This window comes from Anabaenopsis sp. FSS-46 (assembly GCF_029891665.1).
GTDB lineage: Bacteria > Cyanobacteriota > Cyanobacteriia > Cyanobacteriales > Nostocaceae > Anabaenopsis > Anabaenopsis arnoldii.
In genome coordinates, this window is the sequence record NZ_JANQDG010000073.1 from 1 (window position 1) to 41,008 (window position 41,008).

Here is a 41,008-nt window from a genome sequence, read left to right on the forward strand (position 1 = left end):
CGCTATCATTGCTTGGTTTTCGCGTTGGCAATAGTCTTAATTCAATACTTGATATCGTAGGATTATATATCAAGTGGGCGATTTTCTTAACTCACTTATGTCAATGCTTGTTAACATAAGTATAGTTTTGTCTATAAAATAGTCAGCTTAGGACTAGCTCTAAGGACGACAGATAAAGCAAGAATCCCCTTCACTTCACTGGGCGGAGTGTCTAATCAACTATTATATATTAGGGTGTCTATAGTACCTCAGAATATTGTAGAATAACTGAGTCAGGTGGAAATCTCGCCCGGCAGTATAAAAATATGCAAAATACTTATATTACTTGAAATCACATAAAAAGTTTAGTTGAAACTATTATTGAAAATTAGCAAAAATAACCAGGGGGAACTTGGGTGATTTTGGCAGATTATTGACTAATTTGATTCACAGAAAATACATCCAGATAAGTATGTCAACCAAGCTATATTTTTGCGAATATTAGAATGTGTCTCGAAATCAGTTGAGTGTTGAGTGTATTATTTCTTTACAAGTCAATGGAGGCTCGCACTTATCAAAATGTCCCCTATGCAATTAAATTCTGCCGCGCAGCAATCAGAAAGTTTTTTATTGACTACAGAACCTAGCCCAGAGGATGCTACTCATAGAGGTAAAGAACCATTTGAAGTTTCACACACCAAACCATCCTTGATATCATCCCATGAGGAAGGAAAACAAGATAGATATTTAGGTCAAAGGGGAAATTCCTCGGCTTTTCAGAAATCTGAAGAGTTGCAAAAGATCCTCTTTGCACACCGACATGAGCGTCATCTAGTAATTCTACAGGATTTCCCCGACCCTGATGCTCTCTCTTGTGCTTGGACTTACCAGTTAATTGTTCAGCAGTATGATATAAAATGTGAAATCATTTATGCTGGTACGCTGAGTCATCAAGAAAATATTGCCTTAGTTAAACTAACTGGATTACCCGCCCAAAGGTGGACATCACAAGTCCTCAAAAGCAAAGACTTGTCATCTTATCAGGGTTGTATTTTGATTGATAATCAGGGAACTACAAGTCAACTGATGACCGCCGTACAACAGGCGGAAATTCCCGTAATAGCAGTCATTGACCATCACACCTTACAGGCGGAACACAAGTCAGAGTTTGTTGATATTCGTCCTAATGTGCGAGCAACATCGACAATTTTTACTCAGTATCTGCAATCCGGTTTACTGTCTTTAGATAGCAGCATCAGCCAACACGTTAAATGTGCTACAGCATTGATGCATGGTTTACGGTCAGATACTAATCGGCTGATGCAAGCCCAAGAAGAAGATTTCATGGCAGCAGCATATCTGAGTCGGTTTTATGATGCTCAATTGCTGAATGCTATTTTACAGGCAAATCGTTCTAAGCGGGTAATGGATGTGATTGAGCGATCGCTGAAAAACCGCATTGTTCAGAATAACTTTTCCATTGCTGGGGTTGGTTATCTTCGCTACGAAGACCGGGATGCTATTCCCCAAGCAGCTGATTTTCTGGTGACTGAAGAAAACGTTCATACCGCAGTAGTTTACGGTATTGTTCACGACGAAAACGAGGTAGAAGTGGTTATTGGTTCGCTCAGAACTGCTAAACTCACCCTTGACCCTGATGAGTTTATCAAGGAAGCCTTTGGACAAGATAGCACAGGACGATTTTTTGGTGGCGGACGTACAGGAGCAGGCGGTTTTGAAATTCCCATGGGTTTTCTGTCTGGTAGTAACGAAAATTCCACCTATGCCAAAATGAAATGGGAAGTATATGATTCTCAAATCAAGCAAAAACTACTCAAGTTAGTTAATCCTCAAGACGACCCCATTAAATCAGTGTGAAATTAAAATTCATACACTACGTCTAAATAATATTTCTGAATAAAAACCTGGGAAAATATGGATTTGCTGCAACTGCTGTCAGTGGCAGGAGTAATGCCAAAGCCCTACGGATAGATTTATCCTGTGTATGCTGATAAGACTAGTTAAAATAACATGAAAATATACTTAATTCGTCATGGTATCGCTCAAGAAAAGCAACCCGACATTCAAGATGAAGAGCGAAGGCTGACTAAAGCAGGAAGACAAAAAACCGAGAAAGTAGCCCAAAGAATTAAACAGATGGGTTTGCAGTTTGACGTGATTCTCACCAGTCCCTTAGTAAGAGCGTACCAGACAGCAGAAATTCTCATAACCGCTGGACTAAGTACCCAACTAGAGGAATCTATTTATGTTGCCCCTAATGGTAATATGGAAGGCTGGCTAAATGAGTGGTTAGAACCAAAAAATTATGCCCAAAATAGCCAAATTGCCTTAGTAGGCCATGAGCCTTGTTTAAGCAATTGGGCAGAAATTATGCTTTGGGGGGAAGTCAAACACAGTTTAGTCTTGAAAAAAGCAGGTATGATCGGGATAAAGCTACCAGAAATAGGTTCACCTGTGGGTCGTAGTCAAATGTTTTGGCTAGCATCGCCCAAGTACCTGCTGTAACAGCCTTTCAACCTTTTTACCCAAAATGTTGTGACATTGACTGCTGTTATGGTGAAAATAATTTCTGGTAAGTTGGCTTGATCAGATATTTCAAAAAGCAAATGGTGTTGCCATGATGGTGTGCGAATACAAGCCTGGTTTAGAAGGCATTCCGGCTGCCCAATCAAGTATCAGTCATGTTGATGGGCAAAAGGGAATTCTAGAATATCGTGGCATCCGAATCGAGGAACTGGCAGAAAAAAGTTCATTTCTAGAAACTGCTTATCTTTTGATTTGGGGTCAACTACCAAGTAAAGACGAATTGAAGACGTTTGAGGATGATATTCGCTCCCACAGGCGGATCAAGTACCGCATTCGTGACATGATGAAATGCTTTCCCGAAAGCGGTCACCCCATGGATGCTCTCCAAGCCTCAGCAGCGGCTCTAGGCTTGTTTTATTCACGTCGGGATTTACATAATCCCGTCTATATTCGGGATTCTGTGGTGCGTTTGTTAGCAACCATTCCCACAATGGTAGCGGCATTTGGGTTGATGCGAAAAGGCAATGACCCTGTAAAACCTCGCGATGACTTAGACTACGCTGCCAACTTTCTCTACATGCTCAATGAGAAAGAACCGGATCCTTTGGCGGCAAAAATTTTTGACATCTGCTTGATCCTGCATGTGGAGCATACAATGAATGCCTCTACCTTCAGTGCTAGGGTAACAGCTTCAACCCTAACTGACCCTTACGCCGTGGTGGCTAGTGCTGTAGGAACCCTAGGCGGTCCGCTACACGGTGGAGCTAATGAAGAAGTGATTCAGATGTTGGAAGAGATTGGTACGGTAGAAAATGTGCGTCCCTATGTAGATGACCTGCTGCAACGTAAAGCCAAGATTATGGGCTTTGGGCATCGTGTCTATAAAGTCAAAGATCCACGAGCTACAGTCCTACAAAACCTGGCAGAGCAGTTGTTTGCTAAGTTTGGGCATGATAAGTACTATGACATTGCCCAAGAAATGGAGCAGGTAGTAGCGGAAAAACTCGGGGGTAAAGGAGTGTATCCTAATGTTGACTTTTATTCTGGTTTGGTGTACAGGAAAATGGGGATTCCCACAGACTTATTTACACCAATATTTGCGATCGCCCGCGTTGCAGGTTGGCTAGCGCACTGGAAAGAACAACTGGCAGAAAACCGGATATTCCGACCTAGCCAGATTTATAACGGTGAGCATGGGGTTAATTACATCCCCATAGAGCAACGTTAACGGGCGGTTTGATCGTTAGTCATACTAATGCCCCAATCAACTGGGTCACCGTTGAGATCAACTCAGCGGAGGTAATGTCTGAGCTTTACAAGGGCAGGGTAAAGGGATAAGGGAGGTGTAGAAACAGAATTGTTCATGCACTACCCCATCTCCCCAAAAGAAATCCCAATCCTGACCATAAGTAGAAGTTCTTGTATAGCTTCGAGGGCTGAAAACCATCCAACGATATACTAGGCATGGGAATTCATTCCCGCGACCTCATCAAAGCATAAAAGGGTCAACTACCTTACCTAAGCTATGGGGATGAGGCTTGGGATAGCTTCAACTAAGAGTTGACTAGCCCATAGCAGCCCAATAAAAGCCACACACTTGGTGGGCAAGTCTCCAACGGCGATGATCTGTGTAAGCCTTTTGTAGTGCGGGCATCTTGCCCGCCCCTGACCTTGGCAAAGCCCAGTGATGTTGAATGAAGTAGGTGTGTAATTAAGGATGATGGCTTGGGTGGCGTAGCCATAGTCCGAAATTTATACTTCATAACTTCACACTTCATACTGTAGTTGACTTAAAAGAGCACCAAAAATGAATTCAGGAATTGACCTCCAAGGGACGTTTATTAAATCCTTGATGGATTTAGGGATACCAGCAGGGACAGCCAAAGCCATTTGGATGCCCTTACCCATGATACTAATGCTCATTGGCGCAACAGTGGGCGTACTAGTCTGTGTTTGGCTAGAACGGAAAATTTCGGCATCAGTACAGCAGCGCATCGGTCCAGAATTTATTGGGCCTTTTGGCTTACTAGCGCCAGTAGCCGATGGTGTCAAGCTGGTATTTAAAGAAGATGTTGTGCCAGCCAAAGCTGACCCCTGGCTATTTACCATCGGCCCCATCCTAGTTGTCCTACCAGTATTTCTGTCCTACTTAATTGTCCCCTTTGGACAGAATATTGTGATTACCAATGTAGGCATGGGAATCTTCTTGTGGATTGCCTTTTCTAGCATTGCCCCCATTGGGTTATTAATGGCTGGTTACGCATCCAATAATAAGTATTCCTTACTCGGTGGTTTGCGGGCGGCCGCCCAATCTATTAGCTACGAAATTCCGCTATCCTTGAGCGTGCTAGCCGTAGTCATGATGTCTAACAGTCTTAGCACCATTGATATTGTTAATCAGCAATCTGGCTATGGTATTCTCGGCTGGAACATTTGGCGTCAACCCGTGGGGTTACTAATTTTTTGGATAGCAGCCCTGGCTGAATGCGAACGCTTACCCTTTGACCTACCAGAAGCAGAAGAAGAAATCGTAGCTGGTTATCAGACCGAATACTCTGGCATGAAATTCGCTCTGTTTTACCTTAGCTCCTATGTCAACCTAGTGCTTTCTGCTCTACTAGTGTCAGTTTTATACCTAGGTGGTTGGGACTTTCCCATTCCGGTGAGTGTGATAGCCAACTGGCTGGGAGTGAGTGAACTCAATCCAGTATTGCAGGTGGTCACTGCTTCTTTGGGTATCATCATGACCCTAATCAAAGCCTATCTGTTAGTCTTTATCGCCATCTTATTGCGTTGGACAGTACCGCGGGTGAGGATTGACCAATTGCTAGATTTAGGATGGAAGTTTTTGTTACCACTGGCTTTAGTTAATCTTCTAGTAACTGCAGCACTAAAACTTGCCTTTCCCTTTGCCTTTGGGGGATAAATTCAGGCTAATACGTTTTACCTAAAGATAAGGCCTAAAGCCTAAATCGGTGAATTGACTCATAGGGAGAAAAACACTAAAAATGCTAAAGTTCCTCAAACAAGTTGGTGATTACGCCAAAGAAGCAGTACAAGCTGGACGTTACATTGGTCAAGGTTTAGCTGTAACTTTCGACCATATGCAACGGCGACCAGTTACAGTACAGTACCCGTACGAGAAACTAATTCCTGGCGAACGATTTCGGGGACGGATTCACTTTGAGTTTGATAAATGTATCGCCTGCGAAGTCTGTGTGAGGGTTTGTCCCATCAACCTACCTGTAGTAGATTGGGAATTTGAGAAAGCCAACAAAAAGAAAAAGCTCAAACACTACAGCATTGACTTTGGAGTTTGTATCTTCTGTGGTAACTGTGTCGAATATTGCCCGACTAACTGTCTATCGATGACAGAAGAGTATGAGCTATCCACTTATGATCGCCATGAATTAAACTATGACAACGTAGCATTAGGTCGTCTGCCTTATAAAGTCACAAACGACCCAATGGTGACGCCACTGCGCGAACTGGCTTACTTACCCAATGGTGTCATGGAACCTCACGACCTACCTGCTGATGCTCCTCGTGCTGGTTCTGCTCGGTGAAAACCTGGTAGAGCAAACAGAAAAAACAAGTGGCTAGCGCTGCTGGGCGGAAGTCAAAAGTCAAATTCTAGTCTTTTGAACTGTCTGGAAAAATGTTTCTGTTTCCGCCGTGCCGTACTAGTGGGTAATCGCTATTACCGATTACCACTTACCAGTTACCATTTATTGGAAATCAAAAAGGACCGGAAAAAGTGAATTTAGCTGAAGGAGTACAGTTTGTTTCGTTAGGCATACTGGGTGTAATGATGATTGGAGCAGCCTTAGCTGTAGTGCTGTTCTCTAACGTTGTTTATTCTGCCTTTATGCTGGGGGGGGTGTTTATCAGCATGGCGGGGATGTACCTCTTGCTCAATGCTGACTTTGTAGCAGCAGCACAGGTACTGGTTTATGTTGGGGCGGTCAACGTGTTAATTTTGTTTGCCATTATGTTGGTGAACAAGCGCCAGGATTTTGCACCATTTCCCAGTGCTGGTCTGCGCAAAGTAGTAACAGCCATAGTCAGTTTAGGATTATTTGGTCTGTTGAGTGCAATGGTATTGGGGACTCACTGGGCATACTCAACACCTGCTCCTGTGGCTGCCGAAAGTTCTATAGTTGTGATTGGTGAGCATTTCTTTACTGACTTTCTACTACCTTTTGAACTAGCTTCAGTATTGTTGCTGATAGCTATGTTAGGAGCGATCATTTTGGCACGTCGCGAGTATTTGCCTGAAAAAACCACAGCTTCAGAGTTACCACAAACAATTTTGACTTTGCCAGAACGCCCCAGAGACCTGATATCAGCAGGTAGTGAAACAAAAGAGTAAAATCGGCGATATTATTCGCCGGTAAAGGCCAGATTTTTTATGGCTACGCTACGCAAGCTACGAGAATGGACAGTAAAATCGATGCAACTCCAATACTTTTTATTACTAGCAGCAGCTTTGTTCTGTATCGGCATTTACGGACTAATTACCAGTCGTAACGCGGTACGGGTGTTAATGTCGATTGAGTTACTGCTAAATGCTGTTAATCTCAATTTAATGGCATTTTCTAACTTTCTGGATTCAACTTTAATTAAAGGTCAGGTATTCACTGTATTTGTGATTACCGTGGCCGCTGCTGAAGCGGCGGTGGGTTTAGCCATTGTGCTGGCCATTTATCGCAATCGTGATACCGTTGATATGGAGCAGTTTAATCTCCTCAAGTGGTAATTTTGTGTGCAAATCAAGCAGGTAATCATTGCTTATAAAGCCCGAGATTCCCAGAGTCAACGCTGGGCAGAACTCTGTGCTCAACAACTGGAAAATCGCCATTGTCACGTGTTGATGGGGCCTAGTGGGCCCAAAGATAACCCTTACCCGGTATTTTTGGCTTCTGCAACTCAACCCATTGATTTGGCTTTAGTACTCGGCGGTGACGGCACTGTTTTAACTGGTGCTAGACATTTAGCCCCGGCCGGTATACCTATTTTGGGCGTTAATGTTGGTGGACATCTGGGCTTCTTAACTGAGTCCGTAGAAGAGTTTGAAGATACAGAGAAAGTTTGGGACAGACTGTTTGAGGATCGCTATGCTATCCAAAGGCGGATGATGTTACAAGCTGCAGTGTATGAGGGTCATCGCACGAATTTGGAACCAGTGACTGAACACTACCTCGCTTTAAACGAATTTTGTGTCAAACCTGCTTCCGCTGACCGCATGATTACCTCAATTCTGGAAATGGAAATTGATAGTGAGGTGGTAGACCAATATGTGGGAGATGGTTTGATTATTTCCACTCCCACAGGTTCTACCGGTTATACTGTTTCTGCTAATGGACCGATTATTCATGACGGTATGGAGGCTCTCACCATAACTCCCATCTGTCCTATGAGTCTTTCTAGCCGCCCCCTAGTTTTACCTCCTGGTTCGGTTGTTAGCATCTGGCCTTTGGGAGATTATGATTTGAGTACAAAACTGTGGATGGATGGGGTGTTATCTACCTCTATTTGGCCAGGACATCGGGTTGATGTGCGTATGGCAGATTGTCGGGCGAAGTTCATTATTTTGCGAGAGAACAATTCATACTATCAGACACTCCGAGAGAAGCTGCTTTGGGCGGGTACAAGGGTTCGCTACAGTAATAATCACCGCAATTGATTATTCAAGTGTCTACCGAGCGTTTTTGTTGCTAGTTATCTGTGAACACAACAATATGCCAGCCCCCGGGTATCTTCGGGGGTTTTTCAGTACTTGTGGCTGTGGGAAGATTTTAAACTACTTTATCGGAAACCTGCTTATGCGGAACCTGACTCTTGTTCCGAGTTGGTTGCGGTTTTTAATTATCTTTTTGTTGGCGATGGGTATATTATTCCGCTTTGTTAATATTCAAGGCAAAGTTTACTCCCATGATGAAATTTATACATCTTTGCGCATTTCTGGCTATACGGTAGCTGAAGTTAAGCAGCAATTATTTAACGGTGGTGTAATTACTAAGGCAAGTTTTGCTAGGTTCCAATTTCCTAATCTAGAAAAGGGCTTTAGTGACACAATTATGTCTCTGGTAAGAGAAGACCCGCAAGCTCCACCACTTTATTATTTAATTGCCAGATTATGGGTGCAAACCTTTGGTAATTCAGTCACTGTCATTAGAAGTTTATCTGCTTTGATCAGTTTGTTGGTCTTTCCGTCTATTTACTGGCTCTGCCGTGAATTATTTAATGTGCCATTGTCAGTACCTGGTTTAGCGATCGCTTTGATGGCAATTTCCCCTCTTCATGTGCTTTATGCTCAAGAAGCACAATCATATATTCTGTGGTTACTCACCATACTACTATGTAGTGCCTCACTATTGCGAGCTATGCGCCTGGAATCACAATCTCACCACGAATTAGTCAAAGTACAGCAAATGCCAGACCCTTTTGCTACCTGGGGTATTTATGTATTGAGCTTGGTAGTTACTCTTTATACAAGTTTGTGGAGTATTTTTTTAGCGTTTACCCAGGGAATTTATGTAATTACAATTAATAGATTTCAACTAACGGAAACAGTTAGGGCTTATTTACTAGCCTCATCTCTAGGTTTTTTAGCTTTTATGCCCTGGATGACGATTGTGGTAGCCAATTTATTTGAGTTTATTGTGTCAGCAGATGTCACGGAAAATGATAAATCTATGTTACATTGGCAGCCAATTTTATTTATACAGATAAGTCGAATCTTTTTCGATTTGAACATCGGCTTAGAAAACCCCATACAATATTTAATTTCTCTAATTTTTACATCTCTAGCAGGATATGCACTTTATTTTATATGTCGCACCACTAATTATAAGACTTGGTTGTTTATGGTGACATTAATTATAGTTCCCTTCATACCACTAATGCTGCCGAATTTATTTTATCAAGCACTAGTTTATACTTCTCTCATATATTTAATACCTGTATATTTATGTATTCAAGTTTCTGTTGCCTATATGTTAGCTACCCAAATATATAGTGGAATTTCATCGCGCCGGAGATTGTGGCAAGTAATTTTAGTATTAATAATTGTGTTGGGGATGGTTTCTTGTAGAGTTCGCTATGAAGGAGAAACTTGGTGGAATAAGGGAATTAGTTATGGTAATCCAGAAGTTGCTGAGATTCTCAATGAGGCGCAAAAACCACTTTTAATTAGTAATTCTCAGGGAATTAATTATGTAACTGTATTTTCCCTGAGCTATCTTGTTACTCCACAAGTAAGGTTTCAATTAATCAATGGTGAAGATATTCCTAATATTCCTGATGGTTTTAAGGATATTTTCTTACTCAATCCTTCAGATACCTGGCGTAGAGAAATAGAAACCAGATATAAATCTACCGCTAATGTGGTTTATCGCGATAATTATCACTTCCTGTGGAAGTTAACTCATCTCCGGTAACTATCTCAATTGAATTTAGACTTTAACCATTGACAATTTCTAAAAGCCAAGTTTTGATGTCTTTAATATCTTCAATAGTAGCAGTATCAAGATGAAAAGCCCTTTCTATTAGCTCTAACTTGCGGTCAAACTGTTGGGAGATACCCGGGAAATTAACCATTCTACCTTGACAAGGCAGATAAATGTTTGCCAGGGATAAAATGTCATTGACAATTCGTTCATGAAGTAGATTCCCTGTTATGTGCCAACCAATACATTGACCCAGACAACCTAAAGCATCTAAAGCAATTTGAGGCTCACTAATTTGATGTTTAAGTTGCTCTAAAACAAATAATGCTACTTTTTCCACATCATTGAGATTGGCTCGCCATTCCTGGGGTTGACCAGGGCTAATGATTCTGGCTAAAGCCCAGAAAGCTTTTTGGCGCACAGCTAAATGTTGATTGCCTTGGATAATCGAACGCAATCGCGTAATATTACGTACAGAAGGTTCAGCGCAAAAACCAAATGAGTTAAGTAAATTAACGGAACGTGCTAGGTGTGAGATGACTGTAAACTCTTGGTAAATTAACTCGCTAAAATCTGACCATAGCATTTTACCCGGAGCCAAGGAAATGGCTGTTTGTAATTCATGTATGTGGTTATATCTGGATAAACCAGCTTGAAATTGGCGTAAAATCCAGTTGTGATACCTCTGTTCTAGTTCTCTGACTTGGAAGTCAGAACTATCAACAGGTAAACTTTGCATAATATTAGACAAAGCCATTACGGCTACAATTTTTCTGCTTTGTTGTAAATCAGGTTTAACATTACTCTGTGTTTCCAACCACTGTAATAAACTGCGAATAATAGATAAACGATTTTTACCCTGACAAGTCTGATTTTCTAGATTTCGTCTTTGGGTTTGAACACTAGCATTTTGCCAATTTTGAGCCAGACTAAATGCGACCCTCCCCCAAGCCGAAAATTCTACCTCAATATCGGGATTAATTTCTTTACCTGGACGGGAACGGCTAATTTTAGGAATTAAATCTGTGGCTGTGTTATTAACTGTTTTTTGATTAACTGTTTTTTCAACATTGCTAATTGTCGGTATTTGGGGGGAAACTTCTAAGCGGAAACGAGTATCTGGGCGATCCCGATGTACCAGTGTCAGTAATAATCGCTCATCAAAGGTATATTCTACTTCCAGATTTAAATAATCTCCTGGTTGAATATCAGCAGCCCGAATTTCATCGGTATTAACACGGCGAGTCCGTTGTAAAGTAGTATTTTGATTAATTTGGGAACCCATACCCACCCAAGCTTTAAAACCAATCAAACCGTCGTCTTCAAATGCTGGTAAACGGAATCCCGCCAAGGTAGTGCGATAAGGATACTTTTGACCATGAGCAACTAACAACTCTAATTTTGATTCTTGAGTATTATAATCTGTCACTTCTAGCCAAATATTTGTGGGGTTAATTCCTTCTGATTTACCCACAGTACCTGCTGCATAAAGTGCAGCACCACGAGCCACCGCCAAGTCTGGATCTCCCTCTGATAGAATGAGGATTCCAGGTAAAAGCTGTTCTAAGCGTTCCCGAATTAAAGGGAAATATGTCATCCCCCCATTAAGCAGAATGCCATTAATTTTAGGTAATTCCCCCAACTTCTCTTTAGCTTTGAGGAGGACATCAAGAACAGGTACGATAAAAGTGTCACGACGGTCTACAAAGGGAGATTGATTAAAAGCGGTTTTTGGGTCTAACTTTTCTATTAGTTCCGGTTTAATATCTGGACACAGCAACTCTTTTAAAGCTTCTTGCATTTGCCGATATCCCAAACTGTAGAAAATCGGAAAACTAGAGCTAGAACTCACGTATTCAAACGGCATTCTAAACTCTTTCTTATCGAGGCTATCAGAATATCTACTGCCCCAAACTTGCTTAAATTGTTCAGCATAAATCCTGAGTTCATACCACAATTTTTTCTGCTCAGGTACAGATAACTTACCTATTTTACTATAGTTAGTAAACAAATAATCAACTATTTTTTCATCAACTTGATCGCCTCCCACTCTGGTACGGGAACCAATAGAAATATCCTCAATAAAAAACTGGGCTATATCCCTATTCCAGTATACTTTGTGCAATGAAGTATCTAAAGTTCCCCCTCCTAAATCATAGACAAGAATATTTAAAGGACGACTGGTATCTAAATCAGCGCAAATCTCTCCATTTCGGAGTCTATATAAGAAATCATATAAAGCAGCTTTTGGTTCTGGTAACAAAACAATGTTATTTTCTTCCCAACCTGCTAATTTAGCGGCTTTCCGGGTCGCTTCAATAGCATCAGGTTCATAGGACGCTGGGTGAGTGATGACTGCACCTCTCACATCTATTTGTTTTTGGGTTAATTGATGACGACAAAACTTTAAAACTTCTGCGGCGGCTTGTTCTGGTGTAACATTACCGATAGTAAGTTGATATTCAAAAGGTAACCCATCTTGAAGAGTACCAATATCATGTTTCCAAGCCAGAATAGTTTGATCTCTAAAAGCATAATATTGGCTGCGGACATGGTTACCTATTTTCGCAGTATCTAATTGAGAATACCTGACAGCAGAAGGAATTAATTCTGTATGTTGTACAGCTTCATGCTCATTTTTGACCGGAATACTAATGGCGTTAGCTTTCCATTCCTGCATTAATGTTTGACTAGCTCTTGCTATGACTGTGTTAGTAGTGCCTAAGTCGATACCTAAATATGTGGGGCGTAAAATGTTTTGGAGTAATTCAATATATGTGGCTGTTTCTCTAAGTTTATTTCCCAGTTGATTATTACCAATAGCTACTGTTTTAACTTGTTTACTGGTTAAATAAGAAAATAATTTGGCATAATCATTATCATTGCTAACAACGGCAATGATATTAATTTGCTCCTGGGAATTGTTAATCAACTCCTCGGATGTGCGGAAAATTAAATTATCAACTTCTTGGGGAACAGATGTCAATCCGGGTGTTAATTCAAAGCGATACCCTAAATTACGTAGCTGACTACCATAAGCAGAGAGGACTGCTGGAGTGTTGGAAAATGCACGACGTACTTTTATGGAACCATACTTGGTACAAATAGATTCAATTTCCCCAAGTTCAGGTTTAATGTTGTCTAGGTCTAATAAGATTGCAATATTTTCTGCCATGGTTTTTTATCCTGATTTTATAAAAATCTTTTAATTATTGGTCGAATTATCAGTTAATTCTTGTACTTTTGCGGGTGTAATTATGTTGTCGTTAACCTTCCATCCTTTCTGAATACACTGTACTTGTTTAATTTCTGTGTAATTTGTAAAAGGCGTTCCCCCTACATAAGCATATTTTGCTAAGTCAAGTTGAGATATTGTGAAACTATCTTTGAGGGACTTGGGGTAAGTTTCTATTCCTAGTTTTTGGAATATTGTCATTAAATTACGCAAGACAATAAATATGGACAGAGAATCATCAGAGGAAATTTGAGCTTCTCCACTTGCTTCAATTTGAGGTTGTATTAAACTGATAATTTTCTGTATTTGATCTAAAGCTGGTTGGAAACCATTTTGTAGTTCTTGAGCAATTTGGGTCACAATTTCTTGATGTCCTTGCTCACGCAGTTGCTCCAACTCTCGACTCAGTTCTAAGTTTTCAGCTTCTAAAATACTAATTTGAGTTGTTAATTCTCTTTCAATCTCTCCGAGACCTGAAAGAAGATTTTTAGCTGTTTCGTCTTTAATTGCAGTGCGCGTAACTTTAAAATGTTTCATCAAGGCCATGCCAAAATCCATGAGGATTTCATGAGAACCAGATGCAATTATGCCTTGAAAGACTTGAGAAGCTGCAAAGAATTTTTTAGCGTCTTCTGGAACATATGCTTCTATTTGAGACATAACTAAATAGGTTTTAGAACGGTGTTTTTGAAAGTAATTTATGGCATCACATAGCTGGCTAATTCTGCCAATATCTTTATTATCTGTGTGTATAAATCCATATTCTGCGTTATTAATCAAACCTTGGATAGCTGCTTGAGATTCTTGATAAACTTCCTGTGGTGTCAGTTTTCTACGGTTAGATAGATAATAGTAAAAGTCATCAATCAGCTTGGTGGAAGATGGAGGAATTCTATGGAGTATTTGTCTCCAAGATTCTTGATGATGTTCATTGAAGGTTTTAATGGCGGTTTGCAATATATTTCCACGTTTTTTCTCCTCCTCTGTACTGGGTGGAATGTATTTACTGTAGAAATCTTCCACAAATAATAAAAATTGTCCCCAAGGATTTTTTTGGAGAATTTCCAGATCAAATTTATCTTTTAAGGATGATTTAGTGTTTTGAGACTTTTTAGGTTGTTGAGGTAATGGACGAACAAAAGTAGAATTTTTCTGTTTGGGTTTTGGTTTGTGAGTGTTGTAGTCCATGGGTTCGACTAATTATGTAGTAAGCAGTAATGATGCATCAGAATGTAGAAGCATATACTTAACAATAAAAAAATATGCACTGTCATCTATCTAAAGATAGATATTGAAAGACTCTTGATTAACAACTCAGTGATTATATCACGTAGCTGGAATAGTCCTCTTCCAATCAAGAGCTTGTTAATGCTCTTACCTGTGTGAGATGGATAAAGTTATGATTTTAGGTATTTTGTGATAGGAGGGAAGAGGAAAAAGTGAGTTAAGAATTGTTTTATAAAAAAATAAATAAGAGTTTTATCACTAAAAGTTGATAGATAAAATGAGAAGAGCAGACTTAATCATCAAAGATGACCCCTTATGGTTTAAGAAAGCGATTATTTACGAAGTACCTATTCGTGCATTTGCTGATAGTAATGGTGATGGTATTGGCGACCTACAGGGACTAATAGAAAAACTAGATTACTTGCAAGATTTAGGGATTACGGCTATTTGGTTACTACCTTTTTTCCCATCACCACTGAAAGATGATGGTTATGATATTGCTGAGTATACCAGTATTAACCCCATCTATGGGACATTAGAAGACTTTAAAAACCTATTGAATGCTGCCCAAGAGCGGGGTATCCGGGTGATTATTGAGTTAATTATTAACCATACATCGGATCAACACCCTTGGTTCCAACGCGCACGCCGCGCCCCAAAAGGTAGTCTAGAAAGAGATTTTTATGTGTGGAGTGATACGGCAGAAAAATACCAAGAAGCGCGAATTATTTTCCAGGATTTTGAAACCTCGAATTGGGCTTGGGATCCGGTGGCTAAGGCTTATTATTGGCATCGTTTCTATTCCCATCAGCCGGATCTAAATTATGATCATCCCTTGGTAAGAGATGCGGTATTTGATGTTTTAGATTTTTGGTTAGAAATGGGCGTTGATGGATTACGTATGGATGCAGTACCTTATTTGTATGAAAGGGAAGGGACTAACTGCGAAAATCTCCCGGAAACTCATGCTTTCCTGAAAGAATTGCGATCGCACATTGACGCGAAACATCCTCACAAGATGCTACTAGCTGAGGCTAATCAATGGCCAGAGGATGCAGCTAAATATTATGGCGACGGGGATGAATGCCATATGAACTTTCATTTTCCCCTAATGCCACGCCTATTTATCGCCCTACAGATGGAAGACAATTTCCCCATTGTAGATATTCTCCAACAAACTCCACATATTCCTGACAATTGTCAGTGGGCGTTGTTTTTGCGTAATCACGACGAATTGACCTTAGAAATGGTCACAGATGAAGACCGAGACTTTATGTATCGGGTGTATGCTCAAGACCCGGTAATGAGATTAAATTTAGGTATCCGCCGCCGACTAGCACCTCTGTTAGGTAATGACCGCCGCCAAATTGAGTTACTCAATAGTTTGTTGTTATCCCTACCGGGAACACCCGTAATCTATTATGGTGATGAAATTGGCATGGGGGATAATGTTTACTTAGGCGATCGCAATGGTGTACGCACTCCTATGCAGTGGAGTTCTGACCGCAACGCCGGTTTTAGTCGGACTAATCCCCAGAGGTTGTACTTGCCGGTGATTATTGACTCAGAATACCACTATGAAGCGGTTAACGTCGAGGCACAGAGGGCTAACTTCAATTCTCTGTGGTATTGGATGAAACGCTTGATTGCTACTCGAAACCGTTTTCAGGCTTTAGGTAAAGGCAAATTTGAATTATTACACCCTAATAACCGCAAAGTTTTTGCTTTTAGCCGCACCTACGAAGAAGAACATATCCTCATAGTAGCAAATTTATCTCATTATGTCCAAACGGCAGAATTAGATTTATCAGATTTCACAGGACTAGTACCAGTGGAAATTTTTGGTTACACGGAGTTTCCCGCCATTGGAGAGTCGCCTTATTTTCTCAGTCTGAGTCCCCATGGATTTTACTGGTTTGTCCTCAAACGTAAGCCTAGTTTGACTCAACCCCCGAAACCCCAAGCCGAGTTACCTACCCTAGTTGTCAATGAACGGTGGCAAAATGTGATTTTACAACGGGAGTTAAAAGGGGTTTTAGAATCAACACTGCGGGATTACCTATATACCTGTAAATGGTTTGGTGGTAAAACCAGAACTTTGCAATCGGTGCAAATTGTAGAAACCATTGCCATACCCTACAATCAGCAGTTAGCCGAAATGGTTTGGTTACAGGTAGATTACATTGATAGACACCGGGAAACTTATCTATTATTTTTCGCCTATGCAGAGAGTGAGCAAGCAATGCAGCTATTGAGAGAAATCCCCCAAGCTGTAATTTCACGTCTGCAAGTGCAAAGGGAGAATACCCTGGTTAATACTTCAGAAGTAGGAATTTTGTTTGATGCGTTAGTAGATAAGAACTTTTTGAGTTCATTATTAGATGCTATTGGGGAGCAGCGTTTATATAGAGGGACAAAAGGAGAATTATTTGCCACGACCACTGATTTATTTTCACAGTTATACTCACAAAACGGTGACCATGAACCAAATGTTCTCAAGGAAGAAGAACAAACCAATACTTATATAGTTTATGGCTCGCGCCTATGTTTGAAACTCTTCCGGAAATTTGAGGAAGGTATGCACCCGGATTTAGAAATCCGGCGTTTTCTGGGGGAGAAAAAACGCTTACAACATTTTGTACCTGTAGCAGGGGCCTTAGAGTATGGTCGCCAATGGCTACGCCACGCAAGCTATCAGAGATTTGGGGATATTTCCAACCTACCGATGACCATAGGCATATTACAAGAGTTAATTCAAGATACTCGCAGCGGCTGGGATTACACCGTAGACAGCCTACGTCATTATTTTGATGTGGTGACTACAGAACAGGCGAGTATTACAGAAGTTCCCATACCATCAGGTTCTCTCTTAAATTTACAGAGAACTGATATTCCCGACCTGGCGACCAAAACCATTAATTCTTACCTTCCAAATGTAGAAATATTAGGTAAATCCACGGCTGAATTGCATATGACCTTAGCTAGAGATACAGATAATCCCGACTTTGCGCCAGAACCCTTTTCATCATTTTACCAACGTTCCATCTACCAAGATGCACGTAACCTCACAGGGCGAGTTTTCCGATTACTTAGGGAAAGGGCAAAAGATTTGCCATCTCATACCCAGGAATTGGCAACAGATGTACTTAATAACCAACAAGAGATTTTGGCACGTTTCCAGTTAGTTGTGAATCAAAAAATTATCGCCTTCCGGACTCGTTATCATGGGGACTATCATCTGGGGCAATTGCTTTACACTGGTAAGGACTTTATTATCACCCATTTTGAAGGTAAAGCAGCCCGCAGTTTGAGTGAACGCCGCCGCAAGCGATCGCCATTAAGAGATGTAGCCCGGATGCTGGTATCCTTCAATTATGCCGTGACTGAAGCTTTGCGCCGTGAAATAGAAACCGGTATGGTTCGCCCTGACAATCTGCCACTTATGAAACAATGGGCAAAATTTTGGTATACCTGGGTGAGTGCTACCTTCTGCAATTCTTATTTAGCAAATGCTCGGGAAAACAACTTTTTACCAAAAACCTCTGCAGAACTACAATTACTGCTATTTGCCTATCTATTAGAAAAAGCAATAGAGGAACTCCACCATGAACTCAACCATCGTCCAGATTACGTAGAAATTCCCCTACAACTGATTTTGCAACTAATATCAGAATCATGAACCTGCTTATCTGTGGTTAATTCATCTTGGCATTTTCACAACTTGGGGATGTGCTTCCAACCAAATATCAATATCACCTAATACCTGTTGGGGAACTTCCCAAGGAAATAAATGTGCTGTATTTGGGTAACAACGCCACTGGCTAATTTTCAAATGTTGTGCCGTTTCTAAACTAGACTCAGGGGTAATATGACAGTCTTGTTCCCCAGCCAGTACCAAACCAGGACAGTGAATTTTTTGTAAATCAGAGAGTCGATTGTAACCAGATTTCAGAGCAGTGTAGAGGGCGCGAGTTGCGAAAGAAGATGTTTGTAAATAGGACTGTACTGCTTCGGTGGCAATATAATTATAAGCTGTGGGGGTATGTTGTTGAATCAAATAGCGAAAAAGCGATCGCTTGGCAAAAGTATCTATATTCCATTGCCAACTTGGTTGAATATAGTTCAAAATTCCGGCAATGGCAGTATATAGATTATCCTGCCAAGTAATGGGGGGATGATTGCCACGGGGGCTGGCTGCGGTGGCCACCAAAATCATACCAGTAAAGCGTTGTGGTAGTCGCAATGCCATTTCCATTGCCAAAATTCCACCCAGTGACCATCCCAATATCAGACATTTTTCAATTTGAAAGCGGTCTAGAAGCGCCTCTAAGTCTGTCAAATGGTCTAACATCTCAAAATTGCCATTACAGCGACTTTTACCGTAGCCGCGTAAATCAGGGGCGAAAGTTTGGTAGCGTTTGGATAAATGATTGGTAAAAACAGAAAGATTACGACCAGATCCAGGGTGACCGTGTAAACACAGAATAGGGAAACCCTCACCTTGGATGTAGAGGTTCAGGTTTGCCGGTGTGGTGGAGATATAGGACATAATTTATTATTTTCCCCCTCAATAAATAAAATTCAATTGATTTACAGTCTATTGACGCTCTTGACTTGTGTGCCTTGCAATTACCCTTTGTCATGTTCCACAACCACCAGGTATGCCCCAGGATTGATTTGTACTTTGTTTATTTCTGCTACAAGTTTTTTTTCACCTGGGAGAGAATATTCTTATGTGCTATATTTTTCATACCTCTTTTAAAAAGTTCCTTCTAAACTCACAAGTTGGGAGCTACAATTCATATATTTAGCGCCAATTTCCCTAGGAATCACAATGATCATCATTTGATTTACTATGAGGTAAAAACACAAATCTGATGGTGTTGACCTTTTTCCCAGGCCAAAGCAGTATATGACTTGATCGGATGCTTTTTAAACTGGAAGTATTAATTTTATCTATCCTCACACCGTAGTTTTTAGCATAAGTGCTGTGCAATCGCAATTTAAATTACCAAATCAGAAAATATTATGATGCGTTGGCTAATTGTAGTCCCGATGCTCCTCAATGTTTTACTAATGGGCTGTTCTGTTGGAAATACAGCAAAATCTACCACATCCACAGCCAGTAGCCAAACAAAAGCTCCCAGTGGTCAAATGCTACCAATTTCAGCACAAGCAGTTCTGTCTAATGGTACTAGAGTCCAATTGGAAGTGGCACGGACACCGGAACAGCAGGCGAAGGGCTTAATGTATCGTCCACCTTTACCAGATGATCAGGGGATGTTATTTCAGTTCCCTTATGCACAACCTGTGAAATTTTGGATGAAAAATGTCCCTGTTCCTCTGGATATGGTGTTTTTGCAAAATGGGGTGGTGCGATATATTCAGGCTTCTGCGCCTCCGTGTCCTAGGGAACCTTGCCCTACTTATGGTCCTAATGTGCCCGTTGATATGGTCATTGAATTGCGATCTGGACGAGCTGCGGAATTAAATTTGCGGGATGGTGATGTGATCAAAATTGAGTTTTTCGATACGGGAAATCTGGGGAAATAAATTTCCCCCTGTCAGATGGGGCGAATCCTAAGTTAATATCTTTGTTTCCAAGATTTGCTAAGTATAGAATAGAACTTTATTATGGATACTATTTACCTTGTTTACATCATAGTGAAATTTGCAGTTTCAAGCTATAATCACATTTCTCTACTATGGATGCCAAAAATATTCCTTTTGGCGTAAGTGTAAATGGACTCTCATAAGAGAGTATTAGCTATGGAATATTTGTGACTAAATGTGTGATGAAATCAAACATAATAGTCAACAATATCAGTGGTGCTTTGAATTGGGAATCTTCGAGTTTAACCGGTGAAATCTTTCAGTTTGAAGAGTTTTAGCCAATTGTGTTGGAATTTCTGAGAACGTAGCGTGGCGTAAGTCATTCCGGTCATCACCAGTTACGAATGAAACATTAGCTGCAGGTTACTGAGAAATGGGACATGGTTATATGACAATAAATTCAACTAAAGGGGGTGAGTTACAAATGTCACCATCAACATATTCACGACTGATTCATTTTCTAGAGGAAGATTTGTCAATTTCCTCGGCTTCTCTTGCAGTCGCCCTGCGACATCGGGAACAAGATCCCGGTCCTTTACCAATGATTCTTTGGCAGTATGGATTAATTACGTTAGAACAGTTAGAACAAATTTATGATTGGCTGGAAACAGCATAAGAGCAGGAATTTGAGTTTTGCATTGTCTAAGTCTAAAATACAGGCTACCTCAACCTATGGCGTTTCTATGACATAAGTTGGATTGGCGAAGTTTTTGATTGCAATCATGGTTCTAATGTGTATAAGTATGCCTTTCATACCGGAGAATTGAGGATGTCGCGTGGATTCTGTGTTGTACCGAGTCCGATAGATAGGAGAATTGACTGTTACCATTTTTACTTATTTCCAGAAGGATGCAAAGAGCGAGTTGACTGTTTAACTCGCTCTTTATAATTTCAATGGGAGTAGAACCAAAATACTCATCATTGGTGTGGCTAACAGTTCTCCTTTCTCTTGGAGACGCTTCGCCAAGGGTTTACGTTCCCCAGATAGACTGGGGATGGAGACTAACTAAATACTTTAGCCGCTGCTGCTACACCAGCACCAGGGATAAAGTCTTCGTAGCCGAGTTCAGTAAGAGTCACTTCTAAGGCGGCTATACAGGTGAGAATATCGCGATCGCTGACAAAGCCCAAGTGACCAATGCGGAAAATTTTGTTTTTCAGATGGTCTTGTCCACCGGCCAAAGCAATATCAAAACGCTTCTTCATCAATGAGCGAATTTTATCAGCTTCAATACCCTGTGGGGCAACAGCGGTAATTGCTGGACTGGCATAATCATCTGCACCAAATAAAGGTAAATTCAAACCACGCACTGCGGCGCGGGTGGCATTTTTGAGTCTTTGGTGCCGAGTAAATATTGACTCCAAGCCTTCATCCTTCATCATTTGTAATGTGGTGTGTAAAGCCACAATCAAGTTCACCGGTGGAGTAAAGGGAGTGGTATTTTTGGCGGCAGATTTGCGATATTTACCTAAATCAAGATAATATTTCGGTAATTTTGCAGTTTTGTAAGCTTCCCAAGCCTTGGGGCTAACAGCAACAAATCCTAATCCTGGGGGAATCATATAACCTTTCTGGGAACCGGAAGCCACTACATCTAAACCCCAGGTATCTATGGGTAAATTGAATGCGCCCAAGCTAGTAACTGCATCCACGATAATTAAAGCTTCGCCATGTTCCTTTACTAGCCGGTTGATAGTTTCTAAGTCATTCAACACACCGGTTGAGGTTTCGCTGTGGGTAATAATGACGGCTTTAATTTCCTTGTTGGTATCCCCTTGCAGTTTTTCTGCAAACACTGATGTATCTAAAGGTTTCCCCCATTCGGTAGTAATAGCTTCAACATTCAAACCGTATGCTGCAGCGATTTCTACCCAGCGTTCTCCAAACTTCCCATTGGAACCGACCAAAACGCGATCGCCTGGAGACAGAAAATTAATGATTCCCGCTTCCACCGCACCCGTACCGCTAACATTGAGCATTAGTACATCATTTTGAGTTTGGTGTAACCATTTGAGGTTTTCTATCACCTCCGCCATGATGTTACTAAACTCATTGGTGCGGTGTCCAATTGGGTGCTTGGCTAATGCCAATAAAGCAGCTTCTGGTACTGGTGTGGGGCCAGGAATCATGAGCATTAGCTTATTGTCCATTTGTTCGTCCTAAAAAAGAATAAAAGTTCAAAACTTGGGGAGGATACTTAAATTTTTGGGGGGAATTTTAGGTTTTATCTGCATATACATAAACAATACTTGCCATAGTCTTCAAATCCACAGATTTAAAGATCATTAGAGCTAAAGAATGATGGTTTACTTGACTTTTGCAACAACCTATGTATATTAGTTAAAAATAATCTAAAATTCTTCTTTCAAGTTATAGCATTTTATCATCTGTTCAACTACGGATTTATCTGTGTACCCTACCCTAGGTTCTGCCTGCATGGACATAAATAAGCACCGAATCTCCCGCTACAGCGGTTGGCGGTGGTTAGCAAACAGTTTAGCGATCGCTAAACCAGGGTCGGGTTGTTTAACTAACGACTCTCCAATGAGTACGGCTGCTGCTCCTGCCTGGTGTACTATATGTAAATCTTCAGGAGTATGTAGCCCTGACTCGCTCACAACTAGGAGATTAAGTTCCTGTAATTGACTAACTCGTGCTGCCAATAATTGACAGGTAGTTTGAAGATCAACGGAAAAATCTTCTAAATTGCGATTATTGATCCCCACCAAAAACTCACAAGTTGAGCGGTCCGCTGTCCAACGTTTAGCTAAAGCTAACACGCGATCAAGTTCTGCCAAACTATGAACCTCAATCAAGGCTGTCATCTTCAATGCTTTAGCAATTTTCAGGAAGTATTGTAAATCTTGATCACTGAGAATAGCCGCAATTAGCAAAATTGCATCTGCACCCTGAATACGAGCCAGGTACATTTGGTAAGGATAGATAATAAAATCCTTACATAAAAGTGGTAATTTCACCCTAGCACGCACTTGGGCTAAATTCTCAAAACTGCCTTGAAAAAACTTCCTATCTGTCAAAACAGAAAGACAACTAGCTCCGGCTTGTTCATAGGCCGAAGCAATGGCTACCGGGTCAAAATCCGCTCGTAAGACACCCTTGCTAGGGGAAGCTTTCTTGACTTCAGCAATTAAAGCCGGCTTGGTGCTTCCTTGTCTTAAAGCGGCGATAAAATCACGGGTGGGTGGTGCCGAGAGTGCCTGCTTTTGCAATTCTGTTAAAGGTCGCCTTTCCCGCATTTGGTCAATTTCAACTTCCTTATGCCAGACAATTTCCTCCAAAATGTTGTTTGGTTCTATATCTGGCAAAGCAGACTGATAACGTAAAAAAGAGACATTAATGGTAGTGTTGGTAGAACGGCGACGAATTTGCATAATTTAAGTTTTGAGTTCTTCTTTGCTGAGTTTGACACTCCCGGCCCTCAAGAGACAATGACGGGCGGAAAATATTTCAGTGTTAACATGCACCCTTTAGCCACTGATGGCGTAGCGTAGCCATCACGACTCATAAGACCCTCCCGCCCTAGTCCTTAAACCACGGCGCGTTTATAAGCTTCATCTAGCACTTCCGAAAGTGTAGGATGGGCGTGTACTAAGTGAGCCAGGTCTTGGACAGCTTGACGGTTAGCGATCGCGGCTGAGGCTTCATGAATTAAGTCCGAGGCGTGCATGCCAAAGATATGCACTCCTAAAACCTCACCAGTATCTTGGCGATACACTACTTTAGCCATACCATCGGCTTCTTTTTCTGCCAGAGCTTTGGAATTACCTTTGAAGTAACTTTTAGTAGTAGCCACCTCAAAGCCTTCAGCTTGCGCCAATTCCTGGGCGGCTACTTCTGTTAAGCCTACATAGCTGACCTCTGGGTGAGTAAATGCGGCCGCAGGGATGCTGCGATAGTCCACAGTGCGGGGACGACCGATGATATTTTCCACCGCGACGACACCTTGAGCCGAGGCGGTGTGGGCCAACATCATTTTCCCAGTGGCGTCACCAATGGCCCAGACATGGGGGACTACTTCCCCGCCAGAGAGCACAGCCATATGGTCATCTACGGGGATATAATTCCGCCGGTCTAGTTCTATGCCTAAAGTGTCTAGTCCTAAGTTATTGGTGGCGGGAATACGCCCTGTGGCTACTAAACACGCATCGACTTCAATAACATCAATATCTTCTTTAGTTTTAAAGTCTGCTAATTCAATTACCACGGGGGAACCGGGGATGATTCTTTTGGCGTATATTCCCACTTTGGTTTCTATATCCCGGGGTGTAATTAAGACTCGTTCTGCTAGTTTAGCAATATCCCGGTCAAATCCTGGCATGAGTTGGTCTAGGGCTTCAATCATGGTGATTTCACAGCCCAAAGCCGAGTAAACATCAGAAAATTCTAAGCCGATGTAACCACTACCAATAATTGCGATCCATTCCGGTAGAGATTCTAATTTTACACCTTGATCGCTGGTAAAAACGGTTTTACCATCTACTTCTATGCCTGGGGGTACGAAGGGGACAGAGCCTGGGGAAAGAATGATATCTTTAGCTGTCACTGTTTTTTGTGTACTATCGCTAGTGATAGTTACTTTTTGAGTGCCCGCAATTTTTCCCCAACCTCTGATAATATCTACTCCTAGACGTTTGAGGCTGTTGGTGAGGTCGCCTTGAATTTTTGATACAAGACTGCTAGCATGGTCTGCGATCGCTTGACGGTCAAATGCCACATGATCAACTTGAATTCCCAGGGATTTGAGATGATGGGCATTACGTAACTCCCGCACACGTCCAGACGCAGCTAACAAAGCCTTGGAAGGGATACAGCCACGATTCACACAGGTTCCCCCCATGTCCCCAGCTTCAATAATCGCTGTTTTCAGACCACAGCTAACAGCGTGTAGGGCTGCGCCATGTCCACCCACACCCGCGCCGATAATCACTAAATCGTAATCAAATCCATCACTCACGTTAGTTTCCCCTTGTACTTTGCCTATTTATTTTCAACTATGGCTTATGCCAAGCTACGCTATCACGTGCAACCTATGCAACTCCCCATAGTTTGGGAATTCCTTTAAATTTTTTAAACTTTAAATTTTTTCAATTTACTGTGATGGGGCTGGTTCCTCCAAAGGACGAATAATTGTGGGGGTTGGTGTTACTTCTGGTTGAAAGATTCCCTGTAATGCTTGTTCGAGTGTAGGAGCCATCACAATTCTATTTTCAAAAGCCACGATTACCCGTACTAGGGTGGGGAGTCTATTTTGAGTGGCTTCTAAATAAATTGGCTCGACGTACAATAAGGATTGTTCAATGGGGATAATTAAGAGGTTACCTTGAACTGCTCTGGAACCTTGACGATTCCAAAGGGAAATTTGTTGAGAGATGATGGGGTCTTGGTTAATTCTGGCTTCTATTTGCTCTGGTCCAAAAACTAGGCGTTCTTTGGGGAATACATAGAGTAATAATTTACCGTAGTTTTCACCGTCTGACCGAGCTGCTAACCAGGCGATTAAATTAGAGCGTTGTCTGGGGGTGTAGGGTAGGAGGAGGATAAATTCTTCCCTATGAGAGGAATTGCTCTCAGAAAGGGGGACTGTGGGGAGGCTGGTGATGAGGTAGTATGGTTTTACTGGACGGGCTTCGTCCCCGTAGATTTCTGTGGGTATTTGCCACTGGTCTTCCCGGTTATAAAACACCTGGGGGTCGGTCATGTGGTAGGTTATTAATCGCTCGGATTGAATTTTGAACAAGTCCACGGGGTAACGAATATGTTTCCGCAGGTTCAGTGGTAAGTCCAAGAGGGGTTTGAAGGTATGGGGAAATATTTTCCCCCATGTGGCTATGATGGGGTCTCCGGGGTCGGCTATGTAAAAGTTAACTGTGCCGTGGTAAGCGTCAATAACTACTTTAACTGAGTTGCGGATGTAGTTGATTTTCTCTTGATGGTCGGCTATGTTGAGGCTGGTTGTGTCTGAATAGGGATAGCGATCGCTTGTGGTGTAAGCATCAACTACCCAGTAAAGGTAGCTGCCGTTTTTCTCAAAGTCTTTGTCACCAGCATCAGCAGCAACTAAATAAGGGTCGCTGTCAAATTGGAGGAAGGGGGCGATCGCTTGAATACGTTCTTTAATATTCCGCCGGAATAACACTTGAGTATCTGGTAAAAAGTCTTCTGTAAATAGCATTTGCCAATCTTTTAAATACATGGCAAATAGTAATCTTCTCCACCCTCTACCAACACGAATTCCCCCCACACCATCATAAATGTTGTATATATTATCGCTACCACTCGGAAAGTCTAATTCTTTAACTTTTGTTCCAGTCATGACGTAAGTATCAGTGATTTCACCGAAGTAAATCCGGGGTTTTCCTATGGGGATGCTCTCGCGAATGGCTTCACTGGAGGTAGTAAGGGCGGTGTCGTTATTACCGGCGATGTCTTTGACAAAATATTCTGGTAGTCCACCAGGTGCGACGGTATTTACTGGACTCATAGTGAACCCGAAACCATGGGTATAGATTAAATGGCGGTTTACCCAGGTTTGAGCTTGTTGGGGTACGGCGGTGTAGTCTAATTCCCTGGCGGCTATTAGTACTTGTCGCCGTTCTGTGGTCTCTTCGTCTACTGGGTTGGGAAATACCCCCGTTGCTGTGGGTATTTCCGCAGGTACTTCCTTAAGCAGGGTGTAGCGGTCGATGTCCGCATCGGAGAAGCGGTAGTAAAGCCGAATCTGTTGCAATTGGCGGTTAGTTTCTAGCAGTGGTTGCTGGTCCCACAGGCGAATGTTACGAATTGTTAAGTCATTTCTTTGGATATCGGCTTCTGTTAGGTCTCCTGTGGGGTTAAAGGTTTGCACGTCAATGTTTTCTAAATCAAATGCTTGGCGGGTTAGGGCGATAGTACGCTGGATGTAGGGTTGTTCCCGTTGGAGTTCGTTGGGCTGTACGATTAAATATTGCACTAGGGTGGGGAGGAAAATATCGGCGGCGACCATTCCTATTAGATAAACTCCTAAGCTGTAAAATATAAATGGCCGGTAGCGGGATTGGGGTTTCCAGCTTACTGTCCGCCATAGTAGGTAAAAGGCTAGGGCTAGGGAAGCAAAGCAGAGGGTGGTATAGGACGGGAGGACGGCTGTAACATCGGTATAACTGGCACCGTAGGTAACGCCACGTGGGGAATAAACTAGCTCGTAACGACTGAGCATATAACTCAGGGCTACTAGGAGCATGAATAGTCCACCGTTACCGTATAAATGACGCTGTTGCTGGGAAGAAAACCCCAGGAAAACGCCTTGACTAAGGCTACCGGCACCCAAGAGGTAAGTTAGGGCTACAGCGATGAGGGTATACAAGAATAATCCCATTAACCATAGTTCTAGAAGCTCCCAAAAGGGGAGGGAAAATATATATATGCTGATATCTTGATCAAATAATGGCTCTGAGGCGTTGAAGGATGTGGGGGCGAAATATTGCAGTATCCTAGCCCAGTTGTGGGATATGATTTGAGCAAATAGAAGGCTCAGAAGAATTGCGATCGCCCGCAATAGAAAATGAGGATATACTACAATGGCGATGACTATTGCCAAAATTAAACCGAAATACCAAGGGGTGGAAATAAAGTTACCTATTAACTCCCAAATGCGCCCCGGTCGAAATAACTGAGGATTTACCGGAATATCGCGGATAATTCCCGGATGCCAATGGGTAGCAGCTATTTGGCTATAGTAAATCACCATTAAGCCTACTAGAGAACTTAATACTAATGCTATGGGTAGTAACCAGACTAGTTTAATTTCTTTACTTCTGGGGACTTGTTGCACTTTTACAGCCACCATGGGGGAGGGATGATTTGGGGGATGCTGGTGGCGGTAAGCTAAGTGAAGATTACCCAAACAAAAGGCGGCGCTGATACCTGCTACAAATATCCACAGTCCCCCCATGGTGACTATCCGTAGAAGAAATACTTGTAAATAACCGATATTTTCAAACCAGAGTATTTCTGCTCCTAAGTGCGCAAGCAAATCCAGGAATAGCCAGACTCCTAGGGATATTGTTAGTAATCTAAACCACCAATTCCGTAACATAAATCAACTCAGGTAAGCGAGAGTGCACAACTTTCACCCTCTTAGGTCTATTTTACCTGAATCTCGGTGAGGTAGTGGTGTGCTGATGGTGGTAACCGATGCAGGTGAATTTACCCTCAGCAAGTATCTTGATTGTGTGCTGTGCGCATATTATAATCATTTGAGTCTTAAAGAATATGCGTGTCTTTAGACCGCAGAGTGTCAAGCAAGATCATAAAAATTAAAGGATTTACCGCCAAAAAAAGGTGAAATTATTCAGGGTCGCTATGTCTACCAAAAGACTCGCGTGGCGGGGTTACGCCCGATACCTATTCGTACCAGTTGCGTAATTCCTATATTAATAGCTATCAACTACTGAAAAACAATGGAGACAATTATTTCACATCTTGATACACGAGCGAAATATACTCCAAACCAGTTGGCTTATATTTGGCTTAAAGACGGTAAAAATCAAGAAATACAAATTGACTACAAAACACTACAGCAACAATCAAAGGCGATCGCTCTTACATTACAGTCCTTTTGTCAAGAAGGCGATCGCGCTTTATTGCTTTATCCTCAAGGTTTAGAATTTATTACAGCTTTTTTAGGGTGTCTATATGCTGGGGTTGTCGCAGTTCCGGCTTACCCACCAAGGCGTAATCAAAAAAAGTCTCGATTACTGGCAATTATTGAAGATTCTCAACCTCAAATTATTCTCACTACTAGCTCTGTGTTAGAAAATATTCAGTCAAAACTTGAGACTTTTTTAAACTTGTCGGTAACAAAACTTTTAGCAACAGATAATCTTAGTAAAAACAAAGACTTGGAATTTCGTCTGCCAAATATTAGTGGTGATACCCTTGCTTTTCTCCAATATACATCGGGTTCAACGGGTTCGCCGAAAGGAGTGATGATTTGCCATGATAATATTGCCCATAATTCCGTTTATATTCAAAAAGCATTTCAACTTACAGAAAAAAGTGTTTCTGTGACATGGTTGCCAAGTTTCCATGACATGGGTTTAATTGATGGTATTATTCAACCGCTTTATACAGGTTTTTTAGGCATTGTAATGTCGCCTGAATCTTTTTTAAAAAATCCTATTCTTTGGCTGAAAGCAATTACGAAATATCGAGCCGCTCATAGCGGTAGTCCAAATTTAGGCTATGAATTATGTGTCCAGAGAATTACCTCTGAAGAACAAAAAACCCTTGATCTCAGTAGTTGGGTAAGTGCCTACAATGGAGCGGATCCAATACGACGAAAAACCCTAGAAAGCTTTATTAATAAATTTCAATCTTCTGGGTTTAAATCTCAATGTTTTTATCCCTGTTACGGCATGGCAGAAGCAACGTTAATGATTTCAGGCGGTAATATTGAAGATGAGGCAGTTTACCTAAATGTTCAATCAGAATCCTTAGAGAATAATCAAATAGTAGAAGCCGAGAAAGATAGTGAAAATTATCAGGAAATTGTGGGTTGCGGCCATGTGTGGGAAAATATGGAAGTAAAAATTGTCGATCCTGAAAGTTGTTTAGAATGTGATGAAAATCAAGTAGGAGAAATTTGGGTTTCAGGTTCTAGTGTTGCTCAGGGTTATTGGCAACAAGAAGAAAAAACCATCGCAACTTTTCGGGCCAAATTAGCTAATGGAGATAAACGAAATTTTCTCCGCACAGGGGATTTAGGTTTCCTAAGAGAAGGAGAACTATTTATCACGGGAAGAATTAAAGATGTGATAATTATTTGGGGACGGAATCATTACCCCCAGGATATTGAATATTCCTTACAACAAAGTCATCAGGCTCTACGGTTAGATTGTGGTGCGGCCTTTACAATAGAAATAGATAATCAAGACAAATTGGTTATTGTTCAGGAAGTAGAGCGTACCTATTTGAGCAAGTTAAATGTCAACGAAGTTTTCTCGGCTATTCGTGAAGCAGTTGCTCTCCATCATGGCTTACAAGTTTATGCCATGGCCTTAATTAAACCAGGGAGTATTCCCAAAACCTCTAGCGGCAAAATTCAACGTCAGGCTTGTCGTCAGGCTTTTTTGACCAAAGTTATGGCAGTTGTTGGACAATGGCAACAAAATCCATTATCATCACCCTAAATGTAATTTTAAGCAAACTTTGATGATTTTTATGGATAAAACGAAAATTGAACATTGGCTAATAGATAAGCTAGCAAGTCTTCTAGGTATTGATAGCGAAGACATTGATTTAGGGAAATCTATTTTTACCTACGGTTTAGATTCTTCTGTAGCCTTGAGTCTTACTGGTGAGTTAGAAACCTTGCTGGATTTGGAGCTAGACCCAACATTATTATGGGAATATCCCATAATTGCCGAACTGACTGAATATTTAGTAGATGAATTAGCTAAAAAATAGAGGTCATTTCAACAATGAATATGAAGAAAGTTGTATTTAACCCCTTTGATCCAGAATTTCATGGTAATCCCTATCCTGTATTTGATTATCTGCGTCAAGAAGATCCCGTTCATAAAAGTACTCTTGGGACATGGATTATTACTCGTTACGCCGATGCTGTTAGTATTTTAAATGATAAGCGATTCACTGTAGATAATCTTCCTGAACGTCTTCAGCTAAAAAGTGCCTATGTAAAGGAGGGAGATTTACAAACACTTTCGCAAACAACTAATCAATGGTTTTTGTTTTTAAATCCACCTGATCATACTCGGCTTAAAAGAGCTGTGACTCCAGCTTTCTCCCCCAATGCCGTAGAAGAAATACGTCAAACAATAGAGGAAATCGTTGATGATTTACTTGCCAAAGTTGAGCAAAAAGGGGAGATGGATATTATCAAGGATTTAGCTAGTCCTTTATCAGGCTTGACTATTGCTCAAATATTTGGTTTTCCCAAGGAAGATTGCGAAAAACTTATTCATTGGTCTTCTCAAGAATTTTTTATATTACAACAACCTTGGTCTTTAGAAGCCTATCAACATCAAAATCAAGTAATGATAGAAAATAAAGAATACCTGGTAAAAAAAGTCGCTGAATATAAAAAACAGCCCAATTATGGTTTAATGAGCTATTTGATTAATCAAAAAGATATTGAAAATCAGCTTACAGAAGAGGAAATCATTAGCACCTGTATTTTGATTAATACGGGAGCTCAAGACAGCACGAGAAGTTTAATTGGCAATGGTGTTTTGGCACTTTTAACTCACCCAGAAAGTTTGGTTTATCTCCAACAGAAGCCAAAGGAAATTAAAAATGCCGTAGAAGAATTTCTTCGCTACGATAGCCCTATTCAATACGTAGCTCGCAGGGCAATGGAAGATGTTGAAATTGCGGGAAAGCTCATCCCTGAAGGTGATACTGTCATCGTCTATATTGGGGCTGCAAATCGTGATCCTGAAGAATTTACTAATCCCAATGAACTCGATTTTACTCGTCGAAATCGTCACATTGCATTTGGGGCAGGAATTCATCACTGTTTAGGTATATTCTTAGCCAAGATTGAAGCCCAGATTGCTATTAGTAGCATAATACAAAACCTGCCCAATTTGGGTATTAATACAAATAACTTGGAGTGGCATGAAAGCATCACTTTAAGAGGTTTAAAAACCCTTCCTGTAAAATTCACTAAGGTTACTCGATAATAAAAAAGTGTGCCAGAGCACACTGCTAATTTATTAAGTTATAGCCACATTTGATTTAGCTAATCACGAAAAAAGGAATAACAATTAAGTTGATTTAGGCAGACACTGAATAGCTAATTGTCAACTGACCAGCATTGTTTTTAAAGTAATTGGGATCATCATTGATGATAAAGGAAAGAGTTTCGCCTGGTTCCAATTTTAGACTTTGCTGCTTTCCACCAACCGAAGATTTTACATTACCTTCTGCATCCTTAATTTCTGAAACGAGGGCTGCTGGCTTTAAGTGTGGATACTTAAGTTTATAACTTTCATCATTTTTATCGCGTTCATAACCATCACCGTCTGTCAATCGTTTGTATTTGGCTAGTTTAGGGTCAGACGTTTCAAAATTAATTAAAGACCACTCACCTGTTGAGGTAATTTCAACCTTAACTGCATGATCGGAAACATTTGTTAGAGCAGTAAGGGGAACTTCTTGAATTGCGGGCAATTCAAAGGAACCGGACTGGGTGCTGGCATTAAATGATTGTAAGTCCATGGTAGAGTAAATATCTCCTTTTGTAAGAAAAATACCGAATGGGGTGAAATTACAAGCAGATAACAAACATTGTGTTTTGTTTCTTGGAAAGCGATGGCCATTCTAAGTTAAATAGCGCTCATATCTCCCTCAATTTAGCCAGGACTTACGCAAAACAGAACGAAAGTAGGGGTAATTCATGAATCACCCGTACGTCAGAACTAGGTTTTTAGTCCAATCTTGCGTAAGTGCTATTAGCTTGATTGTCTTGAGTGTGTTAGATAGAAGCAGAGAAGAGGTGCATTAAAACACACCTCAAGAAGCGACAATCGCCATCGCTATTGCCATTTAACAAATGAATACGCGCGTACAGCCATCTTATAACCGTAACTCGTCCCAAGACAATACAGTGGTTTGGTTCGCTTGTCCGGTAAGGATAATAGTTTTTTGCGCGGAATCTACAGTAATGCTGGTAAGATAACGAGCACCTGGTTTTTCCCACTGTTTAACAATCTGACCTTTGGCATCATAAGCAAGGATAGCCATAGCCATTCTGTTGTCGGTATAACTATACGCCCAATAAGTGTAGCCATTCCACTGAATTACGGGAGCAGCAGATGGGGTAAAGGTAAAAGGAGAGTGGAAACCTTGAGGAATTGTAGGTGCATTTGCTGGAGGCACTGTAACAACAATCGGAGCCGTCAAGGAAGATGGCAACAACTCAACTTTGATGGCAGAGGTAATATTATCAAAATCATCGCCAACCCAAGGAGCATCAGCAGTAAAAACCTTACTGCGACCCTGATTAGTACCGTGTTGGTATAGAGTAACCTTGAGTCCTTGTGGCACCTTCAAAGAACTTAGCGCATCGTTTGGAAAACCGATGTTCCATACATCATAGCTCCCAACGCCCACTTCCTTGCTAACACCTTGGAAGTCACGATCTTCATAGATAGTAGCCTTCAAAGATAATGGCTTATAAGTTCCGCTAATACTATCAATTCGCAACCCCGTCGGACCCCCAATACTATGCAGTTTAAATTCAAGGGTGTTGGTACCGACGACAAATCCAGTGGAAATTGAAAAACGACCAATCTTTGTCCAGGAGCTTAAAGGAACAGGATTACCAACTGATACCCCGTTAAGCACAATATCGGTAATATTGTCATCCACAGAAAGTTCACCGACAATCAATGCTTCTGAAAAATCAGGTAGCGTAAAGGTCGTTGTATAGCCATAGTCTCCAACTGGCCCATTAGCGGAAGGTGTGTTAGGCCCAATCCATCGAGCTGTTTGGGTATTTGGAACCCAGTTGATAGGAGCTAAATCCTTGTTCGGAGTAGTAACACCCGGTAGTGCTGTACCGGCTGGATAGGTTGCTAGGGTGTAGTGGGGGTCACGAATGCTATCGCTCAAAACCTGACGGGCATTATCTACCCCCGTATTATAGAGGTCTGTGATGCTGAGAATTTCAGGCTGTGGTTTAGGGTCTGTTGGTTTAGTCGGTTCAACACTCTTAACTGTCGAGGTATAACTAATGGTTAGCTTACCGGCGTTATTGCCATACCATTTAGGATCATCATTGATGAGGAAGGAAACTGTTTCCCCTGGTTGCAATTCAAAGCTTTGTTGCTTGCCACTCACCGTAGATTTTGTATTGCCCTTAGCATCTTTAATTTCTGCAACCAGAGCCCCAGGGTTCGACTGAGGATACTTAAATTTGTATTTTTCATCGTTTTTATCACGGGGGTGACCATCGCCATCTACTGGGGTTTTATATTTAATTAGGCTGGGGTCGGATGTTTCAAAGTTAATCAAAGACCATAGACCCGTTGCCGTGAGGTTGATTGTAACAGTGCTACCCGAATTATTGACTAAAGCAGGTGGACTCGTAAGCTCGGTGGCGAGTAATTCAAAAGATCCAGCCTGAGAAGTTGAATTAAGGGAACTTAAGGTCATTAGGACAAAAACTCCTTATTTGTTTAGGATTTTTATTTGACAGTCAAACCCTTAGAGTTGGCAAAAATTTCAGTAACAGACAACCCATGGTAAAAGAAGATGCTAGACCAATGGCAACTCCACCCGAATAGCTTGACTAGCAACAAAGTTAGCGTGTATAATATGTTCGTGTCAACGAACGTGGTAAGTAAAGATAAAAAACTTAATGATTGTCCAATCGATCGCAATTATCGGCATGGGATGTCGTTTTCCCAATGCAAATAGTCCTGGTGAATTCTGGGAGGTAATTCGAGACGGCGTACATACTATCACGGAGATACCGAGGGGTCGCCCTACGAAGATGACGGGTTGGGGCGGATTTCTAAAGGCCATAGATAAATTTGATGCGGCGTTTTTTGGTATTTCTTCGGAAGAAGCGATCAAGATTGATCCTCAACACAGACTTTTGTTAGAAACCACTTGGGAAGCATTAGAAGACGCGGGGCTAGTTCCTGCTAATTTAGTCGGTACAAATACGGGTGTTTTTACTGGAGCTACTGGTAGTGAATACCTGAAATTGCTCAATGAAGATCCAACCTTTTCTGCTAGTATTGGTACCGTGGAATGTATGTTAGCAAATAGAGTTTCTTCCTACTTTGATTTTCGAGGAGCAAGTCTGGTAATTAACACCACATGTTCCTCTGGCCTCGTGGCTATAGATCAGGCTTGTCACAACTTATGGAATGGAGAAATTTCTTTGGCTTTGGTCAGTGGCACAAATCTCACTTTTTCTCCCGTGATCGCCTCTAGGTTTGACAATGCAGGCTTAATCTCCGGGAGTGGTCGTTGCAAAGTTTTTGATGCTAAAGCTGATGGTTACGTTCGCGGTGAGGGAATTGGAGTCGTTGTCTTAAAACCTTTATCCCAAGCTCAAGCAGACGGCGATCGCGTTTATGCTGTTATTCGAGGAAGCGGCGTTAATCACAATGGTAGGGGTAATGGCTTGACTGCACCGAGTATGCAAGCCCAGATTGAGCTCCTACAAAAAGTTTATCAACAGGCAGATATTAATCCCAGTTCGATTAATTATATTGAAGCTCATGGTACAGCAACATTGATCGGAGATGCCCTAGAAATGAAGGCATTAGGAGCGGTGGTGGGCAAAAATCGAACTCCCGATAATCCCTGTGGAGTGGGCTGTGTGAAAACCAATATTGGTCATACAGAAGCCGCTTCTGGTATTGCGGGGTTGATTAAAGTTGCTCTTTCGCTTTATCACCGTCAAATACCACCTACTTTACATTTTCAAGAGCCTAATCCTGGAATCCCTTTTGCCAAGCTAGGACTAAAAGTACAACAAACCTTAGAAACTTTACCCGAAGACACAGGGCTAATCCGAGCAGGAGTTAGTTCTTTTGGACTGGGGGGGACTAATGCCCATGTGATATTAGAATCAGTCCCATCTCAGGCAAAAGTTGAACCGAATCCTGCTCCTTTACAAATTTTTACCCTAACCGCAAAAAGTCCCACTGCTTTACAAGCCTTAGCCCAACGTTACCAAGCTTTCCTAGAACATACCCCTGAAGCCTCTTTGTCCGATATTTGTTTTACGGCTAACACCAGGCGATCGCAATTTCAACACCGTATAGCTATAATCACTGAATCAAAAGAACAATTGAAAGGGCAACTAAATATGATTCTTCGCAAAGAATCATTATCAAGTGTGTTCAGTGGCCAAATTACGAGACGAAAATCACCGCGAATTTGTTTTATTTTCTTTGGAGAAAGCCATAAACTGAAACCAATTATTAAATTACTTTATCAAAGTCAGCCAGCCATATATTCATTGGTGGAAAAATTGCAGCCGCTTCTTTCTTCTTTCTTGACAATATCATTTCTAGAATTAATGGAAGAAGAGAATTTAGAAAATCCTCTTCATAGCCAAGTTGTGGATTTTATTTGTGAATATGCTATCGGTCAATTATGGCAATACTGGGGAATAGAACCGGCAATATCTATAGGTTCTGGTATGGGAAATTATGCAGCTTTAGTATTAGCAGAAGTTTTAACTGTAGAAGATGTAATCTCCCTAATTCTAGCAGATAAAAACTTAAAATCACCTCCCAATTTTCAACCTGCAAGAATTTCTGTAGTTTCGCCTACTACTGGTAGAATAATTAAAATTAATGAAACTATTGATCGTGATCAATGGCAAAAGGAATTTAATTTTTGTCAAATGAATCCAAAAGATTTACCTGATGTATTATCAGAATCCAATCTAATTATGCTAGATATATGTTCTATGCAGATTAAAAGTTATGATGATATGGAACAGATGGGTTTTCATAACATAAAAAGTCTTGATAATTTATATTCTTTATATTCCACTTTAATTAAATTATGGTTAATGGGGGTGAAAATTGATTGGTCTAAAGTTCAAGACTATAAACAATGTTATCCGATTTCACTCCCTACCTATCCGTTTGAGCGTCAATCATACTGGATTAATGCATCACCTAAAATATTGAACAACCAAAGTAAAAATAATCGGGACGACTATTTTAATGCAGAGTTAATCCCTCCTCGTGATGACTTGGAACTTCAATTAACAAAAATTTGGGAAAAAGTTCTTGGGCGTAGACCTATCGGCGTGAAGGATAATTTCTTTAAATTAGGTGGAACTTCATTGTTAGGTGCCGAGTTGTTCACCCAGATTGCAAAAAATTTTCAAACAGATATTCCCCTCACTGCTATTTACCAATATCCAACTATTGAGGGAATAGCTGATATTTTAAGAGGAGTAAAAGAGGCACCTTTCTGGTACTCCCTCGTTCCGATTCAACCAGAAGGTTCTCGCCCCCCGCTGTTTGGCATCCACTACCTTGTTTACCAAGAGTTGAGCCGCTATCTGGGACAAGAACAGCCTGTTTATACCCTCCACTATGGTATAGCAGAGTCGAGGAATACGGTAATTTCTTTACCTACAATGGAAGACCTGGCGGCTCACTACATTCAAGAAATGCGTGTGCTTCAGCCTGAGGGTCCTTACTTTCTGATGGGTTATTCCTTTGGTGGCCTGATTGCTTACGAAATGGCTCAACAGCTTGTTGCACAGGGCCAACAGGTCGCCTTATTGGCTTTGTTTGACACCGGATTATTATATGAGCCACTGTCACTCATCGAGAGGCTTTCTAATTTATTAAAGCTGAGTCCCGCAGAGTGGCTCGTGCGATTTAAGATGCGGATAATAAATAGGTTTAAGATACGGAGAAATAGGAATCAGGATGATCTATACAACCTTAAACGTCAGCAAATAATTAAAGCTTACACTCCTAAACCTTATTCAGGTCGAGTAACCTTGTTTAAAGCGACGGCACGGAAGTCAGTCAATTACAAAGTTATCCCGCTTGAAGTACAATGGGGGAAGTTTGTGACTGGAGAATTACAAGTTCATGAAGTTCCTGGTGATCATGTAAGCATATTAAAAGGACAATCATTGCAATTGGTGGCTAAAAAGCTCCAGCATTGCATAAATACATCAATTTGCGATCAGTAGTCATGCTTGTCAAGCATCCGTTGAAAATGTAAAACTTGCTATCAGCAGATTCTTTGCTAATGGAATTTGCAGATTGGGCTTAAATTATATCAGTGTGTTACTGCAATCCTCTTTGTGAAAACTGGAGTTACTCAAGCTATTATTTTCTATTATTTTCAGGCAAAGTTAGGATTCAGGTTGAATGCTTGGGGTTTCCATCCGATTAAGGTCTCCAGCGAGTGGGGAGAATTTGATTATTATTGCGATAGCGCAAGCGCTGCTGCTAAAGCAGATCGCGTGGCGTTAGCCATTGGCCTTAATTAGTGGGGTCTATGCGATTAACAAACCAAGCCAGGGGAATCATAGGTATAGCCGGAAGTAAGCAAATTAACCACTGTTGTAAATTCAGGGGTGCGGTTTTAAATAAAAGATTCATAACATCCCATTGACTAAATATGATTTGTAATAATACTGTGCCAAATATACCCAGACACATGGCGCGACCATCGTTGATACTGACTGCTTGACCTTGGATTTTTCGCGCCGCTACATTCGCTAACTGACTAATACTCAATAAATAAACAATTCGTCCCGCGACTAGAGCTTGAATTGCCATGGTTCGAGCTATGTTAATATCCCCTATGGTTTGACGCACCCATTCAAACATCCCAAAGATGAGAATCCAGTTAAAGATAGAAACTGCTGCTATGCGCTGGAACAGTGTACGAGAAAGTAACTGCTCCTTGGGGTTGCGGGGTGGACGTTTCATTACCCGGTCTGATTTGGGTTCAAATGCTAAAGGTACGGTCATGGCTACGGAGTTAACCATGTTTAACCACAGCACTTGGAGGGAGAGAATGGGTAGGTCTCTGGCGAAGAGGGCGCTAATGAGAATAGTCATGGATTCGCCCCCATTCACCGGTAAGATAAAGGCGATCGCCTTTTGTAAATTCTGATATACTGTGCGTCCTTCCTCCACCGCAGCCTCAATAGAGGCAAAATTGTCATCGGTAAGCAGCATATCAGAGGCTTCCCGGGCTACATCTGTACCTGCGCCCCCCATGGCGATACCAATATCTGCTTGTCTGAGAGCGGGAGCGTCGTTGACTCCATCGCCGGTCATGGCCACAATTTCCCCTTGGGATTGCAAAGCTTCCACTAAGCGCAATTTCTGCTCTGGAGCTACCCTAGCAAAGACCACACCATGCTCCACAGCATGGGCGAGTTGGCTGTTGTCCATTTGGGCGATTTGCTTACCGTCAAAGGCTTGTACCTGACCGTCTTTTTCTAAACCAATTTGTTGGGCTATGGCTTTGGCTGTGGTAATATGGTCGCCTGTAATCATCTTAACTTGAATCCCTGCGGTTTTACAGGCACGCACTGCGGCGATCACCTCTGGACGGGGTGGGTCAATCATCCCCTGTAAACCTAAGAAAATCAAACCAGAAGCAATATCTTCATGGTCTACAGAGTTCTGCCCATGGCTGACGATTTTTTTACCAAAAGCTAAAACCCGCATTCCCTGTTTAGCTAAAATCGTTACCACGCGCTGCTCTATTAACTCAAGATCCGCCATTGGTTCGAGTTCTCCCTCAGCATTGAGCATTTGCTCACAACGACTGGTAATAGCTTCAACGGAACCCTTGACGTAAATAATTCTCGACTCCGAGTCTCGGTTATCATGGAGAGTAGCCATGTATTGAAACTCAGACTCAAAGGGAATACCATCAATGCGCGGAGTTAATTTTGTCATTTCCGACTGACTCCACCCCGCCTTATTTGCCACTATAATTATAGCGCCTTCAGTAGGATCACCTACCACAGACCAATTACCATTACTATTTTTTGCTAAATGAGAGTCTGTGCAAAGTAACCCAGCCATTAAACAATCTGCAAGGGCGGGGAAGTATCCGGTTTGTAAATCTACTGGTTGCTGCTCAAACAGAATCTCCCCTTGAGGATTATAACCCGTACCTGTGACTTGGAAATGCTGCCCGCCGGCGTAAATTCCCTGAACCGTCATTTGATTTTCTGTGAGAGTACCAGTTTTATCCGAACAAATAACAGTAGCCCCCCCTAGAGTTTCCACCGCCGGTAGTTTACGGATGATGGCGTGACGTTTTGCCATGCGGTTAACTCCAATAGCCATGGTCACCGTCACCACTGCGGGTAAACCTTCGGGAATTGCACTCACCGCCAAGGCCACCGATGCCTCAAACATAGCAGGCCAGGTTTGTCCTTTTCCTAAGCCCACAGCAAACGTCATAGCTGCTAGTCCAAGGATTATATAGAGGAGTTGATGACTAAATTTGTCAAATTTACGGGTGAGGGGGGTGCTGAGACTGGTGGTTTGTTCTAGGGACTGGGAAATACGCCCCATTTCCGTAGCGTTGGCAATGGCCACAACAATACCGCTACCTTGACCAAAGGTGACAAAGCTACCTGCATAAGCCATATTCACCCTTTCTGCTAGGGGAGTATCGGGTCTGAGGTCAGCAGTAGACTTTTCTACCGGTACTGACTCCCCCGTTAAAGCGGACTCATCTACCTGTAAATTACGAACGTTGAATAACCGTAAATCTGCTGGGACTTTATCCCCAGAAGTAAGTAAGACAATATCACCGGGAACTAATTCTTGGGAGGGGATTCGGGATTTTTGTCCGTTACGAATCACCGTCGCTTCGGTGGTAACAGCTTGGGCTAAGGCGGCGATCGCACCTTCGGCTTTTGACTCTTGGACAAAGCCAATGATAGCGTTAATTAGAGTCACACCCCAAATTACCCCGGCGTTTGTCCACTGAAGTAAAAGAGCCTTAATTAACCCGGCAATAAGTAAAATGTAGAGAAGGGCTTGATTGAACTGCAAGACAAATCTCAACCAAGCAGGCTTTCCCGGTTTACCCTTAAGTTCATTCTTACCAAACTCAGATTGTCGTTTGTCAACTTCCGTAGAAGATAATCCCCTTTCTGGGTCGCTATTGAGAACTTGAATAACTTCTGTTGTCCATTGGCTGTGATAGTTTTGGGGTGCTGATATACTAGTTCCAGTCGTCGGCATAAAAATGTTCTCAAATTCTAGAGTGGTTAAAATCTCTAAATAAATTTGGATATATAAATACGTGCAACTTTTAAGCTAATCAAAGCGATTAAACTAGATTAACTACGGCATCCGTCAATTCTGACTTGTCAGAAAGCACGATAGAATCATGGGTCACGGTAAAGGCAGTTGCTTGCAAAGCACGCAATAAAATATTGCGTGC

The 41,008-nt window shown here is 41.6% G+C and carries 27 protein-coding genes; 17 read left to right on the forward strand and 10 right to left on the reverse strand.

Translation table 11 applies throughout. The features are described from left to right. Positions 1 to 567: 567 nt before the first annotated feature. The 9 genes from NWP21_RS08550 (at position 568) to NWP21_RS08590 (ending at position 9,968) form a co-directional block, all read left to right on the forward strand. Complete coding sequence (locus tag NWP21_RS08550) at positions 568 to 1,857, forward strand: bifunctional oligoribonuclease/PAP phosphatase NrnA (RefSeq protein WP_280792359.1); 1,290 nt, start codon at positions 568 to 570, stop codon at positions 1,855 to 1,857. A gap of 153 nt (positions 1,858 to 2,010) precedes the next feature. Continuing rightward, on the forward strand, positions 2,011 to 2,505 hold the full coding sequence (gene sixA / locus NWP21_RS08555; RefSeq protein ID WP_280792360.1) for a phosphohistidine phosphatase SixA: 495 nt from the start codon (positions 2,011 to 2,013) through the stop codon (positions 2,503 to 2,505). A 112-nt stretch (positions 2,506 to 2,617) separates the two neighbouring features. Further along, positions 2,618 to 3,754: a citrate synthase gene (locus tag NWP21_RS08560; protein ID WP_280792361.1), complete on the forward strand. Its 1,137-nt coding sequence runs from the start codon at positions 2,618 to 2,620 to the stop codon at positions 3,752 to 3,754. A 579-nt stretch (positions 3,755 to 4,333) separates the two neighbouring features. Beyond that, positions 4,334 to 5,452 (forward strand): NADH-quinone oxidoreductase subunit NuoH, encoded by a 1,119-nt coding sequence (gene nuoH, locus NWP21_RS08565; RefSeq protein WP_271732403.1) that lies wholly within the window; start codon positions 4,334 to 4,336, stop codon positions 5,450 to 5,452. Between the two features lie 82 nt (positions 5,453 to 5,534). After that, positions 5,535 to 6,092, forward strand: coding sequence for an NAD(P)H-quinone oxidoreductase subunit I (ndhI, locus tag NWP21_RS08570; RefSeq protein WP_280792362.1), 558 nt, complete (start codon positions 5,535 to 5,537; stop codon positions 6,090 to 6,092). 191 nt (positions 6,093 to 6,283) lie between these two features. Next, complete coding sequence (locus NWP21_RS08575; protein ID WP_271732401.1) at positions 6,284 to 6,898, forward strand: NADH-quinone oxidoreductase subunit J; 615 nt, start codon at positions 6,284 to 6,286, stop codon at positions 6,896 to 6,898. Between the two features lie 81 nt (positions 6,899 to 6,979). Continuing rightward, on the forward strand, positions 6,980 to 7,285 hold the full coding sequence (gene nuoK / locus NWP21_RS08580; protein ID WP_006199065.1) for an NADH-quinone oxidoreductase subunit NuoK: 306 nt from the start codon (positions 6,980 to 6,982) through the stop codon (positions 7,283 to 7,285). A 6-nt stretch (positions 7,286 to 7,291) separates the two neighbouring features. Further along, positions 7,292 to 8,212 (forward strand): NAD(+) kinase, encoded by a 921-nt coding sequence (locus NWP21_RS08585; protein WP_280792363.1) that lies wholly within the window; start codon positions 7,292 to 7,294, stop codon positions 8,210 to 8,212. 139 nt (positions 8,213 to 8,351) lie between these two features. Next, positions 8,352 to 9,968, forward strand: a complete 1,617-nt coding sequence (locus NWP21_RS08590; RefSeq protein ID WP_280792364.1) for a glycosyltransferase family 39 protein — start codon at positions 8,352 to 8,354, stop codon at positions 9,966 to 9,968. Between the two features lie 22 nt (positions 9,969 to 9,990). On the opposite strand, the gene NWP21_RS08595 is transcribed toward NWP21_RS08590, so the two are convergent. Together NWP21_RS08595 and grpE are read right to left on the reverse strand one after the other, a co-directional pair. Further along, positions 9,991 to 13,152 (reverse strand): Hsp70 family protein, encoded by a 3,162-nt coding sequence (locus NWP21_RS08595; protein WP_280792365.1) that lies wholly within the window; start codon positions 13,150 to 13,152, stop codon positions 9,991 to 9,993. A 30-nt stretch (positions 13,153 to 13,182) separates the two neighbouring features. Then, positions 13,183 to 14,400: a nucleotide exchange factor GrpE gene (grpE, locus tag NWP21_RS08600; protein WP_280792366.1), complete on the reverse strand. Its 1,218-nt coding sequence runs from the start codon at positions 14,398 to 14,400 to the stop codon at positions 13,183 to 13,185. Between the two features lie 316 nt (positions 14,401 to 14,716). Between grpE and treS the strand changes: the two genes are divergently transcribed. Then, positions 14,717 to 18,118 (forward strand): maltose alpha-D-glucosyltransferase, encoded by a 3,402-nt coding sequence (gene treS, locus NWP21_RS08605; RefSeq protein WP_280792367.1) that lies wholly within the window; start codon positions 14,717 to 14,719, stop codon positions 18,116 to 18,118. A gap of 21 nt (positions 18,119 to 18,139) precedes the next feature. On the opposite strand, the gene NWP21_RS08610 is transcribed toward treS, so the two are convergent. After that, entirely contained in the window at positions 18,140 to 18,988 is an 849-nt protein-coding gene (locus NWP21_RS08610) for an alpha/beta hydrolase (RefSeq protein WP_280792368.1), read from the reverse strand. A gap of 479 nt (positions 18,989 to 19,467) precedes the next feature. Between NWP21_RS08610 and NWP21_RS08615 the strand changes: the two genes are divergently transcribed. Both NWP21_RS08615 and NWP21_RS08620 read left to right on the forward strand, forming a co-directional pair. Further along, on the forward strand, positions 19,468 to 19,992 hold the full coding sequence (locus NWP21_RS08615) for a DUF192 domain-containing protein (RefSeq protein WP_280792369.1): 525 nt from the start codon (positions 19,468 to 19,470) through the stop codon (positions 19,990 to 19,992). Positions 19,993 to 20,440: 448 nt separating this feature from the next. Further along, positions 20,441 to 20,668: a DUF2949 domain-containing protein gene (locus NWP21_RS08620; RefSeq protein ID WP_200987871.1), complete on the forward strand. Its 228-nt coding sequence runs from the start codon at positions 20,441 to 20,443 to the stop codon at positions 20,666 to 20,668. Between the two features lie 386 nt (positions 20,669 to 21,054). Here the strand turns inward: NWP21_RS08620 and NWP21_RS08625 are convergent, their stop codons facing one another. The 4 genes from NWP21_RS08625 to NWP21_RS08640 all read right to left on the reverse strand — a co-directional run bounded on the left by NWP21_RS08625 (position 21,055) and on the right by NWP21_RS08640 (position 28,148). Further along, positions 21,055 to 22,203 carry an alanine--glyoxylate aminotransferase family protein gene (locus NWP21_RS08625; protein ID WP_271732392.1) on the reverse strand — a complete coding sequence of 383 codons (1,149 nt, stop codon included), beginning with the start codon at positions 22,201 to 22,203 and terminating at the stop codon, positions 21,055 to 21,057. A 315-nt stretch (positions 22,204 to 22,518) separates the two neighbouring features. Continuing rightward, positions 22,519 to 23,445 carry an indole-3-glycerol phosphate synthase TrpC gene (gene trpC / locus NWP21_RS08630; protein WP_271732391.1) on the reverse strand — a complete coding sequence of 309 codons (927 nt, stop codon included), beginning with the start codon at positions 23,443 to 23,445 and terminating at the stop codon, positions 22,519 to 22,521. 155 nt (positions 23,446 to 23,600) lie between these two features. Then, the gene (lpdA, locus tag NWP21_RS08635; RefSeq protein WP_280792370.1) at positions 23,601 to 25,028 is read right to left on the reverse strand and encodes a dihydrolipoyl dehydrogenase; all 1,428 of its coding nucleotides are present in this window, start codon (positions 25,026 to 25,028) and stop codon (positions 23,601 to 23,603) included. Positions 25,029 to 25,163: 135 nt separating this feature from the next. Then, positions 25,164 to 28,148 (reverse strand): UPF0182 family protein, encoded by a 2,985-nt coding sequence (locus tag NWP21_RS08640; protein WP_280792371.1) that lies wholly within the window; start codon positions 28,146 to 28,148, stop codon positions 25,164 to 25,166. A gap of 364 nt (positions 28,149 to 28,512) precedes the next feature. Between NWP21_RS08640 and NWP21_RS08645 the strand changes: the two genes are divergently transcribed. Genes NWP21_RS08645 through NWP21_RS08655 form a run of 3 tightly spaced genes read left to right on the forward strand, consistent with a single transcriptional unit; the run spans position 28,513 to position 31,758 of the window. After that, positions 28,513 to 30,243: a fatty acyl-AMP ligase gene (locus NWP21_RS08645; RefSeq protein ID WP_280792372.1), complete on the forward strand. Its 1,731-nt coding sequence runs from the start codon at positions 28,513 to 28,515 to the stop codon at positions 30,241 to 30,243. A gap of 31 nt (positions 30,244 to 30,274) precedes the next feature. Then, a complete protein-coding gene (locus tag NWP21_RS08650) occupies positions 30,275 to 30,520 on the forward strand; it encodes an acyl carrier protein (protein ID WP_280792373.1) in 246 nt (81 codons plus the stop codon). 20 nt (positions 30,521 to 30,540) lie between these two features. Further along, positions 30,541 to 31,758: a cytochrome P450 gene (locus NWP21_RS08655; protein ID WP_280792374.1), complete on the forward strand. Its 1,218-nt coding sequence runs from the start codon at positions 30,541 to 30,543 to the stop codon at positions 31,756 to 31,758. A gap of 94 nt (positions 31,759 to 31,852) precedes the next feature. Here the strand turns inward: NWP21_RS08655 and NWP21_RS08660 are convergent, their stop codons facing one another. Further along, on the reverse strand, positions 31,853 to 32,296 hold the full coding sequence (locus tag NWP21_RS08660; protein WP_280792375.1) for a hypothetical protein: 444 nt from the start codon (positions 32,294 to 32,296) through the stop codon (positions 31,853 to 31,855). Between the two features lie 357 nt (positions 32,297 to 32,653). Then, on the reverse strand, positions 32,654 to 34,234 hold the full coding sequence (locus tag NWP21_RS08665) for a hypothetical protein (RefSeq protein WP_280792376.1): 1,581 nt from the start codon (positions 34,232 to 34,234) through the stop codon (positions 32,654 to 32,656). A gap of 205 nt (positions 34,235 to 34,439) precedes the next feature. Between NWP21_RS08665 and NWP21_RS08670 the strand changes: the two genes are divergently transcribed. Both NWP21_RS08670 and NWP21_RS08675 read left to right on the forward strand, forming a co-directional pair. Beyond that, positions 34,440 to 37,769: a beta-ketoacyl synthase N-terminal-like domain-containing protein gene (locus tag NWP21_RS08670; RefSeq protein WP_280792377.1), complete on the forward strand. Its 3,330-nt coding sequence runs from the start codon at positions 34,440 to 34,442 to the stop codon at positions 37,767 to 37,769. 114 nt (positions 37,770 to 37,883) lie between these two features. Next, positions 37,884 to 38,072 carry a hypothetical protein gene (locus NWP21_RS08675; protein WP_280792378.1) on the forward strand — a complete coding sequence of 63 codons (189 nt, stop codon included), beginning with the start codon at positions 37,884 to 37,886 and terminating at the stop codon, positions 38,070 to 38,072. On the opposite strand, the gene NWP21_RS08680 is transcribed toward NWP21_RS08675, so the two are convergent. Then, positions 38,065 to 40,806 carry an HAD-IC family P-type ATPase gene (locus tag NWP21_RS08680; RefSeq protein WP_280792379.1) on the reverse strand — a complete coding sequence of 914 codons (2,742 nt, stop codon included), beginning with the start codon at positions 40,804 to 40,806 and terminating at the stop codon, positions 38,065 to 38,067. The two genes, NWP21_RS08675 and NWP21_RS08680, sit on opposite strands and share 8 nt — an antisense overlap. Positions 40,807 to 41,008 lie beyond the last annotated feature (202 nt).

Excerpts from the sequence above, each read along its gene's own strand:
- nuoK (WP_006199065.1), top strand. The coding sequence starts at position 6,980 with ATGCAACTCCAATACTTTTTATTACTAGCAGCAGCTTTGTTCTGTATC.
- NWP21_RS08645 (WP_280792372.1), top strand. The coding sequence starts at position 28,513 with ATGGAGACAATTATTTCACATCTTGATACACGAGCGAAATATACTCCA.
- trpC (WP_271732391.1), bottom strand. The coding sequence starts at position 23,445 with ATGCAAATTCGTCGCCGTTCTACCAACACTACCATTAATGTCTCTTTT.
- NWP21_RS08560 (WP_280792361.1), top strand. The coding sequence starts at position 2,618 with ATGATGGTGTGCGAATACAAGCCTGGTTTAGAAGGCATTCCGGCTGCC.
- NWP21_RS08650 (WP_280792373.1), top strand. The coding sequence starts at position 30,275 with ATGGATAAAACGAAAATTGAACATTGGCTAATAGATAAGCTAGCAAGT.
- NWP21_RS08680 (WP_280792379.1), bottom strand. The coding sequence starts at position 40,806 with ATGCCGACGACTGGAACTAGTATATCAGCACCCCAAAACTATCACAGC.
- NWP21_RS08625 (WP_271732392.1), bottom strand. The coding sequence starts at position 22,203 with ATGGACAATAAGCTAATGCTCATGATTCCTGGCCCCACACCAGTACCA.
- nuoH (WP_271732403.1), top strand. The coding sequence starts at position 4,334 with ATGAATTCAGGAATTGACCTCCAAGGGACGTTTATTAAATCCTTGATG.
- NWP21_RS08665 (WP_280792376.1), bottom strand. The coding sequence starts at position 34,234 with ATGACCTTAAGTTCCCTTAATTCAACTTCTCAGGCTGGATCTTTTGAA.
- NWP21_RS08640 (WP_280792371.1), bottom strand. The coding sequence starts at position 28,148 with ATGTTACGGAATTGGTGGTTTAGATTACTAACAATATCCCTAGGAGTC.
- NWP21_RS08660 (WP_280792375.1), bottom strand. The coding sequence starts at position 32,296 with ATGGACTTACAATCATTTAATGCCAGCACCCAGTCCGGTTCCTTTGAA.
- NWP21_RS08590 (WP_280792364.1), top strand. The coding sequence starts at position 8,352 with ATGCGGAACCTGACTCTTGTTCCGAGTTGGTTGCGGTTTTTAATTATC.
- NWP21_RS08595 (WP_280792365.1), bottom strand. The coding sequence starts at position 13,152 with ATGGCAGAAAATATTGCAATCTTATTAGACCTAGACAACATTAAACCT.
- sixA (WP_280792360.1), top strand. The coding sequence starts at position 2,011 with ATGAAAATATACTTAATTCGTCATGGTATCGCTCAAGAAAAGCAACCC.
- NWP21_RS08670 (WP_280792377.1), top strand. The coding sequence starts at position 34,440 with ATGATTGTCCAATCGATCGCAATTATCGGCATGGGATGTCGTTTTCCC.
- ndhI (WP_280792362.1), top strand. The coding sequence starts at position 5,535 with ATGCTAAAGTTCCTCAAACAAGTTGGTGATTACGCCAAAGAAGCAGTA.
- grpE (WP_280792366.1), bottom strand. The coding sequence starts at position 14,400 with ATGGACTACAACACTCACAAACCAAAACCCAAACAGAAAAATTCTACT.
- NWP21_RS08615 (WP_280792369.1), top strand. The coding sequence starts at position 19,468 with ATGATGCGTTGGCTAATTGTAGTCCCGATGCTCCTCAATGTTTTACTA.
- NWP21_RS08620 (WP_200987871.1), top strand. The coding sequence starts at position 20,441 with ATGACAATAAATTCAACTAAAGGGGGTGAGTTACAAATGTCACCATCA.
- treS (WP_280792367.1), top strand. The coding sequence starts at position 14,717 with ATGAGAAGAGCAGACTTAATCATCAAAGATGACCCCTTATGGTTTAAG.
- NWP21_RS08655 (WP_280792374.1), top strand. The coding sequence starts at position 30,541 with ATGAAGAAAGTTGTATTTAACCCCTTTGATCCAGAATTTCATGGTAAT.
- NWP21_RS08610 (WP_280792368.1), bottom strand. The coding sequence starts at position 18,988 with ATGTCCTATATCTCCACCACACCGGCAAACCTGAACCTCTACATCCAA.
- NWP21_RS08550 (WP_280792359.1), top strand. The coding sequence starts at position 568 with ATGCAATTAAATTCTGCCGCGCAGCAATCAGAAAGTTTTTTATTGACT.